Here is a 57465-nt window from a genome sequence, read left to right as displayed (position 1 = left end):
GGCTCGAGTAGCGGCCGCGCCGGGGCAGGAACGCCTCCACGAGCACCCCGGCGACGGCCACACCGAACACGATCAGCATGGGTGACAGCTGACCGTATTCGATGTCCGGCGCAGGCAACGTCGCGGTCTGGGCGAGGACGAATTCGGAGGTACTCATCAGGGTGTGCCTCCCTCTGAATCCTGCCCGGCGACGGTGGGGGCAGGATCGTGCTGACCGACGGTGACGAGGACGTGGCTCACCGCGGGGGTGATGACGTCCAGCACCGGCTTGGGGTAGACGCCGAGGACGAGCAGCAGCGCGATCAGCGGTGCCACGACCGCGATCTCACGGCGCACGAGATCGCGGACGGTCTCGTTGCCCTCCTTCAGCGGTCCCGTCATCATCCGCTGGTAGAGCCACAGCACGTAGATCGCGGCGAGGACGAGCGCGAGAGTCGCGACCACGGCGGCGATCTGGTACCGCGAGAACGTCCCGACCAGGACGAGGAACTCACTGATGAACGGTGCCAGGCCCGGCAGCGACAGTGTCGCCAGGCCCGCCACGAGGAACGTTCCCGCCATCACCGGAGCGACCTTCTGCACGCCGCCGTAGTCGGCGATGAGGCGGGTGCCGCGCCGCGACACCAGGAACCCGGCGATGAGGAACAGCGCCGCGGTCGAGATGCCGTGGTTGACCATGTACAGCGTCGATCCGGCCTGCCCCTGGCTCGTCATCGCGAAGATGCCGAGGATGATGAACCCGAAGTGCGAGATCGACGTGTACGCGATCAGGCGCATCACGTCGGTCTGCCCGATGGCCAGCACCGCGCCGTAGATGATGCCGATCACCGCCAGCACCGTGACGAACGGCGCGAAGTACGCGGACGCGTCCGGGAACATCTGCAGGCAGAACCGCAGCATCCCGAATGTGCCGACCTTGTCGACGACGGCCATCATCAGCACCGCGCTGGCCGGGGTGGCTTCGACCGCGGCGCCCGGCAGCCACGTGTGGAACGGCCACAGCGGGGCCTTGACCGCGAACGCGAACATGAACCCGAGGAACAACGCCTTCAGCACGCCGGGGTCGGCATCGAGCCCCTCGGCGACGATCACCCGGAAGTCGAAGGTGCCGCCGCCGAACGCGTCCTGGCGCGCCGTCACCACGTACAGCCCGATGACGGCCGCCAGCATGATCAGGCCGCCGAACAGGTTGTACAGCAGGAACTTCACCGCGGCATACGACCTCCCCGCCCCGCCGAATCCTCCGATCAGGAAGTACATGGGGATGAGCATGGCCTCGAAGAAGATGTAGAAGAGCAGGACGTCGAGGGCGGTGAACGAGACGATCACCATCGCCTCGACCATCAGCGTCAGCGCCACGTACGTGTGCGCGATCCGCCGCCGGTCGTAGTCGGGAGCGGAGTCGCCGTCGTTCCACCCCGCCAGCAGCAGCAGCGGCACCAGCACCGCGGTGAGGAGCACCAGGACGAGCGCGATGCCGTCCAGGCCCAGGATGTACCGGGTGCCGAACGCCGGAATCCAGGCGTGCGATTCCACGAACTGGTACTGCTCACCGGTCGGGTCGAACCGGATCGCCAGCACGACCGCCAGGCACAGGACCACCACGGACACACCGACCGCGACCGACTTCGCGAGCACGCGCCGGTCGACGGGCAGGACGAGAACCACACCGGCGCCGACGAGTGGCAGCACCCACAGGACGGTCAGCCACGGGAAGCCGCTCACCACAGCCTCACCAGCATCGTGGCGACCAGAAGCGCCGCACCCGCGAACATGAACAGGGCGTACGACCGGACGAACCCGGTCTGCAGACGACGCACCCGCACCGACGTTCCGCCGACGAGGGCGGCGAACCCGTTGACGGCGCCGTCGACGCCCCGGTCGTCGACGGTCACGAGCGTTCGCGTCAACTCCTGCCCGGGACGCATCAGCGCCGCCTCGTTGAACGCGTCGCCGTACAGGTCCCTCCGGGCGGCGACGGTGAGCGCGGTGACGTCCGCCGGCGCGACGTCGGGGATCGGCTGCCGGGCGTACTGCCGGTAGGCCACCGCGACGCCGGCGAGCACCACCACCAGGGTGAGTCCGGTGATCGCCCACACGGGCAGCGCGGGCTCGCCGTGATGGGCGCCGACGACCGGTTCCAGCCAGTGCTGCAGTGAGGACCCGACGGCGAGCAGGGCTCCCGCGGCGACCGAACCCACCGCGAGCAGAATCATCGGCACCGTCATCACCCCCGGCGACTCGTGGGGGTCGGCCTCAGGTTGCCACCGCCGTTGCCCGAAGAACGTCATCAGCATCACCCTGGTCATGTAGAAGGCGGTGAGTCCCGCACCGAGCAGCGTCACCGTTCCGAGGACGACGCCCTGCACGCCCTCGGCGGCGAACGCCGCTTCGATGATCTTGTCCTTGGAGAAGAAGCCGGAGAACGGCGGAACCCCGATGATGGCCAGGTATCCCAGCCCGAACGTCACGAACGTGATGGGCATGACGGTGCGCAGACCGCCGTACCGGCGCATGTTCACCTCGTCGTTCATACCGTGCATCACCGAGCCCGCGCCGAGGAACAGGCCGGCCTTGAAGAAGCCGTGGGTGAGCAGCAGCATGATCGCGAACGCGTACCCGGCCGGTCCCAGTCCGGCGGCCAGCACCATGTACCCGATCTGGCTCATCGTCGACGCCGCCAGCGCCTTCTTGATGTCGTCTTTCGCGCAACCGATGACCGCGCCGAACAGCAGGGTCACCGCACCGACGATGACGACGCCGAGTTGGGCGTTCGGTGCCAGGTCGAAGATCGCGTTGGAGCGGACGATGAGGTACACACCCGCCGTGACCATGGTCGCGGCGTGGATGAGCGCGGACACCGGTGTCGGGCCCTCCATCGCGTCGCCGAGCCAGGACTGTAGCGGGACCTGCGCCGATTTGCCGCAGGCGGCGAGCAGCAACGCGAGCCCGATCGCGGTGAGCACGCCCTCGCTCGCGGCGTCGGCTTGCGTGAACACGTCGGCGAATTCGATCGACCCGAACGTCGAGAACATGATCATGATCGCGAGGATCAGCCCCATGTCGCCGACGCGGTTGACCACGAACGCCTTTTTCGCCGCGGCCGCCGCGGACGGCTTGTACTGCCAGAATCCGATGAGCAGGTACGACGCGAGACCGACGCCCTCCCACCCGACGTACAGGCCGAGGAAGTTGTCGGCCAGCACCAGCAGCAGCATCGCCGCGAGGAACAGGTTGAGGTAGGCGAAGAACCGCCTGCGCTCCGGGTCGTGCGCCATGTAGCCGACCGAGTAGATGTGGATCAGCGAGCCGACACCGGTGATCAGCAGCACGAAGCACACGGACAGCTGGTCGAGTTGCAGACCGAAGTCCACCTGGAGTTCGCCGACCGGCACCCAGCTGAACAGGATCTGGTGCACCACCCGGTCGGCGGCGTCCCGGCCCAGCATGTCGACGAAGAAGACGAGACCGAGCGCGAACGCGGCCAGCGCCGTCACGCAGCCGAGGAGATGACCCCAGGCATCGCTGCGCCTGCCCGCCAGCAGGAGCACGGCGGCGCCGAGGAGCGGCAGAACCGGCAGCAGCCAGAGCGTTTCGCTCATGCCGCACCGCCGATCGGGGTGTCGTCGGGCAAAGTCACCTTCTCGAGGATGTGCGTCATCGGGGACCCGTCAGTTCTTGAGGAGGTTGGCGTCGTCGACGGAAGCCGAACGGCGGGAACGGAAGATGGTCATGATGATCGCCAGACCGACGACCACCTCGGCGGCCGCGACGACCATCGTGAAGAACGCGAAGACCTGCCCGTCGAGGTTGCCGTGCATCCGGGCGAACGTCACGAACGCCAGATTCGAGGCGTTGAGCATCAGTTCGATGCACATGAACACGATGATCGCGTTGCGGCGGATCAGCACCCCGGCCGCACCGATCGTGAACAACAGCGCCGACAGGTAGAGGTAGTTCTCCGGGTTCATCGCCCACCCCCGTCTTCGGTCGCGGCGGGTTCGGGGGCCGCGACGTCCGCGGTGCCCAGTGCCCGGGCGGGCATGCTCGGCCGCCGGTCGAGCGACCGGCTGACGGAGAGGTCGGAGAACGTGCCGTCGGGCAGCAACGCCGGGATGTCGACGGCGTTGTGCCGCGCGTAGACCCCGGGACTGGGCAGCGGTGTGACCCGGGCACCCTCCCGGACCCGGTCCTCGGACAGCTCGCGCTGGTCCTTCCGCCGCTCGAAACGTTCCCGGTGGGCGAGCACCATCGCACCGATGGTCGCGGTGATCAGCAGTGCGCCGGTCAGTTCGAACGCCCACACGTACCGGACGAAGACGAGTTCGGCCAGCCCCTCGACGTTGCCCGCCGCGTTGGCCTGGTCGAGACCGGTGAACGCGGAGACGGACGCACTTCCGATGCCGCCGATCAGCAGGAGTCCGAATCCCAGCCCCGCCGCGATCGCGGCCACCCGCTGACCGCGCAGGTTCTCGACGAGGGATTCGGAGGAATCGACGCCGATGAGCATGAGCACGAACAGGAACAGCATCATGACCGCGCCGGTGTAGACCACGATCTGCACGACGCCGAGGAACAGCGCGCCCTGGGCGATGTAGAACACCGCCAGGATGATCATGGTGGTGGCGAGGAAGATCGCCGAGTAGACGGCTTTCGTCGCGCTGACCACTCCGAGCGCTCCGATCACGGCGACGGTCGCGAGGACCCAGAACTGCACGCCCTCGCCGGTCGAGGTCTGGGTGAAGGGTTCCGCGACCAGTTGCACCGCGGACGGCATCGTGTTCACCACGTCGGCTCTCCTCCCTCGATCACGGCTTGTCCCCCGCCGTGTCGTCCGCCTCCGACTGTTCCTGCGACGCGGGCGCCGATCGCCCGGTCACCGTGCCGCGGTAGTAGTCCTCGGCGGTGGTGCCCGGGGCCATCGGGTGCGGCGAATCCACCATCCCGGACTCGAGCGGCGCCAGCAGGCGGTCCTTCTCGTAGATCAGGCCGGCCCGGTTGTCGTCTGCCATCTCGTACTCGTTGGTCATCGTCAGCGCCCGCGTCGGGCAGGCCTCGATGCACAGCCCGCACCCGATGCAGCGCAGGTAGTTGATCTGGTACACCCGGCCGTACCGCTCGCCGGGCGAGAAGCGTTCCTCGTCGGTGTTGTCGGCGCCCTCGACGAAGATGGCGTCGGCGGGGCACGCCCAGGCGCACAGTTCGCACCCGATGCACTTCTCCAGTCCGTCCGCGTACCGGTTGAGCTGATGCCTGCCGTGATAGCGGGGCGCCGTCGGCGTCTTCTCCTCCGGGTAGAACTCGGTGTTCGATTTCTTGAACATCGTGGAGAAGGTCACGCCGAATCCCGCTATGGGGCCGAGGAATTTAGTCATCGCTGTTCTCCTGAGTCGATCCGGTGGAGTCCGCGCTGGTGACGGAGACGGGCGTGCGCCGGAACGCGGGCAGTGTCTGGCCCGGCATCGGTGGAACCGGGTATCCACCGGCCATGGGGTCGAACGGTTCGAGTGTCTCCGGGGACAGTTCGGCGCGGTCGTGCGGCTCGACCGGTTTCTCGGGTGCGCGAACGCGGCCCGGACGCAGGCGCTTCCACAGCAGCGCCACCACCACGAGGGCCACGACGAGGCCTGCGACGACGAGGGTGATCGTCCTTGTGTCGTAGCCCTCGTTGCGGAAGGCCCGGACAGTGGCGACGATCATGACCCACACCAGCGAGATCGGGATCAGGATCTTCCAGCCGAGACCCATGAACTGGTCGTACCGCAGCCTGGGCAGCGTGGCCCGCAACCAGACGAACACGAACAGGAAACCCCAGACCTTCAGCGTGAACCACAGCACCGGCCACCATCCGGAGTTCGCGCCGTCCCACAGACTGAGCGGGAACGGTGCGTGCCAGCCGCCGAGGAACAGGGTGGTCGCGAGCGCCGAGACGGTCACCATGTTCACGTACTCGGCGAGCATGAACATCGCGAAGCTCAGCGACGAGTACTCGGTGTGGAACCCGCCGACCAGTTCGCCTTCGGCCTCGGGCAGGTCGAAGGGCGCGCGGTTTGTCTCACCCACCATCGACGTGACGTAGATGAGGAACGACGGCAGCAGCAGGAAGACGTACCAGGTGTGCTCCTGGGAGGCGACGATGCCCGACGTGGACATCGTGCCGGCGTCCAGGAAGACCGCCGCGAACGACAACGCCATCGCGATCTCGTACGAGATCACCTGCGCCGTCGAGCGCAGACCTCCCAGCAACGGGTATGTGGAGCCGGACGCCCAGCCGGCGAGCACGATGCCGTAGACGCCGATCGACGTGGCCGCGAGGACATAGAGCACCGCCACCGGCAGGTCCGTCAGCTGTAATGGCGTGTAGTGCCCGAAGATCGACACCGCCGGGCCGAACGGGATCACGGCGAACGCCATGAACGCGGGCACCGCGGCGATGATCGGCGCGAGGAGGTAGATCGGCTTGTCCACACCCTTCGGGACGATCCCCTCCTTCAGTGCGAGCTTGATGCCGTCGGCGAGGCTCTGCAGCATGCCCCTCGGACCGACCCGGTTGGGGCCGACGCGCATCTGCATCCACGCCATGACCTTGCGTTCGGCCAGGATCGTCAGAAGCGGGGTGAGGACGAGGAACACGAAGACGGCCAGGGCCTTGCCCAGAACCAGCCACCAGGGGTCGTGCCCGAACAGTGCCGGGTCGGGGTAGACGGCCGCGATCGTCACAGCGCACCTCCCGGCGCGATCCCGTTGGTGCCTGCGGCGCGGCGTACGTTCACGACGGTTCCCACCCCGGCGGCCAGTTGCCGGTAGACCGCGGAGCCGGGCGAGTTGAGCGGCAGCCACACCACCCGATCCGGCATGTCGGTGATCACCAACGGCAACGTCACTTCGCCTCGTTCCGTCGTGACGGTGATTGGATCTCCGTCACCGGCACCCGTCTCGGCCGCCGACGCCGCGGACATCCGCACGACCGGGGTGCGCGCCGTGCCCGCCAGGTGCGGTTCGCCGTCCTGCAACCGCCCCGAGTCGAGCAGCATCCGCCACGTGGCGAGCACGGCCTCCCCCGCCCCGGGGTCCCGTCGTGGGGACTGCGGGACGTCGGGCGGATCCGGGAAGTCACCGTCCCAGGCGCCGAGCCGTTCGAGTTCCCGCCGTGCGGTCGCCGCGTCGGGAAGACCCAGCGCGACATCCATTTCGCCGGCGATCGCGTGGAGCACCCGCTGATCAGGCATCGCCCCGGTGCCGCGGAGGGCGGCGTCGAAATCGCGGGTGCGCCCCTCCCAGTCGAGGAAGGTGCCCGGCTTCTCCATGACCGGTGCGATGGGGAACACCACGTCCGCGCGATCGGTGATCGCACTGTGGCGAAGTTCCAGACTCACGACGAACCCGGCCGCGTCGACGGCCGCCGTCGCGGCCTGCGGGTCGGGGAGGTCGTCGATCTCCACTCCGCCGATCACCAGCGCCCCCAGCGTCCCCGACTCGGCGGCGGCGAGGATGCCCGCGGTGTCGCGGCCCGCGGTGTCCGGCAGATCCGCGCCGTTCCACGCCGACGCGACCTGCCGCCGGGCCTCGGGATCGCCCACCGGCCTGCCACCCGGGAGCAGTCCGGGCAGCGCGCCGGCCTCGAGTGCGCCACGTTCGCCGGCCCGTCGTGGCACCCACGCCAGCCGGGCCCCGGTGTCGTCGGCCAGCCGGACCGCGGCGGACAGCGCCCCCGGCACCGCGGCGAGCCGCTCCCCCACCACGACGACGGCACCCGGTCGGCGAAGCAACTCGGTGACCCCCGCGTCCACCTCGCCCGTGCGGAGTCCGTCGAGGACCTCCGGTTCCGCATTCGGCGCGGCCCTCAGCAGTCTGCCGGACACCTTCTCGAGTCCACGCGACGTGTACGGGGCGATCGAGTACACCGGAACGGCCTTCGTGCGCGCCGCCTTGCGCAGCCGCAGGAACACGATCGGCGACTCCTCCTCCGGCTCGAACCCGGCGAGGAGAACGATCGGCGCGGCGTCGAGATCGTCGTAGGTGACCGCGAGTCGCTGCCCCGCCACCCGGGCCGCCAGGAAGTCGGCCTCCTCACCAGAGTGTGCGCGACTGCGGAAGTCGATGTCGTTGGTGCCGAGCGCCGTTCGCGCGAATTTCGCGTACGCGTAGGCGTCCTCCCACGTGGACCGGCCGCCGACGAGAACACCCGCACTGCCCCGCGCCGCGACCAGTCCCCGCGCCGCGACGGCCAGGGCCTCGGACCACGAGGCGGGCGCCAGCGTGCCGTCGTCGCCGCGGACCAGAGGGGTGGTGATCCGGTCGCGCTGGGTGGCGTAGGCGAACGCCCACCGCCCCTTGTCGCAATTCCATTCCTCGTTGACCTCGGGATCGTCGCCCGCCAGCCGCCGCAACACCGTGCCGCGCCGGTGATCGGTGCGCTGGGCGCAACCGCTCGCACAGTGCTCGCACACACTGGGGCTGGATATCAGGTCGAACGGGCGGGCCCGGAACCGGTACGCGGTACCCGTCAACGCGCCCACCGGGCAGATCTGGACGGTGTTGCCGGAGAAGTACGACTCGAATGGTTCCTTCGCGTAGATCCCGACCTGCTGCAGCGCACCCCGCTCCATCAGTTCGACGAACGGATCCCCCGCAACCTGCTGAGAGAACCGGGTGCACCGCGCGCACAGCACGCACCGCTCACGATCCAGGAGGACCTCCGTGGACAACGGAATCGGCTTGGGGAACGTGCGTTTGATCTCCCCGAAGCGCGACTCCGCGCGCCCGTTGGACATCGCCTGATTCTGCAACGGGCATTCGCCGCCCTTGTCGCACACCGGACAATCCAGGGGATGGTTGATCAGCAACAACTCCATCACCCCCCTCTGCGCCTTGTCCGCTACCGGCGACGTCAGCTGGGTGTGCACCACCATGCCGTCGGTGACAGTCGTGGTGCACGACGCGAGCGGCTTCCGCTGCCCCTCCACATCGACGAGGCACTGACGGCACGCGCCCACCGGATCGAGCAGCGGATGATCACAGAACCGAGGGATCTGGATACCGATCATCTCCGCCGCACGAATCACCAACGTGCCCTTGGGAACACTGAGCTCCACCCCGTCGATAGTGATGCCGACTGCGTCAGGGCTCGCTCCGCTCGCGGGCACCGGGGCTGAGTCACGGCTCGCTCCGCTCGCGGGCACCGGGGCTTTCACGCGCGCTCTTCCCTCGTCACTCATTCGCTGCGCTCCCTCGCTCCTCGGTCCAGACCGCGCGGCCCCGGCGCCGAGTCACGGCTCGCGCACCATTCCGGTGCCACATCATGCGTCCACTCCAGCCATGAGGGTGGACTGATGCGGGTCGAACGGGCAGCCACCCTGCTCGAAGTGCGCGAGGTACTCGTCGCGGAAGTACTTGATGGAAGACATGATCGGGCTCGCCGCACCGTCACCGAGAGCGCAGAACGACTTGCCGAGGATGTTGTCCGCGATGTCGAGCAGCTTCTGCAGATCCGCATCGGTCCCCTCCCCCCGCTCGAGTCGCTCCAGGATCTGCACCAGCCAATAGGTGCCCTCCCGGCAGGGCGTGCACTTGCCGCACGACTCGTGCGCGTAGAACTCGGTCCAGCGGAGCACGGCACGCACCACGCACGTGGTCTCGTCGAAGATCTGGAGGGCCTTCGTGCCCAGCATCGACCCGGCGGCGCCGACCCCCTCGTAGTCGAGGGCGACGTCGAGGTGCTCGTCGGTGAAGATCGGCGTCGACGAACCGCCCGGCGTCCAGAACTTCAACCGGTGCCCGGCGCGGACGCCGCCCGCGTACTCGAGCAACTCCCGCAACGTGATTCCCAGCGGAGCCTCGTACTGTCCGGGTGTGGTCACGTGCCCGGACAGGGAATAGAGGGTGAACCCGGGCGACTTCTCGCTGCCCATCGACCGGAACCACTCGATGCCGTTCACGATGATCGGCGGGACGCTCGCGATCGACTCGACGTTGTTGACCACGGTCGGGGACGCGTAGAGACCGGCCACCGCGGGGAACGGCGGACGCAGCCGGGGCTGGCCGCGACGCCCCTCCAGCGAGTCGAGCAGCGCCGTCTCCTCGCCGCAGATGTACGCCCCGGCACCCGCGTGCACAACCAACTCGAGGTCGAACCCGGTGCCCAGGATGTTCTTGCCGAGGTAACCCGCCGCGTACGCCTCCGCGACCGCGGCCTGCAGCCGGCGCAGCACCGGCACCACCTCGCCGCGCACGTAGATGAAGGCGTGCCCGGCGCGGATCGCGTACGCCGCGATGATGACGCCCTCCACGAGCGCGTGCGGCGTTGCCAGCATGAGGGGCATGTCCTTGCAGGTGCCCGGTTCGGACTCGTCCGCGTTGACCACGAGGTAATGCGGCTTGTCGTCGCCCTGCGGGATGAACGACCACTTCATGCCGGTCGGGAACCCGGCACCGCCGCGGCCGCGCAGTCCGGCCTCCTTGATCGTCGAGATCACCTCGTCCGGGTCCATGCGCAGCGCCTTCTGCAGGCCCTCGTACCCGTCGTGGCGACGGTACGTGTCGAGGGTCCAGGATTCGGGTTCGTCCCAGTAGCGGCTCAGGACCGGGGTCAGCGGCATGTCAGTCTCCCTTCCGTCCGGGGTCGGTGGCGGCCGGGTTCGTTTCGGAGGTGGACCGATTCGGAGGCACCGTCGCCGACGGGGCAGGTGCCGGTTCGTCCTTCGTGGATTCCGCCGCCACCGCCTCGGTGTCCCGCGACTGCGGCTCCGGGACGAGGGACGTCTCCGCCGGATCCGGCGCCGTCATCCCCCGCTCCCGCGCAATGCGCAGGCCGGCCAATGTCGGTTCACCGGCGACGCCCTCCTCGAGCGCACCGGGACGCTCGTCGGGGAACCCGGCGAGAATGCGGGCGGTCTCCCGGAACGTGCACAGCGTCGCGCCGCGGCTCGGCGTCACCCGATCCCCCGACCGCAGGGAATCGACGAGCGAACGGGCCGACTCCGGGGTCTGATTGTCGAAGAACTCCCAGTTCACCATTAGCACCGGGGCGTAATCGCACGCCGCATTGCATTCGATGTGCTCCAGCGTGACCTTGCCGTCCGCGGTCGTGCCACCGGGCGGCAGATCGAGATGCTCCTCCAGCGCGGCGAGGATCGCGTCGCCGCCCATGACCGCGCACAGAGTATTGGTGCACACCCCGACGTAGTAGTCGCCCGTCGGCTCGCGCCGGTACATCGAATAGAACGTCGCGACCGCAGCCACCTCGGCGCCGGTCAACCCGAGCCGGCCGGCACAGAACTCGACCCCCGCCGGCGTGATGCACCCGTCCTCCGCCTGAACCAGATGCAACAGCGGCAGCAGCGCGGACCTCGAATTCGGGTACCGCGCGACGACGACATCGGCGTCGGCCTCGAGCCGCGCCCGGATCTGCGGCGGATACTCCTCCCGCGCACCCGGCCGCACCAGCCGTCCGTTCTCCTCCGGCCTCGGCCCGAACTCGATGAAAACGGGTGGTTGCGCCGGTGCGGTTCGCTCGGTCATCGATCCACTCCCCCCATGACGGGATCGATGCTCGCGACCGCGGCAATCACATCCGCCACCATGCCGCCCTCACACGTGGCCGCCACCGACTGCAGATTCGTGAACGACGGATCGCGGAAATGCACCCGGAACGGGCGCGTGCCACCGTCGCTGACCATGTGCACCCCGAGCTCGCCCCGCGGCGACTCCACCGCCACATACACCTGGCCCGGCGGCACCCGGAAACCCTCCGTCACCAACTTGAAATGATGGATCAGCGACTCCATCGACGAATCCATGATCTCGCGGACATGCTCCGGCGAATTACCCAGACCATCCGGGCCCAACGTCAGATCCGCAGGCCACGCGATCTTCTTGTCTTCCGCCATGATCGGCCCCGGCCGCAACTTGTCGAGACACTGCTCGACGATCTTCAGCGACTCCTTCATCTCGTCGACCCGGATCAGGTAACGGCCGTACGCGTCGCACCCGGTGTCGGTGCTGACCTCGAACTCGTAATTCTCGTACCCGCAATACGGCTGCGACTTCCGCAGATCGTGCGGCAGACCCGTCGCACGCAGCATCGGACCCGTCACCCCCAGCGCCATGCACCCCGTGAGGTCGAGATACCCGATGCCCTTGGTCCGGCCCTTCCAGATCCTGTTGTCGTTCAGCAGATTCTCCATGTCCCGCAACCGTTCCGGCATCACGGCCAGCAACTCGCGGACCTTCTCCACCGCCCCCTCCGGCAGATCCTGCGACAAACCGCCCGGCCGGATATACGCGTGGTTCATGCGCAATCCCGTGATGAACTCGAACACGTCCAGGACCAACTCACGCTCCCGGAAACCGAACAGCATCGCCGTCACCGCGCCCAACTCCATCCCACCCGTGGCCAGCGCCACCAGATGCGAGGAAATGCGGTTCAGTTCCATCAACATCACCCGGATGACACTCGCCCGCTCCGGCACCTGCTCCGTGATGTCGAGCAACTTCTCCACACCCAGGCAATACGCCGTCTCGTTGAAAAACGGCGACAGATAATCCATCCGCGTCACAAACGTCACACCCTGCGTCCAGGTGCGGTACTCCAGGTTCTTCTCGATCCCCGTATGCAGATAACCGATACCGCACCGGGCCTCCGTGACCGTCTCACCCTCGATCTCCAGGATGAGCCGCAACACCCCGTGCGTCGACGGATGCTGCGGACCCATGTTCACGACGATGCGCTCCTCGCCGCTCCCCGAACCCGCATCCTCCGACGCCGCCTTCACCGCATCGACAACCTCGTCCCAGTCCTGACCGGCGACCGTGAAAACCGTGTCCTCGCTCATCAGTTGTACCCCCGCCGCTCGTCGGGCGGCGCGATCTCCGCGCCCTTGTACTCGACGGGAATACCGCCGAGCGGATAGTCCTTCCGCTGCGGATGACCCGGCCAGTCATCCGGCATCTCGATCCGCGTCAACGACGGATGCCCGTCGAACACGATCCCGAAAAAGTCGTACGTCTCCCGCTCGTGCCAATCATTCGTCGGATACACGTCATACAACGACGGAATATGCGGATCCCCATCCGGCACCGCCACCTCCAGACGGATCCGCCGATTGTGCGTAATCGACAACAACGGATACACCGCATGCAACTCCCGGCCCGCATCCTGCGGGAAATGCACACCATTCACACCCAGACACATCTCGAACCGCAGATCCGGCTCATCCCGCAACGCACGCGCCACCGGCACCAAGAACTCGCGCCGCACACCGAACGTCACCTCACCCCGAAACACCACCACCGACTCCACCGCCACCTCGAAGCCCACCCCCGACTCCGCCAGCGCCGCCCCCAACCCATCCGCCACCTCGTCGAAATACCCGCCGAACGGCCGCGGCGTACTCCCCGGCAACAACACCGGACGCACCAACCGCCCGTACCCCGACGTATCCCCACTACCCCGCACCCCGAACAAACCCTTACGCACACCGATCTGCTCTGTAATTCGGCTCGCTTCGCTCGCGGGTGCCGGAGCTTGGTCGTGCGGTCTTCCCTCGTCACTCACTCGCTACGCTCCCTCGTTCCTCAGTCCAGACCGCACGGCTCCGGCACCTTGCACTCGGCTCGCTCCGCTCCCTAGCCGCACGGCTCCGGCACCTTGCACTCGGCTCGCTCCGCTCCCTCGCCGCACGGCTCCGGCACTTGCTCGGGTCGCTCCGCTCCCTCGCCGCACGGCTCCGGCACTTGCTCGGGTCGCTCCGCTCCCTCGCGGCGCGCGCCGTCACCGGAGCAGGCCCTTCATCTGGAAGGTGGGAGTGGCGGCCAGCGCGGCCTGCTCCGCCGCACGCGCCACCTCCTCCCGGTGCACGCCGAGCGGCATCTGCTGGATCTTCTCGTGCAACGTGAGGATCGCGTTCAGCAGCATCTCGGGCCTCGGCGGGCACCCCGGTAGATAGATGTCGACAGGCACGACGTGGTCGACACCCTGCACGATCGCGTAGTTGTTGAACATCCCACCCGACGACGCGCAGACGCCCATCGCCAGCACCCACTTCGGCTCCACCATCTGGTCGTAGATCTGCCGCAGCACCGGCGCCATCTTCTGGCTCACCCGGCCGGCGACGATCATCAGATCGGCCTGCCGCGGTGAGGCACGGAACGCCTCCATGCCGAAGCGGGCGATGTCGAAGCGTCCGCCTGCCGTGGCCATCATCTCGATCGCACAACACGCGAGCCCGAAACTGGCGGGCCACAGCGAGCCCTTGCGGACGTAACCCGCAAGCCCCTCGACCGTGGTCAGCAGGAAGCCGCTCGGCAGCTTCTCCTCGATGCCCATATCCGACTCTTCTCTTCCGACTTAGCTTTTGGATCGCTGGCGGGACCGATCAGTCCCAACTGAGACCGCCACGCCGCCACTCGTACGCGTAGGCGACGGAGACGTTGAAGATGAACAGGGCCATGGCCCCGAGACCGAAGAAGCCGAGGGCGTCGAAATGAACGGCCCACGGATAGAGGAACACGATCTCGATGTCGAAGATGATGAACAGCATGGCCGTCAGGTAGTACTTCACCGGGATGCGGCCCGCGCCCAGCGGCGAGGCCGTCGGCTCGATCCCACACTCGTAGGCGTCGAGCTTGGCACGGTTGTAGCGTCTCGGTCCGACGATCCTCGCCACGATCACGGAGAACACCGCGAACGCGACCGCAATCGCCCCGAGCACGAGGATCGGCACATAGACATTCATGCCGTCTCAGCTCCCCTCTTCCCGAGCCTGCCCGCCCGATTCCCGGGCGGTCGTTTCCGAAGCTACGCTCTTGTGAGTTATGCCACAGCGTACAAGGGAAGTCGCCGGGCCCGGCCGATTTGACCGAGCGATTTCCAGGCGATCTGGAAATGCGGAAAACCGCTGCAGCACAGGCGCTCGATGCGCCTCCGGACGGCGGAAACGGAAGTCAGGAGACCCTAAGCAGAGAGTCGGGTGCGGAGCAGCGCTATGACCGCTTCGGACAACCGGATCGGGTCGAGCGGATGCGGTACCGCGGCCTCGGCGCGCGACCAACTGGCCAGCCAGGCGTCGTCGGGGCGTCCGGTCAGGACCAGGATCGGCGGGCACTCGTCGAGCTCGTCCTTCAACTGCTTGGCGATCCCCATCCCGCCCGCGGGCACCGCCTCCCCGTCCAGGACGGCCAGGTCGATACCGCCGGCATCCATCTCCCGGATCACCACGGGCGCCGTCGCCACCTCGACGTACTCCAGCTCCGGCAGGTCGGGGTGCGGACGCTTCCCCAACGCCAGAACGACCTTCTGACGGGTGCTCGCGTCGTCGCTGTAGACGAGGACACGCAACCGATCAGGACGGCTGGTGTGGGCGGTCGCGTCGGTCACGGACACGATGCTACCGGTACCCCGCCTTCCAGACCGGCGGCTCGCGTCGATCGAAAAACGGCGCGTCGAAATCGAATTGGTTCGCCCGGCGGGCGCAGCGGCCCGGCTACAGTCTCTCGGCGATGGCGAGCGCCGTGGAACCGAGCTTCGGCAGGCGGAGATCCGCGATGGGGGTCAGCATGTTGCCGAGTCTGTTGGTGACGAAGGCGATCGACAGCCCGGTGGCGGCGTCGGCGAACGCGCCCGACCCACCCAACCCGTAGTGCCCGAACGTATTCGACGGCTGCTTACGGCGCGCGACCATTCCCGCGTGGTAGCCGAGCCGCCAGTTCATCGGTATGCCCAGAACGTAGTCGCGGGCCGTGGTCTGCACCTGGCTCAGCTGGGCCACGACGTCCGGCGGGAGGAACTCGGCACCGCCGACGGTTCCGCCGTTGGCCAGCGCCCCGTACATGCGCGCGAGCGCGCGGGCACTGAACACGCCGTTCCATCCCGGCATCACGCTGTCGTGGATCGCAGGGTTGCGGACCAGGGCGTCGAAACCGGCGGGCATGCCGGCGTCGGCGACGTTGCGGAGACCGGGCAGCCGCGCCATCGCGAACGACGTCGCACCCCACGGAACACCGAACGGGTTGATGTGCGGGAAGGTCCTCGCGATCCGGGACCGCTCGGCCGGCGGCACCTCGTACCAGAATTCCTTCACCCCGAGCGGTTCGGCGATCTCGGTGCGCACCAAATCGGTGAAGTGCTTTCCCGCCGCACGCGCCGTCAGTTCGGCGACCAGCGAACCGAATGTCACGGCGTGATAGCCGGGGGCCTTCAGCCGCCGCCGATCCGGGGCCGCCGCGGCCAGTGCGCCACTGACCAGGCCGTGGTCCATCAGACTCAGCGGTCCGGGAACGAGCCCGCGGACGCGGTGCAGTCCGGCGCGGTGCGACAGCAGTTCGCGCACCGTGATCTCGTCCTTGCCCGCGGTGGCGAACTCGGGCCAGTACTGCGCCACCGGCGCGTCGTAGTCGATGATCCCGCGTCCCGCGAGACGGTGCAGCACGGTGGACGCGACGCCCTTGCCCGTGGAGAACGTGAGCGTGACCGTGTCGTTCTGCCAGAACGTGTCGCGACTCGCCCACCCGGCCCACACGTCGACGACCGGCTCACCGTGGAGATAGACGGCCAGTGCACCGCCGCCCTGGCCGGCGTCGTGGAACAGGCGGAAGAACTGGTCGACGAGCACCCCGAATCGCCGGTCCGCCAGCATCCCCGCCGGTGGCCGTACGGTGCGGCGCCTCAACGGCCACGGCGATGTGGTCGTCATGTCGACTTCCCTCGGTCGCTCTTCACGTCAGTGACATGTGCATTTAACTTCCTCTTTACACACGGGTGAGCGCCGTCGGCACCGCTTCAGGGCCTGCGTGATCGCTTCGTGGCCATACCGCAACGGGAAAGACTGTCCGGGTCGCCGGGAGGTGACCCGACCATGATCATTTCGGCTCGAGGGAGTGGAAGTAATCGGACCTGACCTCGACGTCCTCGACGAGACGCGTGGTGGTCTGGACACCCAGTGAATGCTCCTTCAACAGGTCGCACAGCCGGTCGCCGTCGATCAGGTCGATGGGCGGGGCACCGTCCCTCTTGGACTCCGTGCGGGCGTCACCGGTGAAGGTTCCGGTCGTGATGAGCAGACCCTTCTCCCCGCGACCCGCCATCGCGCCACGGAAATCGCGCACCGCCCCGGCCCCGACACTGCCGCTGTAGCGCTTGCACTGAAAGAACACGGGGAAACTGAGCAACGACAACTGGTACACGCCGAGCCCCTCGATGTCCCCGTCACCACCGCGGCCGGTGACGGACGCGCTCGAGAATCCGGCCTCCCGCAGCAACCGCTGGGTCAGCCGCTCGAACGCAGGCGGCGACATCTTCAGGACAGTGTCGAGCAGCAGGTCCTTCCAGTCCGCGTCGTTCTCGGCCTCGGCGATGTTGGCGTCCGGTTCGTCGTTCCTCCGAGATGCCGCCTTCGCCGACTTTCGGGCGGCATTCTTCTTGCGGTTCTCGGCGGAGAACTCGGCATGCAACGGGCGGATCTCGCTCTCGCCGACCTCGCGGCCCTTCTCCGTCACACTCCACACCCCGCGGCGACTGTTGGTGAGCAGTCCCATCCCCTTGAGGTAGGTGCGCGCCCACGCCAGCCGGTACTCGATCTCGGTGCTCGGGCCGTCACCGTGCAGCACGCCCTGCACGTCCGACGAAAGACCTTCTCGCTCAACGACTGCGCTGTCGAGCTCCTCGTTGGACGCCGAACCACCGAGAGCAATGGCAGCCTGAAGCGCTGGCCAGAGGAGGTCGACGTACTGAGGAACGTGAACAGTCATGGCCACAAGCATGCCCGAATCCTCTGGGCACTCAGAACAGGGACCCGGAATCCTCCGGGCACTCCGCACACGGACCCCGACCCGATCACCCCGGCGAACCCTGGGCGAGCCGAGCCTCCGCCCGGTTCCCGAGCTGCGCGCGGTAGATCGTCTTCCCCGACAGGCGCACGATGAGGTAGGACAGCCCGACGGCGATCATCCCCGGCGCGAGCACGCCGATGCTTCCCGTCATCTCCGCGACCATCAGCATGACCGCGAGCGGGGCGCGGGCGATGCTCCCGAAACACGCCATCATGCCGACGATGACGAAGGGCGCCGGATTGTCGGGGACGCCAGGCGCGATCGGTTCCAGCAGTCGCCACACCGCGGCGCCGGTGAACGCCCCGATCACCATGCCCGGCCCGAAGATGCCGCCCGATCCGCCCGATCCGATGGACAGCGACGTCGCGAGGATCTTCGCGAACGGCAGCAACAGCACCACCCACAGCGGGATGGCCGCGAGGTCGTCGCGGGCCATCGACTGCTGGATCCAGCCGTATCCGCTGCCCAGCACCTCTGGCAGCACCAGCGCCATCAGTCCGACGAGCAGTCCGCCGACCGCCGGCTTGACGACCCGGCTGCCCGGTAGGCGGTGGGTGAGATCGACGGCGGTGTAGAACGTCCCGCTGTACAGCAATCCGATCAGGCCGCCGAGCACACCGATGAGCGCGAACCACACCAGCTGCGCGGGCGTGTCGAAGACGTAGTCCTGGGCGGCGAACCCGAACAGCGGGCCGAAGCCGAGGAAGCTGCCGAACACGGTGTAGCTGACGATCGACGTGACCAGCGCGGGCACGAGCACCTCGAAGTCGAAGTCCTCCTTGTACGGGATCGTGCAGCACAGCACCGCACCACCGAGTGGGGCGCCGAAGATGGCGCCGATGCCGGAGCCGATGCCGATCGCCACGGCGATGCGTCCGTCCCGCGGGGACAGGTCCAGTCTGCGGGCGAGGAGCGATCCGAAACCCGCCGAGATCTGCGCGGTGGGCCCCTCCCGGCCGCCGGACCCGCCGGACCCGATCGTGATCGCCGACGCGACGAGCTTCACCAGCACGACGCGGACGCGGATCATGCGGGGGTCCCGGTGCACGGCCTCGATCGCCGCGTCGGTGCCGTGCCCCTCGGCCTCGGGTGCCAGGGTGAACACGAGGATGCCTGACACGAGACCGCCCAGGCACACCACGAGCGGAACCGCCCACGGTCTCGTGAACTCCCTGCTGCCGCCCGCACCGCCGTCCCCGGCCGCGGTCGGCGGGTGATAGCCGCCGATGTCGACGATGAGCAGTTGCGTCGCCTCCGACAGCGCGACGTAGAACACGACCGCACCGAGCCCGGCGACGATGCCGATCACGACACCGAGGACCAGCCATTTGCGGGTGTAGCCCGCGGTGCGGATCCAGGTTCCGGCGGACGCTCCGATCGACCGCAGAGCCCGCGACCCGGACGCCACCCGGATCACTCCAGCTTTCCGAAGACCGTTCGACCCTCCAGGATCGTGGCGAGCACCTCGAGGTCCGCGATGTCGTCGGGATCCACCAGAAGCGGGTTGGCCGACAGCACGACGAGATCGGCGTGCAGCCCGGGAACGATCGCCCCGATGGCGTCCTCGCTCCGGACGTGCCACGCCGAGTTGATCGTCTCCGCGCGCAGGGCGTCCGGGACGGAGATCCGCTCCTCGGGGGCGAGCACGCGTCCCGACCGGGTGCGGCGGGTGACGGCGTCGGCGATGTTGCGCAACGGGTTGGTCGGGGTGACCGGGCCGTCGTTGTGGAACGAGATCCGCTGACCCGCTGCGATCGCGGAAGCTGCAGCGGCCCAACGTGCGCCGCGTTCGCCGAACAGGTCGTCGACGAGCACGTCGCCCCAGTAGTAGAGGTGGTCGACGAAAAGGCTGCACGTGACGCCGAGTTCGGTCGCACGGCGGAACTGCTCCGGGGTCATCGCCCCCACGTGCTCGAGCCGCAGTCGATGATCGTCTCGCGGCGAGTCGGCGAGCATCCGCTCCCACGCGTCGAGGGCCAGGGTGACCGCGGCGTCACCGTTGGCATGACAGGAGATCTGCCAGCCGTTCTCGAAGTACGGCTTGCTGATCGCGAGAATCTCGTCCGCGGTGTAGTTGGCCTTGCCACGGGATCCGGCGAGGCCGAGCGACCGCGTGACGTCCGTGTCGAGGTACGGGAAGCTCGTGGCCGCGTTGCCCACCCACGGCGAGCCGTCCGACCAGATCTTGATACCCACCTGGCGCAGCAGGTCGTCGCCCACTCCGGGTGACACGTCAGTGGAGCGCTCCGGGTTCGACATCTCGTACAGCCGCAACCGGGTGGTGAGCGCACCGGACCGGGCGATCGCCGTCAGCGCGCTCCGGAAGCGTGGGTCGAACGCCATCTCGCTGGCGGTGGTGATGCCTGCCGCGTTCATCCGCGCGCATTCCGCGGCGAGAAGTTCCGGCAGCCGGGTGGACGCACCCTCGAGAATCGAGGCGGCCACCGCCATCACCGCGGGCGCCTCGAACGCCGAACCGTTCAGTTCGCCCGACTCGTCGCGGCCGAAGCTGCCGCCTTCCGGGTCCGGCGTCTTCTTGTTCAATCCGGCGTCCCGGGCGGCGACGTCGTTGAAATACGCCACGTGACCGGTGTTGTGCAGGATCACCAGGGAGGTGTCGGGGGCGACGGAATTGAGCCATTCCCGGGACGGTTCCGGCAGCCCCTTCTGGAGCAGAGGGTCCCAGCCGTTGAGCACGGCGCCGTCGGGGTGCTCGTCGACGGCGCGGCGGACGGCATCGACCACCTCACCGGCGTCGGCGATGGTCACCGGCCTGATGTCCACCACCGGTTCGCCGAGCAGCACCGCCGAGTTCAGCGGGTGACCGTGCGCCTCGATGAACCCGGGGAGGATGCAGGCGCGGTGCACGTCGACCGCGATTGTTGCCGGTCCGATCAGCGGAAACACCGCGGCGTCGTTGCCGACGGCGGCGATCCGCCCGTCCCGCACCGCGACCGCCCGAGCGCGTGGCGCGGCGTCGTTCATGGTGACCACGTCACCGAACAGCACCAGATCGGCAGGTTTTCCGTCGTTCGTGCCCATCAGTGCACCCTCCCGTCAGACCAGGCGCGGGCGAGTGCCCATGCGCCGGCAGCGAGTGTCGACTGTGACTTCAGATTACAACTACGCAGCAGGTCATATGCAGGAATAGTGCGTAACCGAGTTCGGTTGCAGACAGGCATGACCGAAACACCTCTGCCCGTGGACGGCCTCTTCGAGCCGTTCGCCGTCAAATCTCTCCAGCTCCGGAATCGCTTCGCGATGGCACCCATGACCAGGGCTTTCTCCCCCGACGGCATTCCCGGGGAGGACGTCGTGGCGTATTACCGCCGGCGCGCGGCGGGCGGCGTCGGTCTCGTCATCACCGAGGGGACGTACATTCCGGACCCGGCCGCCGGATCGCACACCCGGGTGCCGCTCCTCTACGGACAGGACAGCCTCGCGGGCTGGAAGTCGGTGGTGGACGCGGTCCACGAGGAGGGCGGACAGATCATTCCGCAGCTGTGGCATCTGGGCGTCGAACGCGGCCCGCAGCCCCGTATGAACCCCGAGGTGACGACCGCCAGCCCGTCCGGGATCGCGCTGGACGGGACCCTGCTGGGACGCGAATTCACCGGTTCCGATCTCGACGCGCTGCGCGAGGCCTGGGTGGCGGCCGCCGTCAACGCACGTGACGTGGGTTTCGATGGCATCGAACTGCACGGCGCCCACGGCTATCTGCTCGACCAGTTCCTGTGGGACCGCACCAACGTCCGCTCCGACGGTTACGGCGGATCCCTCGAGGCCCGCACCCGGTTCCCGGTCGAGGTGGTCGCAGCGATCCGCGAGGCCGTCGGGGACGACTTCGCGATCGTCTACCGCTTCTCCCAGTGGAAGTCGAACCACTACGACTCACGCATCGCGCAGACCCCCGACGAACTCGCGGCCGTGCTGACGCCCCTCGTCGCCGCCGGTGTCGACGTGCTGCACCCGTCCACCCGCAGGCACTGGGAACCGGCCTTCGCCGAACTGTCCGGTGAGGACGGGGAACTCGGCCTGGCCGGGTGGACCAAAACGGCTGACCGGACTGCCCACGATCACGGTCGGTTCGGTGGGTCTCGACGACGTGTTCACGACGGCCTTCACGTCGGACGGCGCCTCGAACACCGCCGGAGTCGACCGTCTGCTCCGGCAGTACGAGAACGGCGAGTTCGATCTCGTGGCCGTCGGCCGCGCACTGCTGTCCGATCCGGAGTGGGTGCTCAATCTCCGCGACGGCAGGACCGCCGAGCACATCCCGTACAGCAACGAGCACCGGGCGGTCCTGCACTGACCGCGCCGGTCAGCTGTCCTCGACGGTGATCTCCACCTGATCGACGTTCACGCCTTCGGGTGGGTTCGCCGTGCCCTCGGTCGAGATGCGGCTCTTGTCGACCCCCTGCGCCTCGAGGGCGTTCGCGACGGCCTGAACGCGCTGGTCGGCGAGGAGTTCGGCGGCCGCCTCGTCCGTGTTGCTGGCGTACGCCTCGATCGCGATCTTGGCGTCGCCCGCCTTCATCGCGGCGGCCACCGCCTTGACGGTCACGTCCGAGAGGGCGTTGAGTTCGGCGGTTCCCGACTCGAATCCGATCGGGACCGCCGCGATGGCCGAGTTGATCGCGTTCTGGGTGGCCTCGCGCGCGGTGTTCACGGCGGACGACGCCGTGGCCTGCACACTGCTGATCGCGCCTTCCACCCGATCGGACGCGGAGGCCGTCGTCGTGGTCGCGATCGGAGCCTCGTTCGAGTCGTTGGAACAGCCGGCCACGCCGAGCAGCGCGAGGGCCGCGACCGCGATGCCGGTGACGATGGTCTTGCGCATGATGGTTTCCCCTATACGTCCGTATGTCCGGAAAGCGCTACACGTCGTGGGACGAGGATAGCCCCGCCCGCACCCTCGAAGGTGGGATTCGAACACGGCCCAGGCTCCCACATCGTGAGATTTCGCGGACGGATGTGAATCCGGACACGGGCTTCTCACCTGCCCAAAAACCGTTGATTCGCCTTCCGTTTCAATTCGGTTAATTCCACGGATTGCGATCTCATTTCAATAACGGTAGGAATGAATCCGGCGCCCGCTCAGCGCCGACATAAATGCCCACAACCGAGCAAGGAGTTAAACGCATGGATCTCGCCTTCCTGTCCGAATTCTTCTCCGCCTTCTCCGACCTCGCCGGTGCCCTGGACTTCTTCTCGGGTTCCGCCGACGCATTGGGCGGCGGCGCAGACGCCGCGACGGCGGCCGCAGCCACGCTTGGCTAGCATTTCCGCTGGCACAAGACTTGAACACCCGCGACGGGGTTCGAGCGCTCAGGCGCGCGGGCCCCGTCGCGGTGTTGTCGGCAGGGTAACGACCGCTTCGATCACGTATCTATCACGACGAATAACTCGTGACGTGAACATGTTCATTATCCGCGTCACCAGCCTTTTCCCCGGAATTGGTCGGTCGACCAATTGATCCGCCATTCGCAAGATCAACTTTCCCGTTTCACCGTTGATTTATTCGCGAAATAGTCGCGTGCGCTGCATATTCTCGAAATTTCGCAGCACGCGCACATCTCAGTGCACATGCGTACACTCAAATCTCGTGACCGACCCGCAGATCAGACGCCGCTCCGAGGTGCGGGCACTCGCCCGGCTGGCTCTCGACGAAATCGGGGCCGCCGCCGGCGGCATCGGCAGCATCCACCGCGCCGTCTCGGACCGCGTCTTCGCCGGAGTGCGGCTCGGCGTCGGCACCCACGCCCTCCCCGCCAAGGCGCTCCACGACGAGATCTCCGCCGCCGTGTACGCACTCGTCGCCGGCACCGCCCGACTCGGCGGTTCCCTCGCGGGACAGTTCCTCGACGTCCCGTCGGCGGAGAACGTCCCGCCGTCCCAGACCCGTGGCGGAGCCCGGGCCATCGCCGCGATCCAGGGGCTGATCGGCGACGTACTGGAATCGGAGGGGTCCGTGCTCGCCGAACCCCTGGCGATACGGGTGGACGGCGTCGCGCTCACGGCGGACGCGTCCACGCTCGCCGACGCGTTCCCCCGCGCCCGCGGCAGCGTCGTGGTCTTCCTGCACGGACTCGTCGAGACCGAGGACGCGTGGTCGCTGGGCCGCCGCCCGACCTACGGTGAACGGCTCCAAACCGACCTGGGATACACGGCGCTGCAGATCCGGTACAACTCCGGCCGGCACATCTCCGACAACGGCAGGAGCCTGTCCGACCTTCTGGACGCGGTCACCGAGCACTGGCCGGTCGAGGTCGAGTCGATCGCACTCGTCGGGCATTCGATGGGCGGCCTCGTCGCCCGCAGCGCCTGCCGGATCGCCTTCCTCGACGACCGCCCGTGGGTGCGGCGGGTGCGGCAGGTCGTGAGTCTCGGCTCACCTCACCTCGGCGCCCCGCTGGAACAGGCCGTCCACTATGCGAGCGCCGGCCTGGCCGCACTGCCCGAGACACGGGCGATCTCCGGACTCCTGCGCCGCAGGAGCGCTGGCATCCGGGATCTGAATCAGGGTTCGCTCGTCGACGAGGACTGGCGCGGTCGCGATCCGGACGCCCTCCGTGCCGCGGCCGTCAGCGAGGTCCCCCTCCTCGACGACGTGACCTACTGCTTCGTCTCCGCGACCATCACCCGAAGTCCGAAACATCCGCTCGGCCGCCTACTCGGCGACGGCATGGTGCTCGTACCGAGCGCGTCCGGCCGGAACCGGACGCGGATGATCGGCTTCCGCGACGAGGACGGCATGCACCTCGCACCCGCGAATCATTTCACGATGCTCAATCACGAGTCGGTGTACGAGAAGCTTCTCGAGTGGCTTGGTGCCCCGGAGACCTGACCCTGCTCAGGCCATGGTCGTGTGCCACACGACGGCGGCGGCGAGCGCCCCCGCGCCGTTCAACGACCAGTGCAGCGCGATGGGCGCGATCAGACTGCCGCTGCGGCGCCGGAGCCAGGTGAACACGATGCCCGCGGCCGCAGTGGCGACCACCGCCGCGAGGATGCCGAGCACCTGCCCGAGGACGCCTCCGCCGAGAAAGCTCGACAGTCCCTTGTTTCCCGACGTCAGTCCGAGCGAGGACGCGATGTGCCAGAGACCGAACATCAGTGATCCCGCCGCGAAGACACCGCGGGCGCCGTACACGCGGTCGAGGGTGCCGTGCAGCACGCCGCGGAACGCGAGTTCCTCGGGGATGACGGTCTGCAGCGGGATGACGATCATCGACGCGATCAGGGCGCCGGAAATGGTGGCGTACCGGTCGGCCATGAAGAACGGCCGGGTGATCGGCAGGGCGGCACCGATCGCGACGACGCCGATCACAAGGCCCATCGCCGCGAGGGCGTACAGCGAACCCTTCCGCCAGTGCCGGGGCGAGAGCCCCAGTTCGGCCCAGCCGAGTCCGCGGCGCCGGGTGAGCACGAGCAGCACGACGGCGGCGATGGGAACGGTCGCGATGCTGGCCCACGCGGTGGTGAAATGCGCGATGAGGTTCGTGGCCGCGAGGACGACCACCACGATCGCGATGTCGAGGTAGGCGTGCAGTACGGGCCGCTTGGCACGTGCACCGGACTTCTCGTCGCCGACGGCTCCGGCGTCCTGGACTGCGAGGGTCATTCGGCCGGCCGATCTGGTTCCGTGTTCAAGCATCCAGTCAAGTGTACGGATTTACTTGTGAGAACTCTGTGAGCCACGCCACTGTGCAGGTGAAAGCATGCCCCCTCGTCACAGGGCCGCCGGGGGCCGCGTCTAGCCTGAAGACGAACTTCACACAACCCGCTGTCCAGGAGATAGAATGGCCGACTTCCTCTACGAGGACTTGCTGCCGATCGGTGAGGACCCCACCGAATATCGGCTGCTGACCACCGAGGGGGTGTCGACTGTCGAAGGACCCGGCGGCCGCACCTTCCTGTCCGTCGAGCCCGAGGCGCTGCGCCTGCTCACCGAGACCGCCCTCCACGACATCTCGCACTACCTGCGCAGCGATCACCTGACGCAGCTCGCGAGCATCCTCGACGATCCCGAGGCGTCGGGCAACGACAAGTTCGTGGCACTCGACCTGCTCAAGAACGCCAACATCTCCGCCGCAGGCGTCCTGCCGATGTGCCAGGACACCGGCACGGCGATCGTGATGGGCAAGCGCGGCCAGCACGTCCTCACCCCCGGTGACGACGAGCAGGCCGTCGCGCGCGGCGTCTACGACGCCTACACCCGGCTCAACCTGCGGTACTCGCAGAACGCGCCGATCACGATGTGGGACGAGAAGAACACCGGCAGCAACCTCCCCGCCCAGATCGAGCTCTACGCCGACACGGCGACCGGTCACGAGAACACGTACAAGTTCCTGTACATGGCCAAGGGCGGCGGCAGCGCCAACAAGTCCTACCTGTTCCAGGAGACCAAGGCGATCCTCAACCCGGACGGCATGATGCGGTTCCTCGAGGAGAAGATCCGCGCCCTCGGCACCGCGGCCTGCCCGCCGTACCACCTCGCGATCGTCGTCGGCGGCACGTCCGCGGAGTTCGCGCTGAAGACGGCCAAGTACGCGTCCGCACACTACCTCGACGAACTTCCCAACGAGGGCGCGATCACCGGTCGCGGCTTCCGCGATCTGGAACTCGAGGAGAAGGTGCTCGAGCTGACCCGTCAGATCGGTATCGGCGCACAGTTCGGCGGCAAGTACTTCTGCCACGACGTCCGCGTCATCCGCCTCCCCCGCCACGGTGCTTCGCTGCCCGTCGCCCTCGCCGTGTCCTGCTCCGCGGACCGCCAGGCCAAGGCGAAGATCACCCCCGAAGGTGTCTTCCTCGAGCAGCTGGAGTTCAACCCGGGCCGGTTCCTCCCCGAGGTCACCGACGCCCAGCTCGACGCCGAGACCGACGGCATCTCCGGCACCGGCAAGGGCGCCGCCGTCAAGATCGACCTCACCAAGCCGATGCCCGAGATCCTCGCTGAGCTGTCCAAGCACCCGGTGAAGACCCGGCTGTCGCTGACCGGCCCGCTCGTCGTCGCACGCGACATCGCCCACGCCAAGATCAAGGAACGGCTCGACGCCGGTGAGGAGATGCCGCAGTACCTCAAGGACCACCCGGTGTACTACGCCGGTCCGGCCAAGACCCCCGACGGCATGGCGTCCGGTTCGTTCGGCCCCACCACCGCCGGTCGGATGGACTCGTACGTCGAGCAGTTCCAGGCCGCGGGCGGCTCCATGGTGATGCTCGCGAAGGGCAACCGGTCCAAGCAGGTCACCGACGCGTGCAAGTCCTACGGCGGCTTCTACCTGGGGTCCATCGGCGGTCCCGCGGCACGTCTCGCCCTCGACTGCATCAAGAAGGTCGAGATCGTCGAGTACGAAGAGCTCGGCATGGAAGCGGTCTGGAAGATCGAGGTCGAGGACTTCCCCGCCTTCATCGTCGTCGACGACAAGGGCGAGGACTTCTTCGCCGGCGTCTCCACCCCCACCCTCACCATCGGTAAGCGCCCCGGCCTGTAGGCGGCTCCGCCGCCCGTGCGTGGTTAACGAGTCCAGAGACTCGTTAACCACGCACGGGTGCTAGGCGCCTACGGCGATCTCGATCACCGGATTCTTCGCCGGGTCGAGTCGGCCGAGGAGGGTTGTCAGCGTGTCGCGGTCGGTGGCGACGCATCCTTCGGTTGTGGTGCCGTCTGTGACGTGCAGGAACATCGCCGAGCCGAGTCCGGGGATGCGGGTGGCGTTGTAGCCGATCGCGAGCGCATAGTCGTAGAGCGGTCCGGCCGAGTAGAGGTTCTCGCTGTTACCGCCGGGGCTCGCGTCCTGCCGGACGTGCGTGTTGTACGTCGGCGAGAGCGGATTCGAATCCCACCAGTCATGCCGATCCGACTGGAAGTACGGCATCGCCGTCTGCGGTGCGGGCTGCCGGCCGAACGCCTGCGTCAGTGGGAAGACACCGGCCGGGGTGCGGGTGGAGAATTCGTTCGCCGCACCGATTCCTTCCGCGCCGACGTCGGCGGGCACGGGACCTGCGAACACCTGCCACGTGCCGTCCGAACCCCGTTCCCAGGCGGTCAGTTCGGCGCTCACCGACCCCGCCGACGGGGCGTAGACGGTGATCACCGGGTCCGAGACTCCGGAGAAGACCGCCCGATCCGGGGCCGCGGAGGCGCCGGGTGCGAACACCAGCCCGATCAGAATCACCATCAGCCCCGGCAACCACAGTCGACCCACGCGCAACGTCAGCATGGGGCGAGTGTTCCATTGCCGGGCGCCGGTCGCGAGATTTTCGCTTCGCGCTGCCTCTACACGCGGCAGAGGATCTCGCTGTGCAGGAGCGCGAACCAGCCGTCGCCCTCGCACACCCACGCACGCCAGCCGTCCGCGATGCGATCGAGGTCCGCCTCGGTGGCGAGCCCGAGCGCGAGCGCGCGGTCCGCGAAGGCGGATCGCAGCGAACGGTCCGCCCACGACCCTCCCCACCACTCGCGATCCTCGTCGGTGGAGAAACACCATGTGCTCGCCGTGTTCGCGACGTCGCCGAGTCCGGCCTCGTGCGCCCACGCCCGCAGGCGGCGGCCGGCGTCGGGTTCACCGCCGTTCGCCCGGGCGACGGCCTTGTAGAGCGTCAGCCAGTCGTCGAGTTCGGGTGTCGGCGGATACCACGTGAAGGTGCCGTAGTCCGCGTCGCGGGCGGCAACGATTCCGCCGGGTCGGCACACCCGCTTCATCTCGCGAAGCGCCTGCACCGGATCGCCGACGTGCTGCAGGACCTGATGCGCGTGCACGACGTCGAAGCTGTCGTCGGGGAAGTCGAGCGCGTGGACGTCCGATACGGCGGTCTCGACGTTCGCGATTCCGCGCCTGGTGAACTCATTCCGGGCGAGCGAGAGCGCCTCGTCGTTCATCTCGACAGCGGTGACGGTCCCGGGCGCGACGAGTCGCGCGAGGTCGGCAGTGATCGTGCCCGGCCCGCACCCGACGTCGAGCAGCGTCATCCCTGCACGCAGGTGCGGAAGCAGGTAGCCGGCGGAGTTCTCGGCGGTGCGCCATCGATGGTTTCGCAGCACCGATTCGTCGTGGCCGTGGGTGTAGACCGTCTCGTCGCCGTCCATGTCTCGACGCTAGCAACTCCGATCAGATAATAGGATTGCTATCCCACTTCTCAGGATTTTGTGATCCACGGTTCTCGAAGACCGTGAGTGTTACGTTGTTGCACACCAACACGGCAACCGAGGGACCGCCAATGACTTTCAGCCTCGCGCTCACCCCCGCGCAGAAGGACCTCGTCGAGCGGACGCACGCTTTCGCGGAGAACGTGATCCGGCCGGTGGCCGCCGAGCACGACCGCGCGCAGGAGTTCCCGTGGGACGTTCTCGAGAAGGCCGCGGAAGAGGGCTTCTACAGTCCGCTGTTCTACCGCGACCTCATCGGCGACCCGACCGGCCTGTCCCTCCCCCTGTTCATGGAGGAGCTGTTCTGGGGTTGCGCCGGAATCGGGCTCGCCGTGGTCATGCCCGCGCTGGCGCTGTCGTCGATCGGACAGGCCGCGACGCCGGAGCAGATGCTGCGCTGGGCACCCGAGTGCTTCGGCGAGCCCGGCAACCTGAAACTCGCCGCACTGTGCATCTCCGAACCAGAGGGCGGCAGCGACGTGCGCAATCTGCGGACCACCGCGACGCGCGACGGCGACGACTGGGTGATCGAAGGTCACAAGATGTGGATCGGCAACGGCGGCATCGCCGACGTGCACGTCGTGAACGCCACCGTCGATCCGGAGCTGGGGCACCGCGGGCAGGCGCTGTTCGTGGTCCCCGGCGGAAGTCCGGGTATCGAACTCGTCCGCAAGCTCGACAAGCTGGGCTGCCGTGCGTCGCACACGGCGGAGCTGAAGTTCCATCAAGTGCGGGTGCCCGCCGACCACCTGCTCGGCGGCGACGACAAGCTGCAGCACCGCATGCGGAAGGCCCGTGAGGTGCAGGAGGAGGTGGCGACCGGCGCGCCGCGGCGGAAATCGGCCACCCTCGGCACGTTCGAGCAGACTCGTCCGATGGTCGCGGCTCAGGCGCTGGGCATCGCCCGCGCCGCGCTCGAATACGCCACCGAGTACGCGAACCGCCGGGAGGCATTCGGCGGTCCGATCATCGACAACCAGGGCATAGCCTTCCCGCTGGCCGACCTCGCGACCCAGATCGACGCCGCACGACTGTTGACGTGGCGGGCGTCGTGGATGGCGGCGACGGGCGTGGAGTTCCGCCACGGCGAGGGCTCGATGGCGAAGCTCGCGGCGTCGGAGGTCGCCGTGAAGACCACCGAGCGTGCACTGCAGACGATGGGCGGGTGGGGCTACATCAGCGACCATCCCGTCGAGAAGTGGTACCGGGACGCCAAGCTGTACACCATCTTCGAGGGCACGAGCGAGATTCAGCGGATGGTGATCGGGCGCGCACTCGGCGCCGCGGACGGTGCCCCGCCGCTGCACTTCGATCAGCCGACCGAGGGATCCGCGTTCAACCGCCGGTTCGGCCGGGGCACGTCGGTGCGCACGAAGGCCGGCGAGTTCGCGATGTCGATGAAGGACCGGATGCCCGAGTCCGCGCAGCGCCTGGCGATGAAGATCCTCGCCCCACCGAAGAAGTGAGCGGGCGCGGGATCAGGTCCAGAGCGCGGCCACCAGCACGGTGACGATGCCGAGCCCACCGACCACGTGTACGAGGTTCGGCCGCTCCTGCCCTCGCTTCTGCGCGCCCCGGACGATCTCGGCGAGTGCGACAATCACCAGCGAGAGCAGAAGCTTCACGCCGATCTTGACGTGGTTGTAGTCCTTGTCCAGTGCGGCCTCCCCCAGCCCGACCAGGATCAGTCCCGTCACGAACTGGAGCCGCGCACCCCACACGATCACCTCGGAGATCCGCGGCGCCGCGAGGACCGCGAAATAGCCGCCGACCAGGGCGGCCATGCCGAGCAGGTGGCAGACGAAGACGAGGTTGTAGACGACGGTCATCTCCGCAGCCTAGCGACCTGCCCGGTCAGCCCGAGACGATTCCGGCCTCGATCGCCGCCTCCCGGTACGACGCGGCGAGGGTGGCGACGGTTTCGTGGGCATTGAGACCGCTGGGATTGGGCACCAGCCACAACTCCGCGCCCTCGAGGGTGCGCGGCTGTTTGCCCTTCTTCGCTGCACGCTCCCCGAATGCCGTGCGGTAAGCGGTGATTCCGGCGACAGCGACCACCCGGGGAGCGGTGTCGCGGACGATGACGCGCAGGCGCTCGGCACCGACGGCCAGTTCCTCACCGGTCAGCTCGTCGGCCTTGGCCGTGGCACGCGGGGCCAGGTTGGTGATGCCGACGCCCCGCTCGATCAGGTGATCGCGATCCGCGTCCGACATGCCTGCCGTCGGATTGACGGGTCGCTCGATGATCCCGGCACCCAGCAGAGCCGGATAGAAGCGGTTGCCCGGACGTGCGAAATGCGCCCCGGTCGCGGCCGTCCACAGTCCCGGGTTGATGCCGACGAACAGCAGGCGGCAGCCCGGTCCGATGAGGTCCGGAACCTCGGCGTCCCGGAACGACTCCAACTCGGCGCGCGTGAAGCTCACAGCCGGCCCGCCGCCGTCAGCCCGGCGACCGTGTCGGCGAGGGTCTCCGCCGAGTCGCGGTACTTCACCTCGAGTTCGGTTTCGCTCGGCCGGTCGTCCGTGTCCGGCATCCGCGTGTAGTACTCCATCGCGGCCTCCGAGATCGGGGTGTCGAAGGGGACGAACCGGCCGATCGCGTCCACCAGCCTGCCCACCAGGCGCAACGCGGAGTCCGGCACCGGATACACGCCCATCCGTCTGCCGGTGATCGTGGCCAGCATGTCGGCGATCCCGGCGATCGGGATCCGGGGACCTCCGAGCATGAACCGGCGGGCGCCGCTCCCCGACTGGAGGAGGGCGGCGTGCGCCGTGGCCACCTCACGCACGTCGACCATCGTCCATGCGGCGCTTCGCCCGGGCAGACCCCGCAGGTGGACGGCGGCCTCGACTGCCTGGGCGGCCTCGCCGAACTGGTTCCCGGCGGGCGGGCCGACGATCATGCCCGGGTAGGTGATCGCGATGGGTGCGCCGTCGGCCTGCAGGTCGCGCGCGTACTGCTCCACGCGTGCCTTGCTGCGGCCGTAGGCGTCGGGAGGCCCGCACACCGGGAGGTCGGGGGTGAGCAGACTTGCCCCCGGCTGGAACAGTGCGGCGATGCTCGAGACGTAGACGATCGGGTCGAGGCCGAGTTCGACCGCGGTTCCCAGCACGTTCTGCGCGCCGGCGAGGTTGGTCGCCAGCATTTCCTCCGCGCGCCGCGGGTCGACCGCGACGACGGCCGCGGCGTGGACGACGGCGTCGCAGCCGTCCAGGGCTCGCCGCACGGACGCGGCGTCCGTGATGTCACCGACCACGTGATCGGACGTGTCGAGTCCGAGCGCCGCCGCGCTGGTCACGAGGCGAGCAGGATCGCGCACGAGGAAGCGCACCCGGTGACCGGCGTCCACCGCCGCCTTCGCGCTCCATGCCCCGACGAATCCTGTTCCCCCCGTGACCAATACGAGCACTGGGAATTACACCGTCCTGGCGAGACGGTTGGCGAGCATCGTGGTGAACCGGGCGGGATCGTCGAGTTCGCCGCCCTCGGCCAGCAACGCCATCCCGTAGAGGAGTTCCGCGGTCTCCCCCAGCGCGGGATCCTCGTTGCGTTCGCCGTGCGCTTCCCGCAGCCCGGTGACGAGGGGGTGGGTGGGGTTCAGCTCGAGGATGCGCTTGGTGGTGGGAACGGGCTGCCCGGACGCCCGGTACATCCGCTCCAGTGCCGGGGACATGCTGAACGCGTCGCCGACGATGCAGGCCGGTGACGTCGTCAGGCGTGTCGACAGCCGCACCTCCTTGACCTGCTCGGTCAGCGCGTCGGCCATCCAGGAGAGCAGGCCGGCGAAGTCCTTCTCCTGCTCCTCCCGCTCCGACTCGTGCGCCTTCTTGTCTTCCTCGGTGTCGAGATCGACCTCGCCCTTGGCGATCGACTGGAACGACTTACCGTCGAATTCCGGGACGGCGCCGACCCACATCTCGTCCACGGGGTCGGTGAGCAGCAGCACCTCGAAGCCCTTCGCGCGGAAGGCCTCCATGTGCGGGGAGCTCTCGAGCAGCTGCCGGGATTCGCCGGTGGCGTAGAAGATCTGCTCCTGACCGTCCTTCATCCGCGACACGTAGTCCTCGAGCGAGGTCAACTCCTCCTCGCTGTGGGTCGACGCGAACGATGAGATACCCAGCAGCACATCCCGATTGTCGGTGTCCGACATCAGGCCTTCCTTGACCGCGCGGCCGAATTCCGCCCAGAACGTGCGGTAGTCGTCGGGCCGCTCGGCTTGCAGGTCCTTGATCGTGGTGAGGACCTTCTTGGTGAGCCTGCGGCGGATGGCGCGGATCTGCCGGTCCTGCTGCAGGATTTCACGAGAGACGTTGAGGGAGAGGTCCTGGGCGTCGACCACACCCTTGACGAAGCGGAGGTATTCCGGCATCAGCTGGTCGCAGTCGTCCATGATGAAGACGCGCTTGACGTACAGTTGCACCCCGGTCTTTCCGTCCCGCATGAACAGGTCGAACGGCGCGTGGGACGGGATGAACAGCAGGGCCTGGAACTCGAATGTGCCCTCGGCCTTCATCGGGATGACCTCGAGCGGGTCGTCCCAGGCGTGGGCGATGTGCTTGTAGAACTCCTTGTACTCGTCCTCGGAGACGTCGTCCTTCGAGCGCGCCCACAGTGCCTTCATCGAGTTGATCGTCTCGGACGTGGTGGTGACCTCGTCCTCGCCGTCGCCCTCGGCGGGGACCGTGCGTTCGACGTCCATCCGGATCGGCCACGCGATGAAGTCGGAGTAACGCTTGACGAGTTCCTTGATCTTCCGTTCCGACGTGTAGTCGTGCAGGTGATCCTCGGTGTCCTCGGGCTTGAGGTGCAGGGTGACGGAGCTGCCCTGCGGGGCGTCGTCGACAGCCTCGATCGTGTACGTTGCCTCGCCGCTCGACTCCCAGCGCGTGGCCTCGCTCTCGCCGGCCTTCCGCGTCAGCAGAGTCACCTTGTCGGCGACCATGAACGTCGAATAGAAGCCGATGCCGAACTGTCCGATCAGTTCCTCGGAGGCGGCGGCGTCCTTCGCTTCCCGCAACTTGCGGCGCAGGTCCGCGGTGCCGGACTTGGCCAGCGTGCCGATGAGATCGACGACCTCGTCGTGGGACATGCCGATGCCGTTGTCGCGGACCGTGAGCGTGCGTTTCTCCGCGTCCACCTCGATCTCGATGTGCAGATCCGACGTGTCGACGTCGAGATCCTTGTTGCGGAACGCCTCGAGCCGCAACTTGTCCAGCGCGTCCGAGGCGTTGGAGATGAGCTCCCGCAGGAACGAGTCCTTGTTGGAGTACACCGAGTGGATCATGAGGTCCAGGAGCTGGCGGGTCTCCGCCTGGAACTCCAGTTGTTCGATTTTCGTGCTCACTTCGATTCCCTTCGACAGCAGAACCCTCGACACCAGATTCGTCGGAATGATATCTCGCGACGAAATTCCGGATTTCATCGCGGCGAGCTACCGCCGGTGGCCCGTCAGCCGGCGGCGTCCTCCTTCAGGGTGTGCGCGACCAGCGCGTTGGCGTGGCCGTGACCGAGGCCGTGCTCGGACTTCAGCCAGCTCACCAACTCCATGTGCTTGGTCAGCTCGGACGAGCGGATGAGCGTCTGCCACTCACTGATCGGCCGGCCGTACTTCTCCTCGATCGACGGGAAATATGACGCGGGGCCCTTCACTGATTCAGCCATGCGCGCGACACTACTGGCACCCGCCGACACATCCTGTCCGACAGGCATCTTCAGACAGCGCCACTCAGACGGGAAGCGCCCACTCGGCGAGCCGGCGCGACACCTCCCGGTAGCCACGCTTCCCGCTCGAAACGGCGATGACCGATTTCGGCGCAGAAGCCGCCTCGCAGTTGGCCCGGGATCCGTAGTCTGACCGTATGTACCGGTCACGCGCGAAGAGAATTCCGGCAGGGTGACAAAGTGGCGGAGCTGATTCTCGGACCGCTGCTGAGACATGTCGGCACGGGCGATGCGACGGTGTGGGTCGAGACGTCGGAGGCGTGTACCGTCCGGGTCCTCGGCCACGAGGAACGCACCTGGAAAGTCTCGGGTCACCACTACGCGCTCGTCGTCGTGGACGATCTGGAACCCGGGTCGACCACTCCGTACGACGTGACCCTCGACGGCCGTCCGGTGTGGCCGTTGCCGAATGCCGTCCCGTCGGTGATCCGCACGCTCCGCGAGGACGACGACGCCCTCGTCCTGACGTTCGGATCGTGCCGGTTCGCCACGATGTCCACGACGGAGGACAACCGGCACCTCGGCGCCGACGCCCTCGACGCGTACGCGGTGCGGATGGCCGGACAGTCCCCGGACCGGTGGCCGGACGCCCTGCTGCTACTCGGGGATCAGGTGTATGCCGATGAACTGTCCCCCGAGACCGAGGCGCGGGTCGCCGAGATCCACGACGTGAAGGAGCCACCCGGCCCGCAGGTGCGCAACTTCGAGGAATACACCTGGCTGTACGCCGAGTCGTGGACGGACCCTCAGGTGCGCTGGCTGATGTCCACGGTGCCCACGTCGATGATCTTCGACGACCACGACGTGCGGGACGACTGGAACACCTCCGAGTCGTGGCGCGACGACGTCGAGGCGACGTCGTGGTGGGAGGAGCGCATCGTCGGTGCGTTGTCGTCGTACTGGGTCTATCAGCACCTGGGGAACCTGTCGCCGAGTCTCCTCGCCGAAAACGATCTGTACCAACGTGTTCGGAAGCACGGCGGCGACGTCGAACCGATGCTCCGGGAGTTCGCGTCCGCCGCCGACGAGGAGGCGGACGGCGCGAAGGGCACGCAGTGGTCGTATCGCCGCGACCTCGGGGTCGCGAGGCTGCTCGTCATCGACTCGCGGTGCGGGCGCATCCTCTGCGGCGGCCGCCGCGAGATGGTGTCCGACCCCGAGTTCTCCTGGATCGAGCGTCAGACCGAGGGCGACTACGACCATCTGCTCGTCGGGACGTCGCTGCCGTGGTTGCTGCCCCGCGCCCTCCACGACCTGGAGTCCTGGGACGAACGCCTCGCCGCCGGATCCCGCGGCCCGCGGGTGGCGGCGTGGGCCGAGAAGATCCGGCGCGGGGCGGACCTGGAGCACTGGGCGGCGTTTCGTGACTCGTTCGACCGGCTCGCCCGGCTCCTCGCCGACGTCGGCAAGGGCCACCGGGCCGGGCCGCGTGGCCGCGCTCCGTCCACCATCTCGGTGCTGTCCGGCGACGTCCACCACGCCTACGCCGCGCAGGCGCACTTCCCCGAGCCGCTGCAGTCACTGGTGTATCAGCTGACGTGCTCTCCCCTGCACAACTACGTACCGGCCGCGATGAAGGTGACGTTCCGGATCTCGTGGCGGCGCGCCACCGAACGGACCGTGCGTTTCATCCTGGGCCGGGTGTCGCGGGTGCCGCCCGTTCCCCTCGACTGGTCCAAGGTCGCCGGACCGTTCTTCGGCGATCAGGTGGCCACCCTCCATCTGAAGGGACGGTCGGCCCGCCTCGTGATGGAACAGGCGCGCAACGACAAAGACGGCACACCCCGGTTCAAGACCATGACCGATCTCGAACTGGCGACGGGAAAGGACTACTGACGCTGCTCGGCCGCCGCCTTCAGCTGCGCGAGCCCCTTCTCGAAGTCCTTGCCCACCATCTTGTCCATCGGGAAGACGACTCCCACGATCCTGAAGAAGAGGTTGTTCTTGCCGGTCATCTGCCAGCGGACGGTGGTGCCCGCACCGTTCGGTTCGAGGAGGAACGTCGTGACGTTCTCCGCCTTGAACGGTTTGAGGAAGTTCAGGTCGAGCACGACCTTCGAGCCGGGCACCGACTCGGTGATCACCATCTGTCCCGAACCCGCCTTGCGGTTGCCCTCCCACGCGTAGGACGCGCCCACTCCCGAATCGGGGCCGGAGTACGTGCGCTTCAGGTCGGGATCGACGTCCTCCCACGGCGACCACGCCTGCCACTTCCGGAAGTCGTCGAGGAGTGGCTGAACGACGTCGGGGCTCGCATCGATGACGGTGGAACGTTCGACGAGGAACTCGGCCGAAGCCATGCGGTCTCCATTCGGTGTCGGGTGTGGCGGACCTAGGTCGCGGCCACCTCTTCACGTGGAAGATAACGCCTCGCCGCCGGTCGCGCGCGCGGTATCGTCGGGAGCGACCCGTACGACATGGTGGGGGTATCAGTGACGACCGAGACGGATCTGATCCGCAATATCGCTCTGGTGGGACATCAGGGCAACGGGAAGACGACGCTCGCGGAGGCGATGCTCTTCCGCGCCGGTGTCGTCACGCGGCCCGGACGTGTCGAGAGCGGCAACACGGTGCTCGACACCCAGCCCGAGGAACACGACCGCACCCAGTCGCTGACACTCGGCCTGGCCTCGTTCTCCTGGAACGACTACCGGATCAATCTTCTCGACCCGCCGGGCTACGCCGATTTCGCCGGCGACGCGATGACGGCGCTCCGGGTCGCCGATGTCGCCGTGTTCGTGATCGACGGGGTCAGCGGTCTGCAGGTGAACGACGAACTGCTGTGGCAGGCGGCCACCGAACGAGCTATCCCGCGCATCCTGTTCGTGAACAAGATGGACAAGGAGCGGGCGTCGTTCGACGCCGTCCTATCCGGGATCCGCGACCACTTCGGATCCGGAGTCGAACCGGTCGACCTGCCCGTCGGCGAGGCGTCCGGGTTCACCGGCGTCGCCGACCTCCTCACCGAGCACGTCATCCTCTACGACAGCGGGTCCGCGAACACGAGCGACGAACTGCCCGCCGACATCGCCGACCGCGAACACGAACAGCACGAGCACCTCGTGGAGGACGTCGTCGAGATCGAGGACGACCTGCTCTCGAAGTACCTCGACGGCGAGGACATCTCCGTTCCCGAACTCGAGCACGCGCTCCGCGCGGGTTTCGCCGCGGGCTCGCTGTGGCCGGTGCTGTGCGGGTCGGCCGTCGATGCGATCGCCGTCGACCGGTTGCTCGACTTCGTGTGCCGGATCGCGCCGGCACCGTCGGAGGTGCCGGGCATCGAGGTCCGCGGCGACGGGGACCGGGTCTCCGAGGTGCGGTGCGATCCGTCCGGCGACCCGCTCGCCTACGTCTTCAAGACGCAGACCGACGAATATGTCGGGCAGGTGGCGTTGCTGAAGATCCTCTCCGGCAGCGTGCACGCGGACGATGTCCTCGTCAACCAGCGCACCGGAGCGAAGGAGCGCCTGCACAACCTCCTTCGCGTCCTCGGCAGCAAACACACCCCGATCGACAGCGCGGAGGCCGGCGACATCGTCGGCGCCATCAAACTCACCGACGTCTCGACGGGCGACACCCTCGCGCCGATCGGCTCACCGCTCACCGTGCCCCCGATCGTGCACCGCCGTCCCGTCTACGGACTCGCGGTGGCCGCCGAGAGCGCGGGCGACGAGGACAAACTCGCGACCGCCCTGGCCGAACTCGTCGGCGACGACCCCACGCTGGAGGTCACGCGCGACAGCGAGACCCACCAGACGGTGATGCGGGGCGCCGGCGACGTGCACGTGCAGGTGGCGCTGACCCGGTTGAAGCGGCGGTACGGCATCACCCTCCTGACCGAACCGGTCAGGATCGCGTACCGCGAGACACTGCTCGGCACCGTGGAGACGGAGGGCCGGCACAAGAAGCAGAGCGGCGGTCACGGCCAGTTCGGTGTGGCGACGGTCCGCTTCGAGCCGCTCCCCCGCGACGAGGGCTACGAATTCGTCGACGAGACCCGCGGCGGAGTGATACCCAAGTCGCTCATTCCCGCGGTCGGCAAGGGGATCGCCGAATCGATGGGACGCGGAGGCAGGCACGGGTTTCCGCTCGTCGACCTGCGCGCCACCGTCCTCGACGGCAAGCATCACTCGGTCGACTCCGACGATTTCAGCTTCCGGATGGCGGGGGCGCTCGCCCTCCGTGCGGCCATCGAGAAGGTGGGAACTCTCGTCCTCGAACCCGTCGACCACGTCGAGGTCACCGTTCCCTCGACGCTGCAGGGTGACGTGATGGCGGATCTCGGACGGCGACGCGGCCAGATCGAGGGCACCGAACCGGCAGGGGACGGCGAGGTCACCGTCATCGCCTCGGTGCCGACGAGCGAGGTCACGGACTATCCGGTCGCCCTGCGCTCGATGACGCACGGGCGTGGCCGTCTGGCACTGAGTTTCAAGTGCTACCAGGAGCGGCCCGAACCGCGCTGACAGTGCCCTTCCAGCGTGCACGCAGCGTTCTCCCAGCTTCTTGCGGTGTAGTGGTGTCTCACTCACAGAGGGAAGGGCATCGATCATGCGTTCACAATTGGTTCGCGGCATCGGTGGAGCGGCGATGGCAGTAGGTCTCGCATGTTCCGTCGTCGCGTGTAGCTCGGGCGAGTCTTCGTCCGGCACTTCGTCGACCGGCACCGTCAGCAGCGCCGTGCAGGGTGGCACCGCTCCTGCGGCGATGAGCGACGAACTCCAGGCCTGCCTCGAGGACAACGGCGTGCCCGCACCGCCCGACAGGGCCGGCGGCGGGGCACCGGGCGGTATGGCGCCGCCCAGCGGCGAAATGGCATCGCCGGAGGGCGGCGACGGTTCGGCCCCACCCCAGGGCGGCGCGCCGGACGAGTCGGCCGCACCTCCCGGGATCGACAGTTCGACGTGGGCGGCGGCGCAGGAGGCCTGTTCCTCGCTGGCGACGGGCACCACCGGGTCGTGAGCGGTCGTTAGTTCTCGCGACCGGTCCGCAGCCGCGCGGCGAGTTCCGCGCGGCTGCGGACACCGGCCTTCGCGTACACCGATTTCAGGTGGTCCTGGACGGTGTTCGCGGTGATGCCGCGACGTCGTGCGATCTCGGACGTCGCGTAGCCGGCCAGCACGTCCGCGCACACGTCACGTTCGCGTGCAGTTACCGCATACGCTGCGAGTAACAACCCGGTGAGCTCACCGTCGGCGGCGGGTTCGAGGGTGACCACCGTCTGCGGTTCGCCGCCGCCGATCAAGGCCGTGGCGCGCACCAGAATCCAGCCGCCCTCCGCGTCGCGCACACGCGCCTTGAAGATCCCCGAACCGCTCGACCGCGCCCCGAACGTCGCGGCCCGCAACACCACGGTCAACCTGCCCGGGGCGACCTCGTCGAAGCGGTCCTGCCAGCCGCGGGCAGCGGCCGTGAGCGCAATCGGATCGCCGGCGGCGTCGGTGACCACCACCGCCGGACCGTGGTCGCCGCGACCGGAGATTGCCGGGGCGTGCACTGACGCGGCCCGCGTCGCGACCGCCAGGCCGGGAGCCACGAGTGTGAGGAACTCGAGCTCACGGTCGGTGAAATCCGGCCCGGACCGCACGAATCCGGCCGCACCCCAGCACACCCCGTCGACGCTGAACACGATCCGGACCTCGCTGCGGAGCCCCAGCGGCGCCCACACCGCGCCGTGGCGGAGGCTGTGCGCGACCGCGTCCACGGGTAGGTCCGATGCCCGCACGACGGTCCGGCCGCTGCGGGCGAGTTCGGCGAACGTGCCCGGATCGTCGCCCCTGTACTCGGATTCGGCAAGCAGCGGTTCGTACTGCTGCGGTATCCGGCTGCGCCCGCTGGTCATCGAACTGATCGCGAGGGTCTCCGGGTCGAGCATCGCCCAGCACGTCAGGTCGGTGCGCACCGTCTCACCGACCAGTTCGATGGCGCGCTCGTGCAGCTGCGTGACGCCGGCTCCCGCTCCCGCGAACGCGAGCACCTCCCGCCGCAGCTTCTCCGCCCGAACCTCCAGCATGACCACAGTATGCGCTGGTCACAGGCACACCACCATCCCACATTCCTGGGATGGGCAGCACGTTGTGAGCGCCATAGCGTCGCTGTATGTCCACCCACGTTCACGTAATCAGAGCAGGCGACGGCAGGCGGTTCACCGCGCCGGACGCCGACATCACGGTCGTGGTCGGCGGCGATCACACCGGCGGAACGTACGAAGTCTTCCTCGTCGAAGCGTCCCGGACCGCACCGGACGGTCCACTGCACGCCGAGCCGTGGTCGAAGTCCTACCACGTGCTGTGCGGCCGGATACTCGTCCAGGCCGGGGACACCGGGTACGAACTCGCGGCGGGGGAAACGGTCGCCATCGAGGCGGGAACGATGAATACGTTCACGGTCCTCTCCGAGTCTGCCGACTTCCTCCTCGTCGCCGCCGGGGCGTCCCACGGCCGCTTCTTCGGTGATCTCGACGTGGTCGCCCGTGGCGGGCATGCGCCGGAGGTAGTGGCCCGACTGCTGCACGAGGTCACCGACCGCTATGGCGTCGAACTCGCGACCGGGGCGGGTGCGTCATGACCGTCGTCGCGCAGATCGCCACCCTGGTCGCCGCCGGCGTGCATCTGCTGGCATTCGTGTGGGAATCGCTCCTGTTCCGCAGACCGTCGGTGCACGAGAGCATCTTCCGTATCCCGGGCAGCGACGTGCCCGCCGCCCATCTGTGGGCGTTCAACGTAGGCTTCTACAATCTGTTCCTCGCCTCCGGCGCCATCGCCGGCGTCATCCTGTGGTGGGCCGGTCAGGACACGCCTGGTCGCACACTCGTCGTCTACACCTGCCTCTTCATGTTCCTCGCGGGCATCGCACTGGCCGCGTCGGATCGCCTGGCACTCAGCCGGCAGCGCGGCGACGGCGTCGTCGGCGCACTGTCACAGAGCGCGCCGCCGCTGGTGGCTCTGATCTCGCTGGCCATCGGGTAACAGCCCTTCGCAGTCGATTGCCAGAAACTTCTCAGGGTCGACCGATCGAATCCTTATCGTCCGTCGGCATGATGGACGCCATGCCCCAGGTGACCGTTCTCGCCATCGGTGGTACCGGAGAGTCCCACCCCGATGACCACCGGCGCCACGTCTCCGGACTGTTGTGTGACGTCACCGACGCCCTCGACGACCGATTCGAGTCTCGGTGGGTCGGCTATCCGGCGTCGTACGGGCCGGTCGCCGCGGGCGGGCTCAGCTATCGGCAGAGCACCGAGGTCGGCGTCCGCCGGTTGATCGACGCCATCGACGACGTTCCCGGACCTGTCATGCTGATCGGGTACTCGCAGGGATGCACCGTGATCCGTGAGGTGCTCGGACAGATCGCCACCGGCACCCTGCGCTTCGGCAACCTCGCCGCCGTGGGTCTCGTCTCCGATCCCGAGCAACCGGCGGGAGTGGTCCCGGGATGCTTCGGGCGCGGTGTCGCGGGTGTCGGCGCGCCGATCCCCGAGTCGATACCGGTGCAGTGGATCGCGCACCCGGACGACATGATCTGCAATGCCAGCGAAGACAGCTATGTCCGCGACATCGCCGACCTCACCCGGTGGATGTCATTCCGCGCAGTTCGGACGTGGCTCACGCAGACGTGGGAACTGATCCGCAGCAACAGCTTCCAGAATGCGGGAAAGACACGATTCAGCCCTCGGCAGTGGCGTACCGACGCCCGTCGCCTGCGGACCGCGATGATCGAGGTACTCGGCTACCTCCCGCCGCGCCTCGCCTGGCGCGGGGTCCGCGTCGTCAACGCGCGGGGCGGGCGGCACATCGCGTACGCCAGCGAACCACTCGACGCGAGCGGGCTCACCGGATGTCAGATCCTCGCCCAGTGGCTGCAGGTGCGGGCGACGTTCGAACCGCCTCTGCGCGTCGCGGCGTGACGGTCAGGCCTCGCTGCGTGACCGCAGCGGGGTGAGCATCCGGCGGGGTTCACGCAGGGCCACGGCGACGGCGTCGCTGCGAGGGTGAACGGCCTCCCCCGGCCCGGGGGCGACCACGAGGTCTTCCGGTCCCGGGATCGTGCCGCAGTCGGGGCACCGCCCGAAACGGTCGAGTTGGGTCCCGCACTCGGCGTGCGAGAACACCCGGCCGGGATAACTGCCGGGCGACACGTACTGCTCACCCCATTGGGAGAGCGCATAGATGCTCGGCCACAGCGCCTTTCCTGCCTCGGTGAGTTCGTACTCGGGATGGCCACCGTCGGCGACGCGGGCGAGGACACCGGCGTCGACGAGAGCGCCCAGCCGATCCGTCAGGACCGCGCGGGAGATGTCGAGATGGGCGAGCAGATCGCTGAAGCGGCGGACGCCGTAGAAGCAGTCGCGCAGCACGAGCATCGTCCACCGCTCACCCACCACCTCGAGCGCGCGAGCGAGGTTGCAGTTCTGCTGCGAGTACCCGGTTCCCAATGCCACTCCCCCATGCTAGCGCAACTCGGTCTTGCCACCAGACCAAAATAGTTCTAAGTTCAGTCTTGTGAACAGACCATCTGCGGTTGCCCCACCCGCCCGTGCCCACGCACCCCGCCCGGGAATCACGCTGTCCGTCGCGTCGCTCGGCACGTTCGTCGCCCTGGTCGCGTTCTGCGCCCCGCTCGGCAACATGCCCACCGTCGCCGCGGCGCTGTCGGCCGGCCCCGCGGCGCAGACGTGGATTCTCAGTTCGATGAGTGTGGGCCTCGCCGCGGTCCTGCTGACGGCGGGCGCGCTCGCCGACGACTACGGCCGGCGCCGGGTGTTCCATTGGGGTGCCTGGCTTCTCGCACTGGGCGCGGTGGTCGGCGCGGTCAGTCAGGAACCCGTCCTGTTCATCGTCGGCCGTCTGATCCAGGGGGTGGCGGGCGCAGCGCTCATCGCGGCCAGCCTCGGCGCCGTCGCCCACGCCTTCGCCACCCCGGCGGCACGCGCGACGGCGAGCGGAATCTGGGGCGCGAGCGTTGGCGCGGGCATCGCGGTCGGACCCGTGCTCGCGGGACTCCTCGACCTCGCCGGATGGTGGCGCGGCCTGTACTGGGCACTCGCCGTCGCGTCGCTCGCGATCGGACAGGTCGCGACGCGCGCGCTGGCCGAGTCACGGTCCGCAGTCCCGAAGCGGATCGACGTCCCCGGAGCATTCACGCTCTGTGCGGCGATGGTGCTGATCCTCGTCGCACTCGTCGAGGGCAGGCAGGGCAACACTCCCGCCACCGTCCTCTGCGGTATCGGCGCCGCCGTGTTCACCCTCGCGTTCGTCGGCGTCGAGCGGCGGCGCCCGTTCCCGATGCTCGACCTCGCCTTGTTCCGACGACGCGACTTCCTCGCCGCCACCCTCGCGGCCCTCGCCACCGGGGCGGGCATCATCGGCCTGATGTCGTTCGCCTGCACGTTCCTCGTCAAGACGATGCACGTCAGCACGCTCGCCGCAGCCGGGGTGATCGCGCTGTGGTCCGGCACGAGCGTCGTGGCGTCACTGCTGGCGCGGAAACTCCCGGCGCGGCTCGCCGGGACCCCGCAACTCGTCATCGGACTCGCCGGCGTCGGCGTCGCCATGCTCACGATGACGGGCCTGTCCCCCGACTCGTCCCCGCTGCGACTCGTCCCGGGACTACTTCTCGCCGGCATCGCCAGCGGCCTGCTCAACGCCGGCCTCGGCCGCCAAGCCGTCGCCAGCGTCCCCGCCGACCAGGGCGGACTCGGCAGCGGCGCCAACAACACCGCCCGCTACCTCGGCTCCTCCATCGGCGTCACCGTCGTCAGCATCATCGCCCTCGACCCCGCAGGCACCATCGACGGCATGGTGACGGGCTGGAACCACGCCGCCGTCACCACCGGGCTGATCTCCCTCGTCGGCGCAGGAGTCGTCGCAGTTCTCGTGCGGGGAGATTCGATCAGACGTTGAAGCGGAACTCCACCACGTCGCCGTCGGCCATGGTGTAGTCCTTGCCCTCCATGCGGACCTTGCCTGCGGCCTTGGCGGCGGCCATGGATCCGGCGGCGACGAGGTCGTCGAAGGAAACGATCTCGGCCTTGATGAAGCCGCGTTCGAAGTCGGTGTGGATGACGCCGGCGGCCTGCGGGGCGGTGTCGCCCTTGTGGATGGTCCAGGCGCGGGATTCCTTGGGACCTGCGGTGAGGTAGGTCTGCAGGCCGAGGGTGTGGAAGCCGGTCCGGGCGAGGGCGTGCAGGCCGGGCTCGGACTGGCCGATGGAGTCGAGCATCTCCTGCCGGTCCTCTTCGTCCAGCTCGAGCAGTTCCTGCTCGACCTTGGCGTCGAGGAACACGGCGTCGGCGGGGGCGACGGAGGCGCGCAGTTCGGCGACCTTCGCTTCGTCGGTGAGCACGGCCTCGTCGGCGTTGAACACGTACAGGAACGGCTTGGTGGTGAGCAGGCTCAGTTCGCGCAGCAGCGCGAAGTCCAGCTTGTCCTTCGCACTGAACAGGGTCTTGCCCGAGTCGAGGACTTCCTGCGCCTTCAGCGCCTCCTCGTGGAGGGGCTTGAGCTCCTTGTTCTTCTTCGCTTCCTTCTCCAGCCGCGGCAGGGCCTTCTCCAGCGTCTGCATGTCGGCGATGACGAGCTCGGTCTCGATCACCTCGATGTCGGACGCCGGGTCGACGCGGCCGTCGACGTGCACGACGTCGTCGTCGTGGAACACGCGAACGACCTGGCAGATCGCGTCGGCCTCGCGGATGTTGGCGAGGAACTTGTTGCCGAGGCCGGCGCCCTCGGAGGCGCCCTTGACGATGCCGGCGATGTCGACGAACGACACCGTGGCGGGCAGGATGCGCTCGGAACCGAAGATCCGGGCGAGCTCGGACAGCCGCGGGTCGGGCAGTTCGACCAGGCCGACGTTGGGTTCGATGGTCGCGAACGGGTAGTTCGCGGCCAGCACGTCGTTGTTGGTCAGCGCGTTGAACAAGGTGGACTTGCCGACGTTGGGCAGTCCGACGATTCCGAGGGTAAGGCTCACGGTCGTTGGATTCTACGGCGTCGGCGCCGGATCAACGACCATCGCCCTCACCAGCTGTTGGTATTGCTGTTCGCGACGAGGGCGATGATCAGGATGGCGTACCCGATGACGAAGACGACGATCAGCGCCACCCAGATCCACAGGGCGATCTTGCCGAGCGACTTGGCGCGGTCGGACGCGTACTGCGCGCCCTGGTAGTCGCCCATCGCCCACTTCGGGTAGACGTCGTGGACGTGGTTGAACGCGGCGAACGCGAGCGGCCAGAAGAAGAGGACGGCGGCCACCGCCCACCCGGCGTTCGACGGCGGCAGCGGCGGCGGGCCGTACTGTCCCGGGTAGGGCTGCGACTGTGGCTGTTGCTGCTGCGTCGGGTACTGGTAGCCGTAGGCGCCCGTGTCGCCCGGCTTCGGCGGCACCGGGTTGCTCGGCGATTCCGGATTGTTCGGTGACTCCGACATGACATCCCCCTGTCGTGGCAGCTGACCTGATGCCTCCACTATCCCATCCTCCCCCCACGTGAGTGGGAAAGTGCGCCGGAGTACGCGTCGGCACTCACGTGAGGTTCTAGTCTCAGCACGTGACCCGATGGTTGATCGTCCTCGCGATATGGATCCTCGGCCTGGGCACTCTCGCCCTGACGTTCGCTGTGGCCACGGGATGGTGGTTCGCCGCCCTCATCCTTCTCGCGACGGCCGGCCTGGGCACGTGGGACCTGCTGCAACGGCGGCACAGCATTCTGCGGAACTACCCGGTGCTGGGGCATGCGCGGTTCCTGCTCGAGAAGATCCGCCCCGAGATCCAGCAGTACTTCATCGAATCATCCACGGATGGAACGCCCTTCGACCGCGACACCCGCGACCTCGTCTACGAGCGCGCCAAGGGCACGCTCGCCGAGGAGCCGTTCGGCACCGAACGGGACGTCCACGCCGTCGGCTACGAGTTCATGGTCCATTCACTGCGCGCCCGGATGGCCCCGCCGGAACCGCCGACCGTGCGCCTCGGCGGCCCCGACTGCGAACAGCCCTACGACATCGCGCTTCTCAACGTGTCCGCGATGAGCTTCGGCTCGCTCTCCGCCAACGCCATCGAAGCCCTCAACGCCGGGGCCGCGCGCGGCGGGTTCGCGCACGACACCGGCGAGGGCGCCATCAGCCCCTACCACCGCAAGCACGGCGGCGACCTGATCTGGGAGATCGCGTCCGGTTACTTCGGCTGCCGGACGGAGGACGGCCGGTTCGACCCCGCCAAGTTCGCCGAACACGCGGCACTCGACCAGGTGAAGGCGATTTCGATCAAACTGTCGCAGGGCGCGAAACCCGGGCTCGGCGGGGTGCTGCCCGGTGCGAAGGTGTCGCGGGAGATCGCCGAGACGCGCGGCGTGCCGGTCGGGAAGACGGTGATCTCCCCGCCCGCGCACACCGAGTTCTCCACCCCGAACGGGCTCATCGACTTCATCGTCACCCTGCGGAAGCTGTCCGGCGGCAAACCCGTCGGGTTCAAGTTGTGCGTCGGATCGCGCATCGAATTCCTCGCCATCTGCAAGGCGATGCTCGAACGCGACGTCACCCCGGACTTCGTCATCGTCGACGGCTCCGAGGGTGGAACCGGTGCGGGTCCAGTGGAATTCGAGGACAACATGGGCATGCCCCTCACCGAGGGGCTGATGCTGGTGCACAACGCGCTCACCGGCACCGGCCTGCGGAACCGCGTCAAGATCGGCGCGTCCGGGAAGGTCGCCAGCGCATCCGACATCGTCAAACGGATCATCCAGGGCGCCGACTTCACCCTGGCCGCCCGCGCGATGATGTTCGCCGTCGGGTGCATCCAGGCGCAGATGTGCCACACCAACCGCTGCCCTGTCGGGGTGACCACCCAGGACCCGGCGCGAACCCGCGCACTCGACGTCCCCGACAAGGCGGCCAGGGTGTTCCGGTTCCAGAAGTCGACGGTGGCAGGCGCCCAGCAGATGGTGGCGTCGATGGGCCTCGACAGCTTCGACCAACTGACACCGGCGATGCTCAACCGCCGGATCGACGGCGTCACCACCCGCACCTACGCGGAACTGTACGAGTGGCTGATGCCCGGCGAACTACTCGACGACCCCCCGTCGGATTGGCTCACCGACTGGATCGATGCCGACTCGTCTCGCTTCTGACGTCGTTTTTTCGTCGAACGGAACGTCGGAGCAATAGGGTGACGGGGGCCACAAAAGATGTGGCTCTTGTCGACGGCGTCGCCCCTGGCACACAATGACGACGGGGACGCCGGGAAGGAGTTCGCGATGGCCCTGAGAGCCGCCCCCGAATCCGAGGTCGAGTACCTGAAAACGGATCCGGATCTGCCGCCCGTCGGCGTCGTGGACCGCACCCCGATCTCACCGGCGGCGCGGATCACGTTCGCCGTCCTCGGCCTTCTAGGCGGCATCGCCTGGGTGATGATCGCGTTCGTCCGCGGCGAGAACATCAACGCCGTCTGGTTCGTGGTGGCCGCCGTCTGCACCTACCTGATCGCCTACCGCTTCTACGCGCGGCTGATCGAGCGCAAACTCGTCCAGCCCCGTGACGATCGGGCCACCCCCGCCGAGATCCTCGAAAACGGCAAGGACTACATGCCGACGGATCGGCGGGTGCTGTTCGGGCACCACTTCGCCGCCATCGCCGGCGCAGGCCCCCTCGTCGGCCCCGTCCTCGCCGCCCAGATGGGCTACCTTCCGGGCACGCTGTGGATCATCATCGGCGTCGTGTTCGCCGGCGCCGTCCAGGACTTCCTCGTCCTGTGGATCTCGACGAAACGCCGCGGCCGCAGCCTCGGCCAGATGGCCCGCGACGAACTCGGCGTCGTCGGCGGCATCGCCGCCATGATCGGCGTCTTCGTCATCATGATCATCCTCATCGCGGTGCTCGCCCTCGTCGTCGTCAACGCGCTCGCGGAAAGCCCGTGGGGTGTCTTCTCGATCGCCATGACCATCCCGATCGCCCTCTTCATGGGCGTCTACCTGCGGTACCTGCGCCCGGGCAAGGTCGCGGAGGTGTCGCTGATCGGCGTCGTGCTGCTGCTCCTCGCCATCGTGTCCGGCGGCTGGGTGGCCGACACCGGCTGGGGCGCCGACTGGTTCACGCTGTCGAAGGTGACCATCGCCTGGCTGATGATCGCCTACGGTTTCGCCGCTTCCGTCCTGCCCGTGTGGCTGCTGCTGGCCCCGCGCGACTATCTGTCGACGTTCATGAAGATCGGCACGATCCTCCTGCTGGCCATCGGCATTCTGATCGCGCAGCCCACCATCAAGATGCCCGACGTCACGACGTTCGCCATCCAGGGCAACGGCCCCGCCTTCGCGGGCTCACTGTTCCCCTTCCTGTTCATCACGATCGCGTGCGGCGCGCTGTCCGGCTTCCACGCCCTCATCTCTTCCGGCACGACGCCCAAACTGCTGGCGAAGGAAAAGCAGATGCGGCTGATCGGATACGGGGGCATGCTCACCGAGTCGTTCGTCGCGATCATGGCGCTCGTCACCGCGTGCATCATCGACCAGCACCTGTACTTCGCGCTCAATGCGCCGGCGACCCTCACCGGCGGAACCCCCGAGACGGCCGCGACGTATGTGAACAGCCTCGGCCTGTCCAGCCCGAACATCTCCGCGGACACCCTCGCGCAGGCCGCGGCGGGCGTCGACGAGGAGTCGATCATCTCGCGCACCGGCGGTGCCCCGACGCTCGCGTTCGGCATGTCGGAAGTGCTCAGCCAGTTCCTCGGCGGCGCAGCCCTCAAGTCGTTCTGGTACCACTTCGCGATCATGTTCGAGGCGCTGTTCATCCTCACCACCGTCGACGCCGGCACCCGAGTCGCCCGGTTCATGCTGTCGGACTCGCTCGGCAACTTCGGCGGAGCCGCCCGCAAGTTCAAGGATCCGTCGTGGCGCATCGGAGCCTGGGTGTGCTCGCTCGCCGTCGTCGGACTGTGGGGCGCCATCCTCCTGATGGGGGTCACCGACCCGCTCGGCGGAATCAACACCCTGTTCCCGCTGTTCGGCATCGCGAACCAGTTGCTCGCCGCGATAGCCCTGATGGTGGTCCTTGCCATCGTCATGAAGAAGGGCCTCTTCAAGTGGGCCTGGATTCCCGGTGTTCCCCTCGTCTGGGATCTGATCGTCACCATGACCGCGTCCTGGCAGAAGATCTTCTCCGGCAGCACCTCTGTCGGCTACTGGTCCCAGCACGCCGCGTTCAAGGAGGCGAAGGAAGCAGGCAAGACCAGTTTCGGATCCGCCAAGACCTCCGAGGCCATCGACGCCGTCATCCGCAACACGTTCATCCAGGGCACCCTGTCGATCGTGTTCGCCGGCCTCGTCCTCGTCGTCATGGCGGCCGGAGCGGTCGTGTGCGTCAAGGCGTTCCGGGCCGGCGGACTGCCGACCACCGAAGCACCCGAGGAGCCGTCGAAGATCTTCGCACCGGCCGGGTTCGTCCCCACCGCCGCCGAGAAGGACCTCGACAAGGAATGGAACGAACTCATTGCCTCGGGCGCGGTCCGCGCACCCGGCGCGGCACACACCCACACGGACAGGGCACATCATCATGATGAATAAGGTCGTCGGGGCCGTCCGGACCGCCTGGTGGTGGACGGGGGCGCTGATGGGCGACCACGACTACAGCAGGTACGTCGAGCACCTTCGCCGCCACCACCCGGACGCCGAGGTGCCGAGCGAGCGCGATTACTGGAAAGCGCGCTACGCGGACGCCGACGCCAACCCCGGCGCCCGCTGCTGCTGACCACACCGTGCCGTCCCGGCGTTCCCCAGTACTGTCAGTACTGATCGGCTGAGCAGACACGGCAGGGAGGACCATCTGTGACGGAGAAGGAAGCCACGGCACCGTCCGGGAGCACGATCACGAAACCGGACCGCGGGCACCTCATCGGGGTGGGTGCGATGTGGCTGGCCAAGTGGTCGCTGGTCCTCGTGGCAATCTCGCTGGGCGCGTTGCTGTTCGGATGGATCATCGAGAAGCTGTGGGTGATCGTCCTCCCCGTGCTGCTGGCGATCGTGGTGTGCACGGTGCTGTGGCCGCCGACGCGCGCGATGACGAAGCGGCGCATCCCCCCGGCGGCGGCCGCCGCGACGACGCTCGTCGTGTTCATCGCCGTCGTCGCCGGGATCATCGCCGGCATCGTGCCGTCCGTCGTCAGTCAGGCCCCCGAGCTGGCCAACAAGGCCACCCAGGGCATCAACCAGGTGCAGGACTGGTTGAAGGGTCCGCCGATCAACCTGCAGGACGACCAGATCGACCAGGGCATCCACACGATCATCGTGAAGGTCCAGGAGAGTGGAACGGTCATCGCGTCCGGGGTGTTCACCGGTGTCAGCACCGCCAGCTCGCTGCTGATCACGCTCGGCCTCGTGCTGGTGCTGTCGTTCTTCTTCATCAAGGACGGCCCCCGGTTCATCCCCTGGCTGCATTCCGTCAGCGGCGGCCGCGCGGGCCGTCACCTCGAAGTGGTGCTGGGCCGCATGTGGGACACGCTCGGTGGATTCATCCGCACCCAGGCTCTGGTCAGCCTCATCGACGCCGTCTTCATCGGGGCCGGACTGGTGATTCTCGGTGTGCCACTCGCACCGGTCCTCGCGATCCTGACGTTCATCGGTGGCTTCATCCCGATCGTCGGTGCGTTCGTCGCCGGCGCACTCGCCGTGCTGGTCGCACTGGTCGCCAACGGTCTCACCACCGCGGTGATCGTGCTGATCATCATCATCGTGGTGCAGCAGATCGAGGGCAACGTGCTGCAGCCCGTTCTCCAGAGCAAGAGCATGAAACTGCACGCCGTCGTGGTCCTCCTCGCCGTCACCGCCGGTGGCTCCGTGTTCGGAATCGTCGGCGCCTTCCTCGCGGTGCCCGCCGCCGCCGTCGCCGCCGTGGTGGTGCGCTACATCGGCGAGCAGATCGACGAGCACAGCGCCGAGAGCAACATCCCCGACGCCGTCGCCGCGAACGAAGACCTCGACGACGCCGAACGGGAGGGTGTCACCGTCGACGAGACCGCCGTCGCGTCGAAGCCGGACTGACCGGCGGTCAGCCGGCCACCACCTCCACGGTCGAGCCGGTGCGTCCGCGGATCACGTGCAGCCTGCTCGGGATTCGCTGACGCATCTCGTCGACGTGACTGACGACCCCCACCACCCGGCCGCCGTCACGCAGCTCGTCGAGAACACCCATCACCAAGTCGAGGGTGTCCGCGTCGAGGGTGCCGAATCCCTCGTCGATGAACATCGTGTCGAGCACGACGCCACCCGACTCGGCCGCCACCACATCGGCGAGACCGAGCGCCAGTGACAGCGACGCCAGGAACGACTCGCCACCGGACAGGGTCTTGGCCGAACGCACCACCCCGGTGTAGTCGTCGCGGATATCCAGCCCCAGGCCGCCGCGGCGGCCTCGCGGGCCGGCCTCGTCGCTGTGGACGAACTCGTAGCGCCCGGCCGACATGCGGCCGAGCCGCACGGACGCCGACACCGCGACCTCTTCCAGCCGGGCCGCGAGCACATACGACCGCAGCGACATCTTCCTCGCGTTCTGGCCGCGGCCCGCGATCACCTCGGCGAGCGCGGCCAACTCCTCGTGCGCGGCCTGCATCGGGGCAATCGTCTCGGCGGTCTTGTCGAGCTGACCGACGTACCGTTCCAGATCGAGGAGTCGGCGCTCGGCGTCGGACGCCGCCGCGACGGCGACGTCCACGACCTCCGCCGCCGCGTCGTGCGCGTGCCGGACGGCCGTCAAATCCACGGGTTCCGCGTCGGCGACAGCGGCGACCTCGGGATCGTCGAGCACTCTGCGTGCCCCCACCTCGGCGTCCCGCGCCGCCGTGAGGGCGGCCTCGATCTCATTCCGGCGGGCGGCCGTCCGGACGGCGGCCACGGCGTCGCCGATGCCGCCGAAACCGGCGTCCCCGGCGAGCGCCTCGGCCTTGGCCGCGAGTTCACGGGCCGCCGACTCTGCACCGGCGCCTGCGTCCCGCGCGTCCAGCAGTTCCGATGCCGCCTCGGCGAGCGCGTCGAGTCGCGCGCGACGATCCTCGACGCTCGGGTCGTCGCCCGCCGCCTGACTCACCCGGGCCCGGATCTCCCCGAGTTGCGTCGTGCTCGCCGCGATCCGCTCGGCCACCGTGGCGGCGTCGGCGCCGACGTCCCGCGACCGTTCCTGCAGCCGGCTCTCGCGGTCCCGCAGTTCGGTGAGGATCGCGGACCGGCGCTCCACCTGATCCCCGAGCGCAGTCGCCGCCCCCACCGCCGACTCCGCGGCGGAGAGTGCCTGCGCGAGTTCGTCCGCGTCACCGTCACCGCCGCGCTGCACGAGCACGTCGATCGCGCGCTCGGCCGCGCCGAGTTTCTCGGTCGCGGTCGTCAGCGCCGCAGCGGCTTTCTGCTCCGCCGCGCGTGCCTGGTCCTCGCCGGCCTTCGTGACCGACAGCTCGGACGGTTCCGCGGGCCGCGGGTGCTCGGGTGAACCACACACCTGGCAGGGAACACCGTCCTCGAGCGTGCCCGCCAGTTCGGCGGCCATGCCCGTAATCCGGCGTTGCATCAGGTCGAGCCAGTGTTCCCGCGCGTCCTGGTGCTGCTCCCGGGCCTCGTGCACCGCGCGTTCGAGCCGATCCCGCTCGACGCGGCGGGTGCGCAGATCCGCCGCCGCGGAGGCCGCGTCGGCTGCCCGGTCCCGGGTGTCGACGAGGCCGGGCAGCGCGGCGCGGGCCTTCTCCGCCGAGTCGAGCGCCTTCTCCGCTTCCCGCAGGGCGAGTGGTAGTTGTTTCCGCTCCCGGGACAGCGCGTCACCGGCCTCGGTGAGTTCGACCTGCCGCGCACGCAGCCGCCCCACCTCGACGGTGAGCCGGTCGGCGGCAACGGATTCGGCGAGTGCCCCGTCGAGCCGCACGATCTCGTCACGCCAGGTGCGGATTCCGGCCCGGATGTGCTCGCGTTCGTCGACGGTCGGCGGCCAGGACAACTCCGCAACGAGGTCGGCGCCGCCCACGCTCGCGCGCAGTCGGTCGGTGATCGCCCCGACGTTCCGCGCTGCGGCCGCGGCTTTGGCCCGGGCGGCGTCGGCGTCGCGCGCCACCGTCGCGACCGGTTCTGCCCGGCGCGCATCGGCCAGTTCGGCGACGAGGACGGCCCGCTGGTCGGCACCCGCTGCGTGGGTGTCGAGTTCCGTCTGGGCTCGCCGCCGGCGGGTCTGCAGTTCGAGGACGCGGCGCGCCTCCGTGAGCGCATCACGGGCCACCGTCGCCCGGCCCTTCGCTTTGTGCAGGTCGTCCGCTGCCAGGTCGCGGGTTGCGCGCGCCTCGTCCTCGAGCTTGTGGGCCCAGGTCACCGGATCGGCGTCGGCGCCGCCCTCGATACCGGCGGCGGTCGCGACTCTCGCGAGCAGCAGGTCGACGGACCGCTGGTGCTCGTCGAGTTCGTGGGCGCTGGTGCGCCTGCGGTCGAGGAACCACTCTTCCACCGTCTCGAATCGCGTGGTGTCGAACAGCCGCTCCAGCAGCTGGCCGCGCTCCTCGGTGTCGGCGCGCAGGAACTTCGCGAACTCGCCCTGCGGCAGCAGCACCACCTGGAAGAACTGGTCGGCGCTCATGCCCATCAGCCGCCCGACCTCGTCGGCGATGTCGGGGATCCGGGACAGGTTCTCGCCGTGACCGTCGAGCCAGGTCAGCGTGGCCTTCGCGTTCTCCTTGATCGTCCCCGACCCGCGACGCTTGGGCCGCTCGAACTCCGGGCTGCGGACGAGCCGCAGATGCCGGCCGGCGATCGTCGCCTCGAGTGTCACCGTCGGAACGGATCCGGCGGGAGCGTGGTCGGACAGGAGGCGCTTGCCGTCCTTCCGCACCCCGGGCACGGTGCCGTACAGCGCGAACGCCACCGCGTCGAGGACCGTCGTCTTGCCGGCCCCGGTATGACCGTGGAGCAGAAACAGCCCGTCCGCACCGAGCCGGTCGAAGTCGACTTCCACGGATCCTGCGAACGGCCCGAAGGCTTCGACCTCCAGTCGATGCAGCCTCATGCCGTCTGTTCCAGCGCGACGACCTCGGCGGTGTCTTCGCCGGCCCGGTCGGCGTAACCGAGGGCGGCCTCGACCAGCCGGATCTCGCTCGTCGACGGTGCGCTGCGCAGATCGGTGAGGAAGCTGCGGGTGATCTGCAGATCACTGCGTCCGTGCACCTTGTCGCGGTAGCGCAGATCGTCGGCGCCGTCCGGGCGCTGCCACTCGAGGTGGACGGCGAACGGGAACCGGGTCTGCAGCGCGCGCATGGCGTCGACCGGACGTTCCGGGTCGGTGAGCACCGCCGACACGTAGCAGTCCTCGGCGTCGCGGTACGCGTCGTCCTCGAGCAACTGCCGCACCGTCCCGGTCAGCTGCTTCAGACCGCGGACCACCGGCAGATCGACCCGCTCGACGGAGTGCAGTCCGTCGGCGTCGAGGTCCACGAGGAAAACGGCCTTGCCGTGGGTGCGCTCACCGAACGAGTACGGCAGCGGCGAACCCGAGTACCGGATGTTCTCGGTGAGGGTCTGCGGCGAGTGGAGGTGGCCGAGCGCGACGTAGTCGACCCCGCCGAAAGCGGACGCCGACACGGTCTCGACGCCGCCGACGGAAATCGACCGCTCCGACCCGGTGGCCTCCGCCCCGACCACGAACGCGTGGGCCAGCACCACCGACCGGGTGCGCGGCGCGTTTTCACGGCGCACGTCCAGGTCGGTGCGGACACGGCCCATCGCGGCGTCGAGGATCTCGGCGTGCGACCGGGCGTCAGGCACGTCGAGTTGCGCGCGGGTGATCTCGGGCTCGAGATACGGGATGCCGTAGAACGCGACGGGTCCGTGCGCGTCCTCGAGCACGACGGGCGCGCTGATCCCGGAGACCGTCGTCATGAGGTGCAGCCCACCCGCGCGGGAGAACGCGGCACCCGCGCCGAGCCGTGCTGCGGAATCGTGGTTGCCGGACGTGGCGACGATGACCGCGCCCGCGTCCCGGATGGCTTCGAATCCGCGGTTGCACACGGTGACGGCGTCCGCGCTGGGAATCGACCGGTCGTACACGTCGCCGGGAACGACGACGACGTCCACACCGTGCTCGGCGACGAGAGCGGCGATCGCATCGAGCACACGGGCCTGGTCGGTGAGCAGGTCCACCCCGTGGAACGTGCGTCCGATGTGCCAGTCCGAAGTGTGCAGGATCCTCATGTCCCGAGACCGTAGAGCACGGTGCCGACAACCTCGAACACCTCGCCCGCGTGGCGTCCGGCCGAATGGGCTGTCGGTGGGCGGGTGCACCATGAGCCACATCGCCACATCGAGTCCCGGGTCACAGGCACCGCCCGCAAGCTCCACGACCTCGACGTGTTCGACGACGACCTCACCGAGGTCAGCGCGGTCGATTCGTGGTCGCGATGCACAAATCTCGAGGATCTCTCGGGCTCCACCGGTCACGCCAACGGAGCTACTCGACAAGTTGCCGCTACTGTCGTTGTGTGTCTGCAACCCAACGTGCTCGCTCTGGGGTGCCGCTCGACAGGCGGTCGATTGTCCCTACGGTCCCCGGTCTCCCCTGGTGGGGTGTCATTCTCCTGGCCGTCGGAGTCAGTTTTGTCGGATTCGCTGTCGATGCGGCTCGTGGCACCGAACTCACGGCGGCGTTCTCCACCTTCTACTTCCTCGGCTGTGTCCTCGCCGTGGCGGCTGCCGGCAACCGGGCGCTGTTCACCGCGATCGTCCAGCCGCCGCTGATCCTGTTCGTGGCGGTGCCGCTCGGGCAGAGCCTGATCGCGGAGGAGAACAGCACCGCACTGAAAGACCTGGCGATCAACGTCGCGTATCCGCTGGTCAACCGATTCCCGGTGATGCTCGCCGCCACGGTGGTGACGCTGCTGATCGGTGGGCTCCGTCTCTTCCTGCTGCAACAGCGCAAGACCGGTCCCGCCCGGACCTCGGAGCGTCGACGTGCGCAGAAGGAGCAGCGGACGCCGCGCGCCGCCCGCCCCCGGCGCACCGCCGAAGGGTCGGAGCAGTCCCCGCCGCCGCGTCGGGCGCGGGACAGAGACAGGGACACCGCGAGGGACGCTGCACGGGAGCACCCCCGGTCGTCGCGACGGGCAGCCACACCGCCGCCCCGCCGCTCGTCCTCGTCGGGCGGGCGCACGGCTCCCCCACCACCGATGGTCGACCGGGCAGCGCAGGCGCCCCGTTCGGCAAAGCCGCGGACCACGCAGGCGCCGCGATCGGTACCGCCGCGGACCATGCCGCGGCCCGACAACGACGTGCCTGCCCACCCCATTCCGCAGGTGCGTTACCGCGACCGGTACGAGCCGCCGTTCGAGTCGGAGCAGCCCCGCTAGAGCGAGGACGGCGCCGGGAGCGGGCCGATCAGGTCCGCGCGGCGCGAAGCTCGCGCGGCAGTGCGAACACCAGCGTCTCGTTGGCCGTGGTGACCGACTGGACGTCGTGGAATCCGTGCTCGTCGAGCAGATCGATCACACCCCGCACCAGGATTTCCGGCACGGACGCGCCCGACGTGATCCCCACGGTCCGGACGCCGTCGAGCCAGGCCGGATCCACTTCGCGGGCGTAATCGACCAGGTAGGACGCCTTCGCGCCCGCACCCAGCGCGACCTCGACGAGGCGAACCGAGTTGGAGGAGTTGCGGGATCCGACGACGATGACGAGATCGCATTCGGGGGCCATCGCTTTGACCGCCACCTGACGGTTCTGGGTGGCGTAGCAGATGTCGTCGCTCGGCGGGTCCTGCAG

Annotated in this window: 52 protein-coding genes and 1 pseudogene (2 of these 53 running past the window's edge); 17 read left to right on the top strand and 36 right to left on the bottom strand. The window is 68.2% G+C overall.

Annotated features, from left to right (window positions below; genetic code table 11):
• The 19 genes from nuoN to I1A62_RS39820 all read right to left on the bottom strand — a co-directional run.
• Nucleotides 1-157: the 5' portion of an NADH-quinone oxidoreductase subunit NuoN gene (gene nuoN / locus I1A62_RS39910; protein WP_219457754.1), read on the bottom strand. The gene continues 1466 nt to the left of window position 1, outside the view; only the first 157 of its 1623 coding nucleotides appear in the window; it begins with the start codon at nt 155-157; its stop codon lies off the left edge, out of view.
• Nucleotides 157-1725 carry an NADH-quinone oxidoreductase subunit M gene (locus I1A62_RS39905; RefSeq protein WP_219457753.1) on the bottom strand — a complete coding sequence of 523 codons (1569 nt, stop codon included), beginning with the start codon at nt 1723-1725 and terminating at the stop codon, nt 157-159. The genes nuoN and I1A62_RS39905 overlap by 1 nt, the downstream gene beginning before the upstream one ends.
• A complete protein-coding gene (gene nuoL, locus I1A62_RS39900; protein WP_219457752.1) occupies nt 1722-3602 on the bottom strand; it encodes an NADH-quinone oxidoreductase subunit L in 1881 nt (626 codons plus the stop codon). The genes I1A62_RS39905 and nuoL overlap by 4 nt, the downstream gene beginning before the upstream one ends.
• Before the next feature lie 69 nt (nt 3603-3671).
• Nucleotides 3672-3971, bottom strand: coding sequence for an NADH-quinone oxidoreductase subunit NuoK (nuoK, locus tag I1A62_RS39895; protein ID WP_005239116.1), 300 nt, complete (start codon nt 3969-3971; stop codon nt 3672-3674).
• Complete coding sequence (locus I1A62_RS39890) at nt 3968-4777, bottom strand: NADH-quinone oxidoreductase subunit J (protein ID WP_192581700.1); 810 nt, start codon at nt 4775-4777, stop codon at nt 3968-3970. The genes nuoK and I1A62_RS39890 overlap by 4 nt, the downstream gene beginning before the upstream one ends.
• 31 nt (nt 4778-4808) lie before the next feature.
• Entirely contained in the window at nt 4809-5375 is a 567-nt protein-coding gene (gene nuoI / locus I1A62_RS39885) for an NADH-quinone oxidoreductase subunit NuoI (protein WP_219457751.1), read from the bottom strand.
• A complete protein-coding gene (gene nuoH, locus I1A62_RS39880; protein WP_219457750.1) occupies nt 5368-6720 on the bottom strand; it encodes an NADH-quinone oxidoreductase subunit NuoH in 1353 nt (450 codons plus the stop codon). Before nuoH ends, nuoI begins: the two co-directional genes overlap by 8 nt.
• Nucleotides 6717-9218 (bottom strand): NADH-quinone oxidoreductase subunit G, encoded by a 2502-nt coding sequence (locus I1A62_RS39875; protein ID WP_257890664.1) that lies wholly within the window; start codon nt 9216-9218, stop codon nt 6717-6719. Before I1A62_RS39875 ends, nuoH begins: the two co-directional genes overlap by 4 nt.
• Nucleotides 9219-9299: 81 nt before the next feature.
• Entirely contained in the window at nt 9300-10598 is a 1299-nt protein-coding gene (gene nuoF / locus I1A62_RS39870) for an NADH-quinone oxidoreductase subunit NuoF (RefSeq protein ID WP_219457748.1), read from the bottom strand.
• Nucleotide 10599: 1 nt separating this feature from the next.
• Nucleotides 10600-11520 carry an NADH-quinone oxidoreductase subunit NuoE gene (nuoE, locus tag I1A62_RS39865; protein WP_219457747.1) on the bottom strand — a complete coding sequence of 307 codons (921 nt, stop codon included), beginning with the start codon at nt 11518-11520 and terminating at the stop codon, nt 10600-10602.
• Nucleotides 11517-12833 carry an NADH dehydrogenase (quinone) subunit D gene (gene nuoD, locus I1A62_RS39860; protein ID WP_124389473.1) on the bottom strand — a complete coding sequence of 439 codons (1317 nt, stop codon included), beginning with the start codon at nt 12831-12833 and terminating at the stop codon, nt 11517-11519. The genes nuoE and nuoD overlap by 4 nt, the downstream gene beginning before the upstream one ends.
• Nucleotides 12833-13555 carry an NADH-quinone oxidoreductase subunit C gene (locus I1A62_RS39855; protein WP_219457746.1) on the bottom strand — a complete coding sequence of 241 codons (723 nt, stop codon included), beginning with the start codon at nt 13553-13555 and terminating at the stop codon, nt 12833-12835. The genes nuoD and I1A62_RS39855 overlap by 1 nt, the downstream gene beginning before the upstream one ends.
• A gap of 216 nt (nt 13556-13771) precedes the next feature.
• Nucleotides 13772-14326 carry an NADH-quinone oxidoreductase subunit B family protein gene (locus tag I1A62_RS39850; protein WP_124389471.1) on the bottom strand — a complete coding sequence of 185 codons (555 nt, stop codon included), beginning with the start codon at nt 14324-14326 and terminating at the stop codon, nt 13772-13774.
• 49 nt (nt 14327-14375) lie between these two features.
• Nucleotides 14376-14735: an NADH-quinone oxidoreductase subunit A gene (locus I1A62_RS39845; RefSeq protein ID WP_087556472.1), complete on the bottom strand. Its 360-nt coding sequence runs from the start codon at nt 14733-14735 to the stop codon at nt 14376-14378.
• Between the two features lie 218 nt (nt 14736-14953).
• Nucleotides 14954-15376: a response regulator transcription factor gene (locus I1A62_RS39840; RefSeq protein WP_124389470.1), complete on the bottom strand. Its 423-nt coding sequence runs from the start codon at nt 15374-15376 to the stop codon at nt 14954-14956.
• A gap of 106 nt (nt 15377-15482) precedes the next feature.
• Entirely contained in the window at nt 15483-16691 is a 1209-nt protein-coding gene (locus I1A62_RS39835; RefSeq protein WP_124389469.1) for a serine hydrolase domain-containing protein, read from the bottom strand.
• Between the two features lie 166 nt (nt 16692-16857).
• Nucleotides 16858-17757 carry a restriction endonuclease gene (locus I1A62_RS39830; RefSeq protein WP_087556474.1) on the bottom strand — a complete coding sequence of 300 codons (900 nt, stop codon included), beginning with the start codon at nt 17755-17757 and terminating at the stop codon, nt 16858-16860.
• A gap of 73 nt (nt 17758-17830) precedes the next feature.
• The gene (locus I1A62_RS39825; RefSeq protein WP_219457745.1) at nt 17831-19243 is read right to left on the bottom strand and encodes a chloride channel protein; all 1413 of its coding nucleotides are present in this window, start codon (nt 19241-19243) and stop codon (nt 17831-17833) included.
• The gene (locus tag I1A62_RS39820; protein WP_124389467.1) at nt 19240-20868 is read right to left on the bottom strand and encodes an amidohydrolase; all 1629 of its coding nucleotides are present in this window, start codon (nt 20866-20868) and stop codon (nt 19240-19242) included. Before I1A62_RS39820 ends, I1A62_RS39825 begins: the two co-directional genes overlap by 4 nt.
• A 138-nt stretch (nt 20869-21006) precedes the next feature.
• On the opposite strand from I1A62_RS39820, the pseudogene I1A62_RS39815 reads away from it, so the two are divergent.
• Nucleotides 21007-22138, top strand: a pseudogene (locus tag I1A62_RS39815) (NADH:flavin oxidoreductase).
• Between the two features lie 9 nt (nt 22139-22147).
• On the opposite strand, the gene I1A62_RS39810 reads toward I1A62_RS39815, so the two are convergent.
• Nucleotides 22148-22666 (bottom strand): OmpA family protein, encoded by a 519-nt coding sequence (locus I1A62_RS39810; protein WP_219457744.1) that lies wholly within the window; start codon nt 22664-22666, stop codon nt 22148-22150.
• Nucleotides 22667-22968: 302 nt separating this feature from the next.
• Here I1A62_RS39810 and I1A62_RS39805 point away from each other — a divergent pair, with 302 nt between their 5' ends.
• Nucleotides 22969-23106 carry a hypothetical protein gene (locus I1A62_RS39805; RefSeq protein WP_167372164.1) on the top strand — a complete coding sequence of 46 codons (138 nt, stop codon included), beginning with the start codon at nt 22969-22971 and terminating at the stop codon, nt 23104-23106.
• A gap of 325 nt (nt 23107-23431) precedes the next feature.
• Complete coding sequence (locus I1A62_RS39800) at nt 23432-24673, top strand: triacylglycerol lipase (protein ID WP_124389464.1); 1242 nt, start codon at nt 23432-23434, stop codon at nt 24671-24673.
• Nucleotides 24674-24679: 6 nt separating this feature from the next.
• Here the strand turns inward: I1A62_RS39800 and I1A62_RS39795 are convergent, their stop codons facing one another.
• Entirely contained in the window at nt 24680-25450 is a 771-nt protein-coding gene (locus tag I1A62_RS39795; RefSeq protein WP_219457743.1) for a CPBP family intramembrane glutamic endopeptidase, read from the bottom strand.
• A gap of 178 nt (nt 25451-25628) precedes the next feature.
• On the opposite strand from I1A62_RS39795, the gene I1A62_RS39790 reads away from it, so the two are divergent.
• Nucleotides 25629-27326, top strand: a complete 1698-nt coding sequence (locus I1A62_RS39790; RefSeq protein WP_219457742.1) for a fumarate hydratase — start codon at nt 25629-25631, stop codon at nt 27324-27326.
• Nucleotides 27327-27386: 60 nt separating this feature from the next.
• On the opposite strand, the gene I1A62_RS39785 is transcribed toward I1A62_RS39790, so the two are convergent.
• Together I1A62_RS39785 and I1A62_RS39780 are read right to left on the bottom strand one after the other, a co-directional pair.
• Nucleotides 27387-28055 carry a L,D-transpeptidase gene (locus I1A62_RS39785; protein ID WP_219457741.1) on the bottom strand — a complete coding sequence of 223 codons (669 nt, stop codon included), beginning with the start codon at nt 28053-28055 and terminating at the stop codon, nt 27387-27389.
• A gap of 56 nt (nt 28056-28111) precedes the next feature.
• Nucleotides 28112-28921 (bottom strand): class I SAM-dependent methyltransferase, encoded by an 810-nt coding sequence (locus I1A62_RS39780; RefSeq protein WP_219457740.1) that lies wholly within the window; start codon nt 28919-28921, stop codon nt 28112-28114.
• 131 nt (nt 28922-29052) lie between these two features.
• On the opposite strand from I1A62_RS39780, the gene I1A62_RS39775 reads away from it, so the two are divergent.
• The gene (locus tag I1A62_RS39775) at nt 29053-30447 is read left to right on the top strand and encodes an acyl-CoA dehydrogenase family protein (RefSeq protein WP_219457739.1); all 1395 of its coding nucleotides are present in this window, start codon (nt 29053-29055) and stop codon (nt 30445-30447) included.
• Between the two features lie 12 nt (nt 30448-30459).
• Here I1A62_RS39775 and I1A62_RS39770 read toward each other — a convergent pair whose 3' ends face one another.
• The 5 genes from I1A62_RS39770 to I1A62_RS39750 all read right to left on the bottom strand — a co-directional run bounded on the left by I1A62_RS39770 (nt 30460) and on the right by I1A62_RS39750 (nt 34643).
• Entirely contained in the window at nt 30460-30810 is a 351-nt protein-coding gene (locus I1A62_RS39770) for a hypothetical protein (RefSeq protein ID WP_219457738.1), read from the bottom strand.
• Nucleotides 30811-30835: 25 nt separating this feature from the next.
• Nucleotides 30836-31405, bottom strand: a complete 570-nt coding sequence (locus I1A62_RS39765) for a mismatch-specific DNA-glycosylase (RefSeq protein ID WP_124389457.1) — start codon at nt 31403-31405, stop codon at nt 30836-30838.
• Complete coding sequence (locus I1A62_RS39760) at nt 31402-32391, bottom strand: SDR family NAD(P)-dependent oxidoreductase (RefSeq protein ID WP_219457737.1); 990 nt, start codon at nt 32389-32391, stop codon at nt 31402-31404. Before I1A62_RS39760 ends, I1A62_RS39765 begins: the two co-directional genes overlap by 4 nt.
• A gap of 6 nt (nt 32392-32397) precedes the next feature.
• Nucleotides 32398-34326, bottom strand: a complete 1929-nt coding sequence (gene htpG / locus I1A62_RS39755) for a molecular chaperone HtpG (protein ID WP_219457736.1) — start codon at nt 34324-34326, stop codon at nt 32398-32400.
• A gap of 104 nt (nt 34327-34430) precedes the next feature.
• The gene (locus tag I1A62_RS39750; RefSeq protein ID WP_206005681.1) at nt 34431-34643 is read right to left on the bottom strand and encodes a DUF4287 domain-containing protein; all 213 of its coding nucleotides are present in this window, start codon (nt 34641-34643) and stop codon (nt 34431-34433) included.
• A 240-nt stretch (nt 34644-34883) separates the two neighbouring features.
• On the opposite strand from I1A62_RS39750, the gene I1A62_RS39745 reads away from it, so the two are divergent.
• On the top strand, nt 34884-36539 hold the full coding sequence (locus I1A62_RS39745) for an alkaline phosphatase D family protein (RefSeq protein ID WP_219457735.1): 1656 nt from the start codon (nt 34884-34886) through the stop codon (nt 36537-36539).
• Here I1A62_RS39745 and I1A62_RS39740 read toward each other — a convergent pair.
• Nucleotides 36533-37003, bottom strand: coding sequence for an SRPBCC family protein (locus tag I1A62_RS39740; protein ID WP_124389451.1), 471 nt, complete (start codon nt 37001-37003; stop codon nt 36533-36535). The two genes, I1A62_RS39745 and I1A62_RS39740, sit on opposite strands and share 7 nt — an antisense overlap.
• Nucleotides 37004-37135: 132 nt before the next feature.
• On the opposite strand from I1A62_RS39740, the gene fusA reads away from it, so the two are divergent.
• Nucleotides 37136-39169: an elongation factor G gene (gene fusA, locus I1A62_RS39735; RefSeq protein ID WP_219457734.1), complete on the top strand. Its 2034-nt coding sequence runs from the start codon at nt 37136-37138 to the stop codon at nt 39167-39169.
• Between the two features lie 124 nt (nt 39170-39293).
• Nucleotides 39294-39665, top strand: coding sequence for a hypothetical protein (locus I1A62_RS39730; RefSeq protein WP_124389449.1), 372 nt, complete (start codon nt 39294-39296; stop codon nt 39663-39665).
• Nucleotides 39666-39672: 7 nt separating this feature from the next.
• Here the strand turns inward: I1A62_RS39730 and I1A62_RS39725 are convergent, their stop codons facing one another.
• On the bottom strand, nt 39673-40716 hold the full coding sequence (locus I1A62_RS39725) for a helix-turn-helix transcriptional regulator (RefSeq protein ID WP_219457732.1): 1044 nt from the start codon (nt 40714-40716) through the stop codon (nt 39673-39675).
• A gap of 86 nt (nt 40717-40802) precedes the next feature.
• Between I1A62_RS39725 and I1A62_RS39720 the strand changes: the two genes are divergently transcribed.
• The 3 genes from I1A62_RS39720 (at nt 40803) to I1A62_RS39710 (ending at nt 42609) form a co-directional block, all read left to right on the top strand.
• Nucleotides 40803-41270, top strand: a complete 468-nt coding sequence (locus I1A62_RS39720; RefSeq protein ID WP_124389447.1) for a hypothetical protein — start codon at nt 40803-40805, stop codon at nt 41268-41270.
• The gene (locus tag I1A62_RS39715; protein ID WP_219457730.1) at nt 41267-41671 is read left to right on the top strand and encodes a DUF1304 domain-containing protein; all 405 of its coding nucleotides are present in this window, start codon (nt 41267-41269) and stop codon (nt 41669-41671) included. Before I1A62_RS39720 ends, I1A62_RS39715 begins: the two co-directional genes overlap by 4 nt.
• Before the next feature lie 68 nt (nt 41672-41739).
• On the top strand, nt 41740-42609 hold the full coding sequence (locus tag I1A62_RS39710) for a PE-PPE domain-containing protein (protein ID WP_219457729.1): 870 nt from the start codon (nt 41740-41742) through the stop codon (nt 42607-42609).
• A gap of 3 nt (nt 42610-42612) precedes the next feature.
• Here I1A62_RS39710 and I1A62_RS39705 read toward each other — a convergent pair whose 3' ends face one another.
• Complete coding sequence (locus I1A62_RS39705) at nt 42613-43143, bottom strand: helix-turn-helix domain-containing protein (protein ID WP_124389444.1); 531 nt, start codon at nt 43141-43143, stop codon at nt 42613-42615.
• Nucleotides 43144-43204: 61 nt separating this feature from the next.
• Here I1A62_RS39705 and I1A62_RS39700 point away from each other — a divergent pair, with 61 nt between their 5' ends.
• Nucleotides 43205-44605, top strand: coding sequence for an MFS transporter (locus I1A62_RS39700; protein ID WP_219457727.1), 1401 nt, complete (start codon nt 43205-43207; stop codon nt 44603-44605).
• On the opposite strand, the gene ychF is transcribed toward I1A62_RS39700, so the two are convergent.
• Both ychF and I1A62_RS39690 read right to left on the bottom strand, forming a co-directional pair.
• Nucleotides 44595-45674, bottom strand: coding sequence for a redox-regulated ATPase YchF (gene ychF / locus I1A62_RS39695; protein ID WP_206005691.1), 1080 nt, complete (start codon nt 45672-45674; stop codon nt 44595-44597). The two genes, I1A62_RS39700 and ychF, sit on opposite strands and share 11 nt — an antisense overlap.
• Nucleotides 45675-45721: 47 nt before the next feature.
• Nucleotides 45722-46132, bottom strand: coding sequence for a CD225/dispanin family protein (locus tag I1A62_RS39690; protein WP_219457726.1), 411 nt, complete (start codon nt 46130-46132; stop codon nt 45722-45724).
• 119 nt (nt 46133-46251) lie between these two features.
• Here I1A62_RS39690 and I1A62_RS39685 point away from each other — a divergent pair, with 119 nt between their 5' ends.
• The 4 genes from I1A62_RS39685 to I1A62_RS39670 all read left to right on the top strand — a co-directional run bounded on the left by I1A62_RS39685 (nt 46252) and on the right by I1A62_RS39670 (nt 51732).
• On the top strand, nt 46252-47829 hold the full coding sequence (locus tag I1A62_RS39685; protein WP_219457725.1) for an FMN-binding glutamate synthase family protein: 1578 nt from the start codon (nt 46252-46254) through the stop codon (nt 47827-47829).
• A gap of 126 nt (nt 47830-47955) precedes the next feature.
• Nucleotides 47956-50259: a carbon starvation CstA family protein gene (locus I1A62_RS39680; RefSeq protein ID WP_219457724.1), complete on the top strand. Its 2304-nt coding sequence runs from the start codon at nt 47956-47958 to the stop codon at nt 50257-50259.
• Nucleotides 50252-50443, top strand: coding sequence for a YbdD/YjiX family protein (locus I1A62_RS39675; protein WP_124389513.1), 192 nt, complete (start codon nt 50252-50254; stop codon nt 50441-50443). Before I1A62_RS39680 ends, I1A62_RS39675 begins: the two co-directional genes overlap by 8 nt.
• Before the next feature lie 77 nt (nt 50444-50520).
• Complete coding sequence (locus I1A62_RS39670) at nt 50521-51732, top strand: AI-2E family transporter (RefSeq protein ID WP_124389438.1); 1212 nt, start codon at nt 50521-50523, stop codon at nt 51730-51732.
• Between the two features lie 7 nt (nt 51733-51739).
• Here I1A62_RS39670 and I1A62_RS39665 read toward each other — a convergent pair whose 3' ends face one another.
• Nucleotides 51740-54721 carry an AAA family ATPase gene (locus I1A62_RS39665; RefSeq protein WP_219457723.1) on the bottom strand — a complete coding sequence of 994 codons (2982 nt, stop codon included), beginning with the start codon at nt 54719-54721 and terminating at the stop codon, nt 51740-51742.
• Nucleotides 54718-55902, bottom strand: coding sequence for an exonuclease SbcCD subunit D (locus I1A62_RS39660; protein WP_219457722.1), 1185 nt, complete (start codon nt 55900-55902; stop codon nt 54718-54720). The genes I1A62_RS39665 and I1A62_RS39660 overlap by 4 nt, the downstream gene beginning before the upstream one ends.
• A gap of 287 nt (nt 55903-56189) precedes the next feature.
• On the opposite strand from I1A62_RS39660, the gene I1A62_RS39655 reads away from it, so the two are divergent.
• Nucleotides 56190-57053, top strand: a complete 864-nt coding sequence (locus I1A62_RS39655) for an exosortase/archaeosortase family protein (protein WP_219457721.1) — start codon at nt 56190-56192, stop codon at nt 57051-57053.
• A 28-nt stretch (nt 57054-57081) separates the two neighbouring features.
• Here I1A62_RS39655 and I1A62_RS39650 read toward each other — a convergent pair whose 3' ends face one another.
• Nucleotides 57082-57465, bottom strand: partial view of a 4-hydroxy-3-methylbut-2-enyl diphosphate reductase gene (locus I1A62_RS39650; RefSeq protein ID WP_087556506.1) — the 3' end only. Its footprint extends 627 nt past the window's final position; the window shows 384 of its 1011 coding nt (coding positions 628-1011); the start codon falls outside the window, past its right edge; the stop codon is at nt 57082-57084.

The sequence above is a fragment of the Rhodococcus sp. USK10 genome (assembly GCF_019378875.1).
Lineage (GTDB): Bacteria > Actinomycetota > Actinomycetes > Mycobacteriales > Mycobacteriaceae > Rhodococcus_F > Rhodococcus_F pseudokoreensis.
Note: the sequence above shows the minus strand (reverse complement) of the source record. Positions and strands in the feature narration are given on the sequence as shown.

What these genes read in the sequence shown, in the direction of transcription:
- nuoL (WP_219457752.1), bottom strand. Translation starts at nt 3,602, where the DNA reads ATGAGCGAAACGCTCTGGCTGCTGCCGGTTCTGCCGCTCCTCGGCGCC.
- nuoK (WP_005239116.1), bottom strand. Translation starts at nt 3,971, where the DNA reads ATGAACCCGGAGAACTACCTCTACCTGTCGGCGCTGTTGTTCACGATC.
- I1A62_RS39890 (WP_192581700.1), bottom strand. Translation starts at nt 4,777, where the DNA reads ATGCCGTCCGCGGTGCAACTGGTCGCGGAACCCTTCACCCAGACCTCG.
- nuoI (WP_219457751.1), bottom strand. Translation starts at nt 5,375, where the DNA reads ATGACTAAATTCCTCGGCCCCATAGCGGGATTCGGCGTGACCTTCTCC.
- I1A62_RS39875 (WP_257890664.1), bottom strand. Translation starts at nt 9,218, where the DNA reads ATGAGTGACGAGGGAAGAGCGCGCGTGAAAGCCCCGGTGCCCGCGAGC.
- nuoF (WP_219457748.1), bottom strand. Translation starts at nt 10,598, where the DNA reads ATGCCGCTGACCCCGGTCCTGAGCCGCTACTGGGACGAACCCGAATCC.
- nuoE (WP_219457747.1), bottom strand. Translation starts at nt 11,520, where the DNA reads ATGACCGAGCGAACCGCACCGGCGCAACCACCCGTTTTCATCGAGTTC.
- nuoD (WP_124389473.1), bottom strand. Translation starts at nt 12,833, where the DNA reads ATGAGCGAGGACACGGTTTTCACGGTCGCCGGTCAGGACTGGGACGAG.
- I1A62_RS39850 (WP_124389471.1), bottom strand. Translation starts at nt 14,326, where the DNA reads ATGGGCATCGAGGAGAAGCTGCCGAGCGGCTTCCTGCTGACCACGGTC.
- I1A62_RS39845 (WP_087556472.1), bottom strand. Translation starts at nt 14,735, where the DNA reads ATGAATGTCTATGTGCCGATCCTCGTGCTCGGGGCGATTGCGGTCGCG.
- I1A62_RS39835 (WP_124389469.1), bottom strand. Translation starts at nt 16,691, where the DNA reads ATGACGACCACATCGCCGTGGCCGTTGAGGCGCCGCACCGTACGGCCA.
- I1A62_RS39830 (WP_087556474.1), bottom strand. Translation starts at nt 17,757, where the DNA reads ATGCTTGTGGCCATGACTGTTCACGTTCCTCAGTACGTCGACCTCCTC.
- I1A62_RS39820 (WP_124389467.1), bottom strand. Translation starts at nt 20,868, where the DNA reads ATGGGCACGAACGACGGAAAACCTGCCGATCTGGTGCTGTTCGGTGAC.
- I1A62_RS39810 (WP_219457744.1), bottom strand. Translation starts at nt 22,666, where the DNA reads ATGCGCAAGACCATCGTCACCGGCATCGCGGTCGCGGCCCTCGCGCTG.
- I1A62_RS39805 (WP_167372164.1), top strand. Translation starts at nt 22,969, where the DNA reads ATGGATCTCGCCTTCCTGTCCGAATTCTTCTCCGCCTTCTCCGACCTC.
- I1A62_RS39795 (WP_219457743.1), bottom strand. Translation starts at nt 25,450, where the DNA reads ATGACCCTCGCAGTCCAGGACGCCGGAGCCGTCGGCGACGAGAAGTCC.
- I1A62_RS39790 (WP_219457742.1), top strand. Translation starts at nt 25,629, where the DNA reads ATGGCCGACTTCCTCTACGAGGACTTGCTGCCGATCGGTGAGGACCCC.
- I1A62_RS39785 (WP_219457741.1), bottom strand. Translation starts at nt 28,055, where the DNA reads ATGCTGACGTTGCGCGTGGGTCGACTGTGGTTGCCGGGGCTGATGGTG.
- I1A62_RS39780 (WP_219457740.1), bottom strand. Translation starts at nt 28,921, where the DNA reads ATGGACGGCGACGAGACGGTCTACACCCACGGCCACGACGAATCGGTG.
- I1A62_RS39775 (WP_219457739.1), top strand. Translation starts at nt 29,053, where the DNA reads ATGACTTTCAGCCTCGCGCTCACCCCCGCGCAGAAGGACCTCGTCGAG.
- I1A62_RS39770 (WP_219457738.1), bottom strand. Translation starts at nt 30,810, where the DNA reads ATGACCGTCGTCTACAACCTCGTCTTCGTCTGCCACCTGCTCGGCATG.
- I1A62_RS39750 (WP_206005681.1), bottom strand. Translation starts at nt 34,643, where the DNA reads ATGGCTGAATCAGTGAAGGGCCCCGCGTCATATTTCCCGTCGATCGAG.
- I1A62_RS39740 (WP_124389451.1), bottom strand. Translation starts at nt 37,003, where the DNA reads ATGGCTTCGGCCGAGTTCCTCGTCGAACGTTCCACCGTCATCGATGCG.
- I1A62_RS39730 (WP_124389449.1), top strand. Translation starts at nt 39,294, where the DNA reads ATGGCAGTAGGTCTCGCATGTTCCGTCGTCGCGTGTAGCTCGGGCGAG.
- I1A62_RS39725 (WP_219457732.1), bottom strand. Translation starts at nt 40,716, where the DNA reads ATGCTGGAGGTTCGGGCGGAGAAGCTGCGGCGGGAGGTGCTCGCGTTC.
- I1A62_RS39720 (WP_124389447.1), top strand. Translation starts at nt 40,803, where the DNA reads ATGTCCACCCACGTTCACGTAATCAGAGCAGGCGACGGCAGGCGGTTC.
- I1A62_RS39715 (WP_219457730.1), top strand. Translation starts at nt 41,267, where the DNA reads ATGACCGTCGTCGCGCAGATCGCCACCCTGGTCGCCGCCGGCGTGCAT.
- I1A62_RS39710 (WP_219457729.1), top strand. Translation starts at nt 41,740, where the DNA reads ATGATGGACGCCATGCCCCAGGTGACCGTTCTCGCCATCGGTGGTACC.
- I1A62_RS39690 (WP_219457726.1), bottom strand. Translation starts at nt 46,132, where the DNA reads ATGTCGGAGTCACCGAACAATCCGGAATCGCCGAGCAACCCGGTGCCG.
- I1A62_RS39680 (WP_219457724.1), top strand. Translation starts at nt 47,956, where the DNA reads ATGGCCCTGAGAGCCGCCCCCGAATCCGAGGTCGAGTACCTGAAAACG.
- I1A62_RS39675 (WP_124389513.1), top strand. Translation starts at nt 50,252, where the DNA reads ATGAATAAGGTCGTCGGGGCCGTCCGGACCGCCTGGTGGTGGACGGGG.
- I1A62_RS39665 (WP_219457723.1), bottom strand. Translation starts at nt 54,721, where the DNA reads ATGAGGCTGCATCGACTGGAGGTCGAAGCCTTCGGGCCGTTCGCAGGA.
- I1A62_RS39660 (WP_219457722.1), bottom strand. Translation starts at nt 55,902, where the DNA reads ATGAGGATCCTGCACACTTCGGACTGGCACATCGGACGCACGTTCCAC.